The sequence below is a fragment of the Flavobacterium sp. U410 genome (assembly GCF_053570605.1).
This window is the reverse complement of record NZ_JBSEFI010000009.1, coordinates 1-57,671: the sequence shown is the minus strand read 5'-3', so window position 1 is coordinate 57,671 and position 57,671 is coordinate 1. Positions and strand designations below refer to the sequence as shown.

50 protein-coding genes (1 of these 50 running past the window's edge) are annotated in these 57,671 nt (G+C 33.0%); 28 read left to right on the top strand and 22 right to left on the bottom strand.

Features of this window, described 5'->3' with window-relative positions; all coding sequences use genetic code 11:
- From ACUSJC_RS07775 to ACUSJC_RS07765, 3 genes are all read right to left on the bottom strand, one after another.
- Positions 1-465 carry the 5' portion of a DUF5932 domain-containing protein gene (locus tag ACUSJC_RS07775; RefSeq protein WP_449268997.1) on the bottom strand. The gene continues 201 nt to the left of window position 1, outside the view, so the window shows 465 of its 666 coding nt (coding positions 1-465); the start codon lies at positions 463-465; the stop codon falls past the left edge of the window.
- 5 nt (positions 466-470) lie between these two features.
- A complete protein-coding gene (locus tag ACUSJC_RS07770; RefSeq protein ID WP_449268996.1) occupies positions 471-2,024 on the bottom strand; it encodes a tetratricopeptide repeat-containing sensor histidine kinase in 1,554 nt (517 codons plus the stop codon).
- Between the two features lie 149 nt (positions 2,025-2,173).
- On the bottom strand, positions 2,174-2,350 hold the full coding sequence (locus ACUSJC_RS07765; RefSeq protein ID WP_449268995.1) for a hypothetical protein: 177 nt from the start codon (positions 2,348-2,350) through the stop codon (positions 2,174-2,176).
- 339 nt (positions 2,351-2,689) lie between these two features.
- Here ACUSJC_RS07765 and ACUSJC_RS07760 point away from each other — a divergent pair, with 339 nt between their 5' ends.
- The gene (locus ACUSJC_RS07760) at positions 2,690-3,586 is read left to right on the top strand and encodes a hypothetical protein (RefSeq protein ID WP_449268994.1); all 897 of its coding nucleotides are present in this window, start codon (positions 2,690-2,692) and stop codon (positions 3,584-3,586) included.
- A 92-nt stretch (positions 3,587-3,678) separates the two neighbouring features.
- Here the strand turns inward: ACUSJC_RS07760 and ACUSJC_RS07755 are convergent, their stop codons facing one another.
- From ACUSJC_RS07755 to ACUSJC_RS07745, 3 genes are read right to left on the bottom strand one after another with little or no spacing between them, the layout of a single operon-like run.
- Positions 3,679-3,849, bottom strand: a complete 171-nt coding sequence (locus tag ACUSJC_RS07755; protein WP_449268993.1) for a hypothetical protein — start codon at positions 3,847-3,849, stop codon at positions 3,679-3,681.
- Positions 3,850-3,868: 19 nt separating this feature from the next.
- Positions 3,869-7,612 carry a transglutaminase domain-containing protein gene (locus ACUSJC_RS07750; RefSeq protein ID WP_449268992.1) on the bottom strand — a complete coding sequence of 1,248 codons (3,744 nt, stop codon included), beginning with the start codon at positions 7,610-7,612 and terminating at the stop codon, positions 3,869-3,871.
- 58 nt (positions 7,613-7,670) lie between these two features.
- Positions 7,671-8,312, bottom strand: coding sequence for a protein-L-isoaspartate(D-aspartate) O-methyltransferase (locus ACUSJC_RS07745; protein ID WP_449269066.1), 642 nt, complete (start codon positions 8,310-8,312; stop codon positions 7,671-7,673).
- A gap of 135 nt (positions 8,313-8,447) precedes the next feature.
- Between ACUSJC_RS07745 and ACUSJC_RS07740 the strand changes: the two genes are divergently transcribed.
- The 11 genes from ACUSJC_RS07740 (at position 8,448) to ACUSJC_RS07690 (ending at position 18,314) form a co-directional block, all read left to right on the top strand.
- A complete protein-coding gene (locus tag ACUSJC_RS07740) occupies positions 8,448-9,419 on the top strand; it encodes a Gfo/Idh/MocA family protein (RefSeq protein ID WP_449268991.1) in 972 nt (323 codons plus the stop codon).
- A 30-nt stretch (positions 9,420-9,449) separates the two neighbouring features.
- The gene (locus ACUSJC_RS07735; RefSeq protein ID WP_449268990.1) at positions 9,450-10,340 is read left to right on the top strand and encodes a 3-hydroxyacyl-CoA dehydrogenase family protein; all 891 of its coding nucleotides are present in this window, start codon (positions 9,450-9,452) and stop codon (positions 10,338-10,340) included.
- Between the two features lie 73 nt (positions 10,341-10,413).
- A complete protein-coding gene (locus ACUSJC_RS07730) occupies positions 10,414-11,634 on the top strand; it encodes a DUF1015 domain-containing protein (RefSeq protein ID WP_449268989.1) in 1,221 nt (406 codons plus the stop codon).
- A gap of 198 nt (positions 11,635-11,832) precedes the next feature.
- Positions 11,833-12,519 carry a YggS family pyridoxal phosphate-dependent enzyme gene (locus ACUSJC_RS07725; RefSeq protein ID WP_449268988.1) on the top strand — a complete coding sequence of 229 codons (687 nt, stop codon included), beginning with the start codon at positions 11,833-11,835 and terminating at the stop codon, positions 12,517-12,519.
- A gap of 44 nt (positions 12,520-12,563) precedes the next feature.
- Positions 12,564-12,932 (top strand): four helix bundle protein, encoded by a 369-nt coding sequence (locus ACUSJC_RS07720; RefSeq protein WP_449268987.1) that lies wholly within the window; start codon positions 12,564-12,566, stop codon positions 12,930-12,932.
- Positions 12,933-13,032: 100 nt separating this feature from the next.
- Positions 13,033-14,391: an exonuclease domain-containing protein gene (locus tag ACUSJC_RS07715; protein WP_449268986.1), complete on the top strand. Its 1,359-nt coding sequence runs from the start codon at positions 13,033-13,035 to the stop codon at positions 14,389-14,391.
- Between the two features lie 4 nt (positions 14,392-14,395).
- Complete coding sequence (locus ACUSJC_RS07710; protein ID WP_449269065.1) at positions 14,396-15,220, top strand: ion transporter; 825 nt, start codon at positions 14,396-14,398, stop codon at positions 15,218-15,220.
- A 109-nt stretch (positions 15,221-15,329) separates the two neighbouring features.
- The gene (gene miaA, locus ACUSJC_RS07705) at positions 15,330-16,250 is read left to right on the top strand and encodes a tRNA (adenosine(37)-N6)-dimethylallyltransferase MiaA (RefSeq protein WP_449268985.1); all 921 of its coding nucleotides are present in this window, start codon (positions 15,330-15,332) and stop codon (positions 16,248-16,250) included.
- 44 nt (positions 16,251-16,294) lie between these two features.
- Positions 16,295-16,972: an Ig-like domain-containing protein gene (locus ACUSJC_RS07700; RefSeq protein WP_449268984.1), complete on the top strand. Its 678-nt coding sequence runs from the start codon at positions 16,295-16,297 to the stop codon at positions 16,970-16,972.
- Positions 16,973-16,974: 2 nt separating this feature from the next.
- On the top strand, positions 16,975-17,571 hold the full coding sequence (locus tag ACUSJC_RS07695) for a hypothetical protein (protein ID WP_449268983.1): 597 nt from the start codon (positions 16,975-16,977) through the stop codon (positions 17,569-17,571).
- 2 nt (positions 17,572-17,573) lie between these two features.
- Positions 17,574-18,314 carry an acyl-[acyl-carrier-protein] thioesterase gene (locus tag ACUSJC_RS07690; RefSeq protein ID WP_449268982.1) on the top strand — a complete coding sequence of 247 codons (741 nt, stop codon included), beginning with the start codon at positions 17,574-17,576 and terminating at the stop codon, positions 18,312-18,314.
- Positions 18,315-18,415: 101 nt separating this feature from the next.
- On the opposite strand, the gene glmM is transcribed toward ACUSJC_RS07690, so the two are convergent.
- Entirely contained in the window at positions 18,416-19,807 is a 1,392-nt protein-coding gene (gene glmM / locus ACUSJC_RS07685) for a phosphoglucosamine mutase (protein WP_449268981.1), read from the bottom strand.
- 99 nt (positions 19,808-19,906) lie between these two features.
- Between glmM and ACUSJC_RS07680 the strand changes: the two genes are divergently transcribed.
- Both ACUSJC_RS07680 and ACUSJC_RS07675 read left to right on the top strand, forming a co-directional pair.
- Positions 19,907-20,488 carry an acyl carrier protein phosphodiesterase gene (locus tag ACUSJC_RS07680; protein WP_449268980.1) on the top strand — a complete coding sequence of 194 codons (582 nt, stop codon included), beginning with the start codon at positions 19,907-19,909 and terminating at the stop codon, positions 20,486-20,488.
- Positions 20,489-20,542: 54 nt separating this feature from the next.
- Entirely contained in the window at positions 20,543-22,363 is a 1,821-nt protein-coding gene (locus ACUSJC_RS07675) for a chloride channel protein (protein ID WP_449268979.1), read from the top strand.
- A 63-nt stretch (positions 22,364-22,426) separates the two neighbouring features.
- Here ACUSJC_RS07675 and ACUSJC_RS07670 read toward each other — a convergent pair whose 3' ends face one another.
- Both ACUSJC_RS07670 and ACUSJC_RS07665 read right to left on the bottom strand, forming a co-directional pair.
- Positions 22,427-22,948, bottom strand: a complete 522-nt coding sequence (locus ACUSJC_RS07670; RefSeq protein WP_449268978.1) for a hypothetical protein — start codon at positions 22,946-22,948, stop codon at positions 22,427-22,429.
- A gap of 19 nt (positions 22,949-22,967) precedes the next feature.
- Positions 22,968-23,417, bottom strand: coding sequence for a DMT family transporter (locus ACUSJC_RS07665; protein WP_449268977.1), 450 nt, complete (start codon positions 23,415-23,417; stop codon positions 22,968-22,970).
- A 140-nt stretch (positions 23,418-23,557) separates the two neighbouring features.
- On the opposite strand from ACUSJC_RS07665, the gene ACUSJC_RS07660 reads away from it, so the two are divergent.
- From ACUSJC_RS07660 to ACUSJC_RS07645, 4 genes are all read left to right on the top strand, one after another.
- Entirely contained in the window at positions 23,558-24,433 is an 876-nt protein-coding gene (locus tag ACUSJC_RS07660) for a helix-turn-helix domain-containing protein (protein ID WP_449268976.1), read from the top strand.
- A gap of 78 nt (positions 24,434-24,511) precedes the next feature.
- Entirely contained in the window at positions 24,512-26,449 is a 1,938-nt protein-coding gene (locus tag ACUSJC_RS07655; protein WP_449268975.1) for an oleate hydratase, read from the top strand.
- Between the two features lie 94 nt (positions 26,450-26,543).
- Positions 26,544-26,987, top strand: coding sequence for an acyl-CoA thioesterase (locus tag ACUSJC_RS07650; RefSeq protein ID WP_449268974.1), 444 nt, complete (start codon positions 26,544-26,546; stop codon positions 26,985-26,987).
- Positions 26,988-27,007: 20 nt separating this feature from the next.
- Positions 27,008-27,904 carry a 3-hydroxyacyl-CoA dehydrogenase gene (locus tag ACUSJC_RS07645; RefSeq protein WP_449268973.1) on the top strand — a complete coding sequence of 299 codons (897 nt, stop codon included), beginning with the start codon at positions 27,008-27,010 and terminating at the stop codon, positions 27,902-27,904.
- Between the two features lie 42 nt (positions 27,905-27,946).
- Here ACUSJC_RS07645 and bcp read toward each other — a convergent pair whose 3' ends face one another.
- Positions 27,947-28,399 carry a thioredoxin-dependent thiol peroxidase gene (gene bcp / locus ACUSJC_RS07640; RefSeq protein ID WP_449268972.1) on the bottom strand — a complete coding sequence of 151 codons (453 nt, stop codon included), beginning with the start codon at positions 28,397-28,399 and terminating at the stop codon, positions 27,947-27,949.
- Between the two features lie 68 nt (positions 28,400-28,467).
- On the opposite strand from bcp, the gene ACUSJC_RS07635 reads away from it, so the two are divergent.
- A complete protein-coding gene (locus ACUSJC_RS07635; protein ID WP_449268971.1) occupies positions 28,468-29,127 on the top strand; it encodes an endonuclease III domain-containing protein in 660 nt (219 codons plus the stop codon).
- Between the two features lie 16 nt (positions 29,128-29,143).
- Here ACUSJC_RS07635 and ACUSJC_RS07630 read toward each other — a convergent pair whose 3' ends face one another.
- The 9 genes from ACUSJC_RS07630 to ACUSJC_RS07590 form a co-directional block, all read right to left on the bottom strand.
- Complete coding sequence (locus ACUSJC_RS07630; protein ID WP_449268970.1) at positions 29,144-29,290, bottom strand: hypothetical protein; 147 nt, start codon at positions 29,288-29,290, stop codon at positions 29,144-29,146.
- 53 nt (positions 29,291-29,343) lie between these two features.
- A complete protein-coding gene (locus tag ACUSJC_RS07625; protein ID WP_449268969.1) occupies positions 29,344-29,928 on the bottom strand; it encodes an RNA polymerase sigma factor in 585 nt (194 codons plus the stop codon).
- 221 nt (positions 29,929-30,149) lie between these two features.
- On the bottom strand, positions 30,150-32,099 hold the full coding sequence (locus ACUSJC_RS07620; RefSeq protein ID WP_449268968.1) for a sialate O-acetylesterase: 1,950 nt from the start codon (positions 32,097-32,099) through the stop codon (positions 30,150-30,152).
- Positions 32,100-34,325, bottom strand: a complete 2,226-nt coding sequence (locus ACUSJC_RS07615; RefSeq protein ID WP_449268967.1) for a glycoside hydrolase family 3 N-terminal domain-containing protein — start codon at positions 34,323-34,325, stop codon at positions 32,100-32,102. It lies immediately after the preceding gene.
- Between the two features lies 1 nt (position 34,326).
- Positions 34,327-35,772, bottom strand: a complete 1,446-nt coding sequence (locus ACUSJC_RS07610) for a glycoside hydrolase family 30 protein (RefSeq protein WP_449268966.1) — start codon at positions 35,770-35,772, stop codon at positions 34,327-34,329.
- A gap of 12 nt (positions 35,773-35,784) precedes the next feature.
- Positions 35,785-37,200, bottom strand: coding sequence for a glycoside hydrolase family 30 protein (locus ACUSJC_RS07605; protein ID WP_449268965.1), 1,416 nt, complete (start codon positions 37,198-37,200; stop codon positions 35,785-35,787).
- 263 nt (positions 37,201-37,463) lie between these two features.
- Positions 37,464-38,915: a RagB/SusD family nutrient uptake outer membrane protein gene (locus ACUSJC_RS07600; RefSeq protein ID WP_449268964.1), complete on the bottom strand. Its 1,452-nt coding sequence runs from the start codon at positions 38,913-38,915 to the stop codon at positions 37,464-37,466.
- Positions 38,916-38,935: 20 nt separating this feature from the next.
- Positions 38,936-41,941, bottom strand: a complete 3,006-nt coding sequence (locus ACUSJC_RS07595) for a SusC/RagA family TonB-linked outer membrane protein (RefSeq protein ID WP_449268963.1) — start codon at positions 41,939-41,941, stop codon at positions 38,936-38,938.
- 277 nt (positions 41,942-42,218) lie between these two features.
- Complete coding sequence (locus ACUSJC_RS07590) at positions 42,219-45,023, bottom strand: triple tyrosine motif-containing protein (RefSeq protein ID WP_449268962.1); 2,805 nt, start codon at positions 45,021-45,023, stop codon at positions 42,219-42,221.
- Positions 45,024-45,160: 137 nt separating this feature from the next.
- Here ACUSJC_RS07590 and uvrA point away from each other — a divergent pair, with 137 nt between their 5' ends.
- The 4 genes from uvrA (at position 45,161) to ACUSJC_RS07570 (ending at position 49,610) form a co-directional block, all read left to right on the top strand.
- Positions 45,161-47,962 (top strand): excinuclease ABC subunit UvrA, encoded by a 2,802-nt coding sequence (uvrA, locus tag ACUSJC_RS07585; protein WP_449268961.1) that lies wholly within the window; start codon positions 45,161-45,163, stop codon positions 47,960-47,962.
- 77 nt (positions 47,963-48,039) lie between these two features.
- On the top strand, positions 48,040-48,537 hold the full coding sequence (locus tag ACUSJC_RS07580; protein WP_449268960.1) for a DUF6508 domain-containing protein: 498 nt from the start codon (positions 48,040-48,042) through the stop codon (positions 48,535-48,537).
- Positions 48,534-49,007 (top strand): 23S rRNA (pseudouridine(1915)-N(3))-methyltransferase RlmH, encoded by a 474-nt coding sequence (gene rlmH / locus ACUSJC_RS07575; protein ID WP_449268959.1) that lies wholly within the window; start codon positions 48,534-48,536, stop codon positions 49,005-49,007. The genes ACUSJC_RS07580 and rlmH overlap by 4 nt, the downstream gene beginning before the upstream one ends.
- Before the next feature lie 153 nt (positions 49,008-49,160).
- Positions 49,161-49,610: a hypothetical protein gene (locus ACUSJC_RS07570; protein ID WP_449268958.1), complete on the top strand. Its 450-nt coding sequence runs from the start codon at positions 49,161-49,163 to the stop codon at positions 49,608-49,610.
- Positions 49,611-49,673: 63 nt separating this feature from the next.
- On the opposite strand, the gene ACUSJC_RS07565 is transcribed toward ACUSJC_RS07570, so the two are convergent.
- Positions 49,674-50,390, bottom strand: a complete 717-nt coding sequence (locus ACUSJC_RS07565; protein ID WP_449268957.1) for a hypothetical protein — start codon at positions 50,388-50,390, stop codon at positions 49,674-49,676.
- 61 nt (positions 50,391-50,451) lie between these two features.
- Complete coding sequence (gene folP, locus ACUSJC_RS07560) at positions 50,452-51,288, bottom strand: dihydropteroate synthase (protein ID WP_449268956.1); 837 nt, start codon at positions 51,286-51,288, stop codon at positions 50,452-50,454.
- Positions 51,289-51,425: 137 nt separating this feature from the next.
- On the opposite strand from folP, the gene ACUSJC_RS07555 reads away from it, so the two are divergent.
- The 4 genes from ACUSJC_RS07555 (at position 51,426) to tpiA (ending at position 54,501) form a co-directional block, all read left to right on the top strand.
- Positions 51,426-51,968 carry a DUF1599 domain-containing protein gene (locus tag ACUSJC_RS07555; RefSeq protein ID WP_449268955.1) on the top strand — a complete coding sequence of 181 codons (543 nt, stop codon included), beginning with the start codon at positions 51,426-51,428 and terminating at the stop codon, positions 51,966-51,968.
- A 79-nt stretch (positions 51,969-52,047) separates the two neighbouring features.
- Complete coding sequence (locus ACUSJC_RS07550) at positions 52,048-53,157, top strand: BT_3928 family protein (protein ID WP_449268954.1); 1,110 nt, start codon at positions 52,048-52,050, stop codon at positions 53,155-53,157.
- A 67-nt stretch (positions 53,158-53,224) separates the two neighbouring features.
- Positions 53,225-53,725, top strand: coding sequence for a TlpA family protein disulfide reductase (locus ACUSJC_RS07545; RefSeq protein WP_449268953.1), 501 nt, complete (start codon positions 53,225-53,227; stop codon positions 53,723-53,725).
- 26 nt (positions 53,726-53,751) lie between these two features.
- Positions 53,752-54,501 carry a triose-phosphate isomerase gene (gene tpiA / locus ACUSJC_RS07540; protein ID WP_449268952.1) on the top strand — a complete coding sequence of 250 codons (750 nt, stop codon included), beginning with the start codon at positions 53,752-53,754 and terminating at the stop codon, positions 54,499-54,501.
- A gap of 52 nt (positions 54,502-54,553) precedes the next feature.
- Here tpiA and rho read toward each other — a convergent pair whose 3' ends face one another.
- Positions 54,554-56,263, bottom strand: coding sequence for a transcription termination factor Rho (gene rho / locus ACUSJC_RS07535; protein ID WP_449268951.1), 1,710 nt, complete (start codon positions 56,261-56,263; stop codon positions 54,554-54,556).
- 181 nt (positions 56,264-56,444) lie between these two features.
- Between rho and ACUSJC_RS07530 the strand changes: the two genes are divergently transcribed.
- Positions 56,445-56,855, top strand: a complete 411-nt coding sequence (locus ACUSJC_RS07530; RefSeq protein ID WP_449268950.1) for a DUF4293 domain-containing protein — start codon at positions 56,445-56,447, stop codon at positions 56,853-56,855.
- Positions 56,856-57,671 lie beyond the last annotated feature (816 nt).

Here is a 57,671-nt window from a genome sequence, read left to right as displayed (position 1 = left end):
TATTTCACTCACGGTTTTATCTTGCAACGCATAAGCATGATCGGGAGATACATATAATTCTCCTGCTAATGTTTTCTTGAAAGCCTCTTTTAGTTCCGGAATGCTGTTCCTTCCTTTTACAACATAAGCATCAATATCAAAATATTGGAAAAGTGATTTTATAGTAAATGATTTTTCTTCCTGCGAATAGACAATCATTTTAATATTAGGTTGTACTTCCTTTACTTTTTCTATTAATTCCTCTCCTGATGTGAGCACCGATTCTCTAAAATCGGCCTTGAAATGTAAATCTGTCAATAACAAATCAAAAGGCTGTTCGTCTAACAATGCTTTTCGTATCTTTAAAAATGCTTCGTCACAATATTTGGCAAAATCAACATGAGTGATTCCCATTTCATTAAGCAGTTGTACAACCGCCACATTTGTACTGTCAATATCTTCTGCTAGTAATACTTTTGAAAACATAAAGGTTAATTTTTAGGGATTATAATTGAAACTTTTAAGCCTTTACCCGGCATAGTGTCAAAAGTAATTGTTCCGTTTAAAGCAAGAATACGGTTTTCCGCACTTTGAAGTCCTCCCGGTGATTTTTTCTTTTCAAAGCCTTTTCCGTTATCCGAATAGTTTATTTTCAGTTCTTTATCTAAAGTAAAATTCAGCACAACTAAAGAAGCCTGACTGTATTTTTTCATATTGACTAACAGCTCACGGATTACCCTATACAAAGCAATCTGTTTTTCGTCGGCAATCTGATTTAAGTTTGCTTCTTCTTTATTGATGATGATATTTACTTTGTCATCCTGAAAATCAGCAATCATTCCTAAAAAATCTTCTTCAAAGTCTTTTCCGGTTGCTATATCATTATTCTCTCTGGAAATATTGCGGGTTTTCTTGTAGATTTCATCCAAATTGTTGATTAAAGATTCTCTATTGGTTTCCAACTCCTGAGTTTGTACAAAAGATAAGGTTTGAAAAACATCATTGGCTAACTCATCGTGGAGTTTTTTAGAAATACGGGTTTCGGTTTCGTAAACTGTCTTTTGATTCTCTATTTGAAGCTTTATTTTATTTTTCCTTTTGATATGAAAAAAGATATACAGTGATGATAACAGTACAATAAAAACTAACAGTAAATAGATTATTTTTTGTGTTTTTTGAATTTCTGCATCTTTTGAGATTAAAGAATAATCGTATTTTATTTTGGCAAATTGGTTTTTATCCATTTGTCGAACCAGATCAATACTATCTTTTGTAGTCATAAATTTTTGAAAATATTCTTTAGATTGTGTTCCTGTAGTATTGGGAATTAAAATACCTAAAGCTTCTATTTGGTCATCCGGGCTTTTCACATTCGAAGCTGTCTTATATGCTTTCTCTGCGTAATCAACTGTAAGCTCCGGTAAAGAATCCTGATAAAATTGAGCTAAATGTATTAATGAAGCTATTTTTTCATGACTTTCTCCCAAACTATCTCTTATTTGTAATGACTCGATCAAATAATGATACCCCTTATTTTTATCTCCACTTTTAAAGTAAGCAAAGCCTAAATTATCGATCACTCTCGCATATTCTTCTGGTTCAGCAATCAATGAGCTATTAATTCTAATAGAATCTAATATTTGTCTTGCTGCATCATATTTTGCCTGCTTTAAATAATTATAAGCTATATTATTCTTAATAATACATCTGAACAACTCATTTGTAGTCATTTCGAAAGATTTATCATAATATTTTAAGGCCTCCTTAAAATTTTTCTGTTCAGAGTAATTCAATCCTAAAATATTATATATAAAAATCTGATAACTTTCTTGAGTCTTTTCTGTAACTAAGTTTAACGCTTCTGTTACAGTTTCCTCACTTCCTGAAAAATCACCAAATTTTCTTTGAATGTCTGAAATCATTAATAAAGGATAAATAGCTTTATCAGGTAAAGTTTCTTTATAATGAAATTGGACTTTATTGTAATAAAAAAAAGCAGAATCATACTTTGAATTATCAAAATATACTCCTGCTTTATCTAGCATTTTTTGGTACTCATCAGATGGTGTTGAACTTTTATTACAAGAATTAAATAACAATATTGTTATAATAAACAAAAACGAGGAATATACTTTTGATATCATTCCTCGAATTTATAAAATCTTTATTAATTTAAAAATTTCTTATAAAAAAATTATGGTTTTATAGGAATAACTCCTCCTTGTCCCCCAGTCGTATCTCCATCTTTCTGATTCAAATACACTTCATTTTGAGTTTCTGTTGCTACTGTTTCAGGGATAGTAAATGTTTCATCATTAGTACAAGACACTAATCCAATCCCAGCTATTATTAAAAGAATTACTTTTTTCATGATTTTAAAAATTTAAAAATTTGACATAGGCAGGGCTGTTCGGAATTATCCAAATGTTTTTCATACAGCCCGATTGCCGTTAATACTTTGTGGGAAGTGAAGTGATCTGAAACAGAAAAGTCATTGTATACTTCCCTGATAAAAATCCTGATCTGTTCAGTATCACTTTTTTAGAAGTAGTTTTGTACATTTGTTCTTATCGCGAGTAGAACAAGAACTAAATCTGAAGACAAAGTAACGTCTGATTTCCAACAGTTTTGATACGGAATTCCGATAGTTCTGATAGTTCTTTAAAAGTCTGATAGAATCCGATGAAATCTGAAAAATCCGATAGAATTCATGGAAAAAAATTACTTAGAAGAGTATAAAAATGAGATTTTAAAAAAGTATGAAACCGAAAAAAATGGTGTTCACAGCAACTTTCTTTTAAATCCTTCTCCGGCAAAACTTAGAGATTTATGTGTCATAATCCTTAGTGATTCCAAAAACCAAAATGACTCTATTAGTTTTCGGAATTTTTTAGGTTTTAATTTTAGCGAAGAGACCATTCATGAACTCAATGATCAAAAGATTGTCAACAAATTCAAACCTATCGGAAAGTTCTTTAAAAGAGAATCTGAACTCTCAAGTCATTTTGCTTTAGATATGGCTGCTCTATTGGTAAGTTATGAAAGCAGACCTTATCCTAAATTTACCCGTTTGGTTGGTGAAAATAAATTACCTAATCCTATTGCTGAGGATAGTAAAAAAGAAAAAGTTGATGAGACTACTGAAAATGTTTCTCAAGAAGATATAATAGATACAACTCCTTTAACCATTATTTCTCCACTACCCCCGAAAAGAGAAAAGCATACTTTACTTTGGATAACGGCTGGTCTTTTGATTATGGTTTTGTCCTCCATTATCTATTATTATAGCAATACACAAGATTGTATGATATGGAAAAATGATCATTACGAAGCCTTTGACTGTGATGATGTCGATAATAGCAATTATTGGTTAGTTAAACCCAAAGACGAAAAACTCATTCATGACTTTCAAAAGATTACAACTTGTGATACGACTCAATTTTTTGATGAAAATGGAAAGGAAAAAGTATGGTATGGAAAATCTTTAGACGGAAACAATATGGATTGTTTTAATGCTCCGGGACTTCATCCGGAAACGGGAGGAACATTAAAGAAAATAACGCCTTATATTATTGAGCGATATGGGTTGAATAAAAAACTACATTGATCTATATTTTTTATTCATAAACAAAAAACGGGAAATATTTTGTGTAAAATATTTCCCGTTTTTATTATGTTTTATTCATAAAATTGAGGATTTTATGGTTTTATTGGATTGTTTCCTGTTTGTCCACCTGTTGTATCTAATTCTGTTTTATTTAAATAAACCTCATTTTGTACTTCTGCTCCTGAAGGAGTTGTTACTGCATCATCATTCGCGCAAGACACTAATCCAATGCCTGCTATTACTAAAAGAATTACTTTTTTCATCATTTCATGTTTTACATTATTATTTATACCCCACAATTTGTTCTTCTATTGCGATTACTTCTTCCACATATTTTTTAAATTCCGGATAATCTGCTACCGGAATATCGTTCCAATCTAAAGTTACTTTTCGTTTTACAACTAACTGATTGGGTTTTACTAAATCGTATTGAATACTATAAGCATGTCCTTTAAAAGTCAATTCTTTGTTTTCAGGCAGTTCTATAAATTTACTTCCTTCCGGAATGTTCAACACAATTTCGGTATCGTATTCTTTTGCATTCTCATAACGAATGTAAGAAATCGGGTAATTACGTGTTTCTTTAGCAATAACATCTTTGGTATATACTTTATCAATAAATGGTATGCTTACAATTTTAAGGCTGCCCAATTGCTGTAACTTCTCATTTACAGTAAAAGCAGTTTCAAAATTAACTGACGGTGTATATTTATCGGTGGTCAACATTTTTGAATCTTTCATTACTACGATCTTGTTCAAACGGGAATTGTACATTTCTTCAAATTCCTTTTTGCGAATATCTTCAGACGTTGCATTTGAAAACAATTCATTATAATATGCTTTTCCGGCTCCAAATAATGTATGTTGATTAGAAAACTCTTTTTGATTTTCGCTTATCGTAATCACTGTTTTGGTTTCTGTTTTATTTACAATAGCATGATCAAAAGGAATATGGATCAATTGTGCCGCTTGGTTTTTTGTTTTATCAAAATTAATAACCAAAGCATTGGCATGATATAACGACATTGGCAACGCTTTAAAAGGTAAATAACGATCGGTCATTTCTAAAAAGGTTTCTTTTCCGTCAATCAAAACTCTGACAATACAATGGTTAAAATCTTTAGACGGCAGCGAAAGGGCTTTAAATCCGTTATCATTGGTTAAAACCAATACTAAATTAGCCTGTAATCCTGCTTCTTCTGCCAAAGTCACAAACAAGGTTGACAAATCTTTACAATCTCCCAGTTTGGTAGTTATGGTTTTAGAAGGTTTTTGCGGTACATAACCACTTTGTCTGAAATCTAAGAAACTATAGGTAATATTATCACAGATGTAACGGTAAATTTTCTCTGCTTTTTCCGTTTCAGAAAGTCCATTGCTTCCGTTAGGAAAAATTTCTTTAAACGTATTTTGAGTTATACGGTCATATTTGATATTTTTCTTTACCAAGTCAGCATACCAATCGGCAATAACGCTCCATGATTTGATCGTTCCTACATTTACAGCTTCGGTTAAATCTTCATATTCCGGTGCATAACTTTCATAAATAGGAATGCTGGATACATTTTCCTGCTTCCATTGTTTCAACACCTTTTTATTGAGCTTTTTCTCTGTAAGTTTTACATTTCCATTCTTTGAAGTAATCTTTAGATCTAAACTAGGATCGTGTATGATAGTGAACAACGATTCTACTACAGGATAACTTCCGTTAAACGTAAATCCTGATGTAAAGTCTTTGTAAAATCTTCCGTAAGAATTAGAATAATAATCGTATTCGATATATACTACATCTCCTACTTCTAAATTAGGAAATACTAACATAGAACCACTGTCTTCTGCCGGAACTAATGAACCATTTTTCTTTACGATTTCCGATTTGGTCAAATTGATTCCATACGTATTCAAAGAATATTCTTTTAACGTTTCTATTCCGTTTTCGGCTGTTACTTCATAAATAAAACGAACTTTTGATTTACGCCCGCCTTCAGGAAGTACATTTACAATATACTCATCTAAAAGTAAGGAAACTCCATAATCTCCTTTTAAAGTTGTATTCCGACGTTTTTTAATCAGATCGTAAATATTTTTGGTTTCAACTTCTTCAATTTCGTCAGGCGTATTGGTTAAATCGTATAATTTTTTTCGCAATTGGCTATTAGACGAATCGTGAGAAAGTGCTTTTAGATAAAAAGCTTCTGCTTGTTTATTATTTTTCATTAAACGATACACATCTGCTTTTTGTTCCATATTTTCAAAGGAATACGGAAATTGAGCTAGATTTTCATCAATATATTGTAGAGCCTCCTCATATTTATTTTCATTAATTAAAATACCGATATAACTGTCTCTCAAGTTATTCATATAAGGATAGGTTTCCAATCGATTCAAAATGATCTTCTTAACTTCTTCTTTTTGATTGGAATCGTTATAAAAATCAACTAATTTTCCTAAAGCATCATAATCGTCATATTTCTTAATAATCTCTTCTATAATAGCCAAATAAGCTGTTTTGTCGTCTTTTACACTGTTGTAAAGATTAGCTTTAGAGATTACATAAAACTCTTTATTGTGTGTTTCTTCAATCAATTGGTCAATAATGGTAAACAGATTGTCTACATTAGATTGTCTGGAAGCAATCATAAACTGGAACAATAGCGAATATGTTTTACTAAGATATTTTTTTGTTTTATCCGCATAATTCTCTAATTCTTTTAGTTGCGCTTCTTTTAGCCAAGTTCTGTCTTGCATTTTCAATAAAACCGCATAGAAATAATCCGGATCATTATTCTCTATATTCTTGTTTATTTCCTGAATTTTATCATTGTTATTATCCATGCTATAATAACTGGTCATATAACGACCTATTAAAGAACTTTTAGGATATTGACTATCTAATCCTTCAATAGCTTTATGCGCCAGCTCTTTTTTACGGTTGGCTTCGTATGCTTTAAACAGGAATAACTTATGTAAGACGTTCTTAGGATTTTTAGCTACTAAATCTTCAAAATACTGTTCAAAATCTAAAGGAACTTTTGTAGCTGTTACTCCACTTCCGCTTTTATATTCTTTATATCCGGAACTTATTTTTAACTCCGTTGGGAACGATAGATCTTTGTTCATTAGGCGTACAGCAAAATAATCACTGTTAGAGCTTTCTACCTTAGCTGTCAAACGGTGCGTACCTTGTGGCAAAGTAACCGAATAACTGTAAGCGTTTAAATTAGTGGTATTTGCTTCATATTCGGAGGCCACTTCTACATCATCAATAAAGATTTTAATCCCCGAAGAAGTTCCGAACTGCAATAAATATTCTTTTTCAGCCGGAACCTCTATAAATGTTTGAGCATAAATAATCCCTCTTCCATATTCGCCTTCGTTAAAGAAAAAATTATAACCATCATATTCGGCACTTTTTGGAACATACCATCCTACTTTTCCATTGCTGTTTGCTTCAAACAATTTATCATTTTTAGCATAGGTTTCAGGTTCATATTCCGTATCTAATCCGCTACTGTTTAAATTTTCAAAAACACCACAATATTGCCAATCTTTAATAGTATGCAATTTTTCTGCCCATTTTGCGCCTTCTGCATATTGTTTTCGCTTCACGTCAGAAACAGATTTTCGATATTTTACGACATCTCTGTCTTTAAAAACACTGGATTGAGCCAAAAAGTCAATTTTAACAAAAGACAAATCATCAAATTTATCTTCATTGACGTTCGTCATTACATAATTACTATTGATAAAAGGATCAATGTAATAAACGGCATTAGGTAATTTTTCTATCTTTTGTAGTAACGTTGCATCATAATTCAAACGTCCGTTTTGTTCGTCTATCATTGCATCTAAAAAAAGTAGATCAATAGACTGGTCTTTATTTTTTCCAAATCGCTTGTCAAATAGCTTTCTGGCTTCTTCTCTTTTGTTGTTCAAAAGTAAATTCATTACTTCCGAATAATCTTGTTGGGCATAAGAAGATAAGATACCCAAAAGCATAGAGCAGACAAATAGAATTTTTTTCATACGAAAAATTAAATTAGATGTAATTTTTTATCAAACCTTAAATGTAAACGTTTTTATCTTAATTTTTATTTTCTAAAAGCGGTACAAAACGAAATTCTCCGAATTCGTGTTTTTCAAACTGTGTCTCGTTTTTTCGGATAAGCATTGTCATGATTTGGTGTTCTTCTCCTAACGGAATAACCAACCTGCCTCCTACTTTTAGCTGTGCCATTAAAGGCTGCGGAATAAAAGGAGCTCCGGCCGTTACGATAATACTATCAAATGGTGCTTCGTTTTCTAAACCTTTATAACCGTCTCCAAAAATCAGGCGTTTAGGACGGATGCCTATCTTTGGTAACAATAACGATGTTTTTTTAAACAATTCATTTTGACGCTCAATAGAATACACGTGTGCTCCCATCAAACATAAAACAGCACATTGGTAACCACTTCCTGTGCCAATTTCTAAAATTTTATCCCCTTTCTTTACTTGCAACAGCTGACTTTGAAAAGCAACAGTATAAGGCTGTGAAATGGTTTGCCCGGCAGCAATAGGAAATGCCTTATCCTGATACGCAAAATCTTCAAAACTGGAATCTAAAAACAAATGACGAGGTATACATCTAATGGCTTCCAGTGCATTTTTATCGGTAATTCCTTTTTCTTCTAATAGCGTAACAAGCTTATTTCTAAGCCCCTTGTGTTTATTGGTATCGTTCAACATAAAGCTAATTTCTTTAGGGTAAAAATAATGTTAAAAAACACAAAAACCAAGAAAAACAAAAAGCAAAAAACCTAATAATATTGCCTTGAAACTTGAAACAAAAACCTTATTTTTGTTCAAAATACTTTCATTATGTTAAAAGTTGGTGTGCTAGGTGCCGGACACTTAGGCAAGATACATTTACGTTTATTAAATCAATCTGAAAAATACGATTTAGTTGGATTCTACGATCCTTTTGAAGAAAATGCTAATAAAGTAGCCAAAGAGTTTGGTTACACCAAATTCAATTCCATAGAAGAACTCATTGCTGCTGTTGATGTTATTGACATTGTTACCCCAACATTATCACACTATGATTGTGCGGTTCAAGTCATAAAAGCAGGTAAACATGTTTTCTTGGAAAAACCAATTTCTAATACAGTTGAAGAAGCTGAAAATATTATTAAACTAGCCAAAGAATACAACGTTAAAGGACAAGTGGGGCATGTAGAACGTTTTAATCCGGCTTTTAAAGCGGTAAAAGACCAAATCCATAATCCGATGTTCATTGAAACGCATCGTTTGGCTGAATTTAATCCGCGTGGAACTGATGTTCCTGTGGTTTTAGATTTAATGATTCACGATATTGATGCTATTTTAAGCGTGGTGAAATCAAAAGTAAAAGCCGTTCATGCCAGTGGTGTGGCTGTAATTTCTGATTCTCCGGATATTGCCAATGCTCGTGTAGAATTTGAAAATGGCTGTGTGGCCAATATTACTTCGAGTCGTATTTCGATGAAAAACATGCGTAAATCGCGTTTCTTCCAAAAAGACGCTTACATTTCGGTTGATTATTTAGAGAAAATATGCGAAGTCGTAAAAATGAAAGACGCTCCTGAAATTCCGGGCGATTTTGATATGATTTTGCAAAATGCAGAAGGCATAAAAAAACAGATTTATTTCGACAATCCGGAAGTTCACGCCAATAATGCGATTTTGGACGAATTGGAAACTTTTGCCGATGCAATTAACAACAACTCTACTCCTATTGTGACTTTGGAGGACGGAACGGAAGCATTGCGCGTCGCATATATGATTATTGAATCAATGGAAAAGAATAAATAATTAAAAAACTAAAACAAACTAATATAAAACATGAACACTATAGCTGTAATTGGTGCAGGAACAATGGGCAACGGAATTGCTCATACTTTTGCGCAAACGGGGTTTACCGTTAAATTAATTGACATTTCTGAAAAATCTATCGAAAAAGGAATGAATACTATTGCTGCAAACTTAGACCGTATGGTAGCAAAAGGAACCATTACCGAAGATGACAAACACAAAACTTTAGCGAATATCATCACCTATACTGACATTAAAGATGGTGTGGTAGGTTGCGATTTAGTAGTGGAAGCAGCTACCGAAAATGTAACGTTAAAACTAAATATTTTCAAACAATTAAGTGAAGTTTGTGATCACAATGTTATTTTAGCAACTAATACTTCTTCTATTTCTATTACTCAAATTGCGGCTTCTGTGGTTCACCCGGAACGCGTAATCGGAATGCACTTTATGAATCCGGTACCCATTATGAAATTGGTCGAAATCATTCGCGGATACAACACTTCTGACGAAGTAACCAAAATTATCATGGATTTATCGGTTAAATTAGGTAAAACTCCAACAGAAGTAAACGATTATCCGGGATTTGTGGCCAATAGAATTTTGATGCCAATGATCAACGAATCGATTGAAACGTTATACAATGGTGTGGCTGGTGTGCAGGAAATTGATACGGTAATGAAACTAGGAATGGCACACCCAATGGGACCGCTTCAATTAGCAGATTTCATCGGATTAGACGTTTGTTTATCAATCTTAAACGTAATGTACGACGGATTCAAAAACCCAAAATACGCTCCAAACCCATTATTGGTTAACATGGTTATGGCCGGAAAATTAGGCGTAAAATCAGGAGAAGGTTTCTACGATTACAGCGAAAGCAAAAAAGCGGAAAAAGTAGCAAAACAATTTTCTAAATAATTAACAATGAATAATTGATAATTGATAATTCATTGTGATTGTCAATTATCAATTGTCAACTATCAATTGAAGAATGGCTAAAATCATTCCTTTCAAAGCGGTTCGTCCGGCGCCGGAAAAAGCAGCTTGGGTAACTTGTCGTTCCTATGACGAATATTCGCCTGCAGAACTAGCAGCTTGGCTCGAATTTAATCCGTATTCGTTTTTACATATTATCAGTCCGGCGTATCAAAACACACAAACTATTGCTTTAGAAAAACGCTTTCAATCCGTTAAAAAGCAATACGAGAATTTTAAAGCCGAAGAAATTTTGGTCACCGATGAAAGTCCGGCTTTTTATGTGTACCAAATCAAAAATAAAACCCAACTTTTCACCGGAATTATCGCAGGAACTTCCATTGAAGATTATCAGGAAAACAAAATCAAAAAGCACGAAGATACTTTGGCTTTTCGCGTAGATTTGTTCAAAGATTATTTGCATCAAACGCATTTTAACACTGAGCCGGTTTTAATCACCTATCCCGATAATCCTGCCATTCACACGTGGATTAATCTCAAAAAGAAAAGTCAGCCTTTTTACGAATTTGCAACGCCTAATCACGAAGTGCATTCGCTTTGGAAAATTGACACGCAAAACGAAATCGATTGGCTTCAAGACTATTTTGACGAAATCCCAAATCTGTATATCGCCGACGGACACCATCGTTCGGCTTCGGCAAGTGCGTTGTACGATCAAGACAAACATTTGAACAATCCCAACTTGAACTACTTTATGAGTTTTTTAATTGCCGAAAGTAATGTCAAAATTTACGAGTTCAACAGACTGATTAAAGATTTAAACGGACTTTCAAAAGACACTTTTTTAGCCGAATTGCAAAAGCACTTCACGGTTATTCCGAAAGAACAAGAATTGTGGAAACCTACTCAAAAAGGGGAATTTGGAATGTATTTGAATGGCGAATTTTACGCTTTGGTTTACCGATCGAATACCAAAGAAAAAGAATCTATTCTTGCTAATTTAGATGCTCAAATTCTATACAACTTCGTTTTACAACCTATTTTGGGTATTGAGGATTTACGCAATGACGAACGAATTTCGTATCTTTCCGGAAAACAATCTATAGCTTCCATCATGGAAAAAGTAGATTCGGGTAATTTTAAAGTCGGTTTTATGCTTTACCCTTCAGATATTAACGAAATCAAAGCTATTGCTGACGCCAATTTAATTATGCCGCCCAAAAGCACCTATATTGAACCTAAGTTTAGGAGCGGTTTAGTGGTGTATGAACTTTAGATTTGTTTAACTTTGTCCTATAGACGAAGGAGAGAACACATAACAAATAAAGGTTTAGTTTACCGTGTTTAAGAAATTTTTCAGTTTTAATAAAAACATTGAAACTATTTGATTAATCTCTGCACCTAAAATGATTTAGATATATCTAATGAGATTTCTCCTTCGTCGAAATGACAATAAAAAAACAGTAAAAAAATCATGTCAATAGCAATAAATCTAGCAGAAATAAAATCCTCATTACCTCAACACGTAACCTTAGTTGCGGTTTCAAAAACCAAACCAGTTTCTGATCTATTAGAAGCGTATGAGGTGGGGCAACGTATTTTTGGTGAAAACTATGTGCAAGAATTAGTAGAAAAACAAGACTTGCTTCCCAAAGATATTCAGTGGCATTTCATTGGGCATTTGCAATCTAGAAAAGTGAAACTTATTGCGCCATTTGTGAGTTTGATTCACGGGGTTGACAGCTTAAAACTTCTACAAGAAATCAATAAACAAGCCGAAAAGAACAATAGAGTTATCGACTGTTTGCTTCAAATTCATATTGCCGAAGAAGAAAGTAAATTTGGTTTAGATGAAAAGGAATTAGAAGATATTCAGAAACAACTTCTCGACTCCGCTCGAAGTAGCGATAATGCATTTAAAAATATTCGAGTTGTAGGTTTAATGGGAATGGCTACTTTTACGGAAGACCAAAACCAAATCAAAAAAGAATTCACCTATTTAAAATCACTTTTCGATAAATATTCCAAAGAAAAAACGGAAAACTATCAACTAAAAACTCTTTCTATGGGCATGAGCGGCGATTACACATTAGCTATTTCGTGCGGCAGTACAATGGTTAGAATTGGAAGTAGTATATTTGGAACGAGACAATATCAATAACAATTGCAAAAATCAATTGGAATTAAAAACAATTCAGAATTAAAATGGAAGAAAACAATCCTTTTTACGAAAAAATATTCAATTTTGAAGATCGATTGGTTCGTTTTGCAGGAGAATGTATTTTCTTTACAAGAAATTTGGATAAAAGTTATGAAAACGAATATTACAAAAATCAATTAATTCGTTCATCAGGAAGCGCTTCTTTAAATTTTGGCGAGGCACAAGGAACAAATTCAGATAAAGATTTTATTTTTAAAGTAAGTTTATCAGTCAAAGAATTAAAAGAATCCAGAAATTCATTGAAAATTTTAAATTACATCAAAGAAGGAGAGGAAACTTCAAGAAATTTACTTTTAAAAGAAGTTGAAGAATTGATTGCAATTGCTTCAAAAATGATCATTAACAAAAAATAATTTTTCAATAGCAATTACAGTATCAATTGCAAAATCCAATTCTTAACTATTGTTTTTTGACATTGACATTGTTTTTTGACATTGACATTGACATTGAAAAATGTACACAATACTAGACATAGAAACCACTGGTGGTCAATATAACGAGGAAGGAATTACCGAAATCGCGATTTACAAATTCGACGGACATGAAATTGTAGATCAGTTTATTAGTTTAGTAAACCCGGAAATTCCCATTCAGCCATTTGTGGTAAAACTTACCGGAATCAATAACGCTATGCTTCGAAGTGCTCCAAAATTCTTCGAAGTCGCTAAACGCATTATTGAAATTACCGAAGGCACCATCATTGTTGCGCACAACGCTTCTTTTGATTATCGCGTCATCCGAATGGAATTCAACCGTTTGGGCTACGATTTTAAAAGACCAACATTGGATACCGTGGAATTATCTAAAAAACTAATTCCCGAACAAAAATCATACAGCTTAGGAAAACTGGTTCGCGGCTTGGGAATTCCTATTGCCGACCGACACCGAGCAAGTGGCGATGCCATGGCTACCGTTAAGCTTTTTAAATTGCTTTTGTCCAAAGACAAGGAAAAAGAAATCGTCAAGAGTTTCGTGAAAACGGAAGTCAAAACCGGCATGTCGCCCAAATTATTGGATATTGTAGAAAGTTTGCCTTCTAAAACCGGAATTTACTACATTCACAATGAAAAAGGCGATGTAATTTACATTGGTAAAAGCAAAAACATCAAAAAAAGAGTCAATCAGCATTTTACCGGAACGTCAAACAAAAGCAAAAAAATACAACGCGATGTGTATGCCGTAACTTTTGAAGAAACCGGAAGCGAACTCATTGCTTTGCTCAAAGAAAGCGAAGAAATCAAAATCAATAAACCGATTTACAACCGAGCGCAACGCCGCACCATCTTTCAATGGGCTTTATATCCCGAAAAAAACGAGAAAGGCTACATAGCGTTAAAAGTTCAAAAAGCCGATGGTCGTAAAAAGGAAATTACGTCTTTTGGCACCCAACAAGAAGGAAAAGCTTTTTTGTTCAAAATCACAGAAAAATATCATTTGTGCCAAAAAATAAACGGTTTGTACGATACCAAAAAAAGTTGTTTTCAATACGACATCAAACAATGCTACGGTGCTTGTATTGATAAGGAAAAAACGGAAGAATACAACCAAAGAGTACAAACTTTTATCACGGAAAATTCGTTCCAAAACAACAACATGGTTATTGTTGACAAAGGAAGAAGTATTGAAGAAAAAAGTGCGGTTTTAATTGAAAATGGCGTATACAAAGGCTATTGCTTTTTCGATTTAAACTACCAAATCAACAATGTCGAGATTTTGAAAAATTTGGTTATTCCAATGCAACACAATAGAGATATCAAAACCATTATTCAAAATTTCATTCGAAAACACAAAGTCAAAATCATTCGCTTTTAGTATGATGCCACAACCTAACGCCAAATGGGCAACCATTCAAAAGAAACTCTACACGGTTATCTACGGAACAGATACTCGTGCCGGACGTTTGTTCGATTTGGTTTTACTAGGTTTTATTCTTCTAAGTGTGGTTATCGTCATGTTAGAATCCGTTAAGGAAATCAACACCAAATACCACACCATTTTATACGCTATCGAATGGATTATTACCGTTTTGTTTTCTATCGAATACCTTTTGCGCATTTTGTCCAATAAAAAACCGTACAGCTATATTTTTAGTTTTTACGGATTGATTGATTTGGTATCCATCTTACCTATTTACCTATCATTCTTTATTCCGCAAACCCGTGTTTTATCGGTTATCCGAGCTTTGCGTTTGTTGCGTTTGTTCCGAATTTTAAACCTGGCTCATTTTACCGGTCAAGCCTCCAATCTTCGTTTAGCGCTAAAAGCCAGCCAATCTAAAATTATTGTTTTTATTTATTTCATCATGATTATTTCCATTCTTTTGGGAACGTTAATGTACATGATTGAAGGCCCAACCAGCGGATTCACCAGCATCCCCCGAAGTATTTATTGGTGTATCGTAACCTTAACCACCGTGGGCTACGGCGACATTGCTCCGGCAACCACAACTGGCCAATTTATAGCAACAATGGTTATGATATTGGGATACGGAATCATTGCGGTTCCTACCGGGATTGTTTCTGCAGAATTTAGCAATCAATCTAAAAAAATGACAACTGCTAAAAAATGTGCACATTGCGAAACTTCAAATCATACAGAAAACGCAAAATTTTGTCATCATTGCGGGAATACTTTATCTTAGCAGTTTTAAATTAAGGAGCTATTTCCTGCTGTACGCTGTATTCCCCGTCAAGTTGTACCACTTGCCGTGGCGATGCCGCTCCCATCAGGGCTAGGCTACAAGCTATACTATGAACTATTTAATTGCCATTATAGGACCAACAGCCATAGGCAAAACCGCTTTAAGTATAAAGTTGGCCCAACATTTCAATTGCGACATCATTTCTTGCGATAGCCGACAGTTTTTCAAAGAAATGACTATTGGAACTGCTGTTCCTACCGCCGAAGAATTAGCTGCCGCACCGCACCATTTTATCCAAAACAAATCGGTTTTTGACACCTATAATGTAGGTGATTTTGAACAAGAAGCCTTGGTAACTTTAGACCAATTGTTTCAGCAAAACAACGTTCAAATTATGGTGGGCGGTTCGGGTTTGTATGTTGATGCTGTTTTAAAAGGTTTTGACGAATTTCCCGATATTGAACCCACAATTCGCGAACAAATCAGCACGAAATACGATCAGTTGGGTATCGAATTTTTACAAGAAAGACTTCAAACCTTAGATCCCGAATATTATCAAAAATTGGCTACCGAAAATCCACAAACTTTAGTCAATCCGCAACGCATGAAACGCTTTGTAGAAGTGTGTTTGGGTTCCGGAAAACCGTATTCTAGTTTTTTAGGCAAACGTTCGGTTCAGCGAAATTTCACACCTATTATTATTGGTTTACAAGCTGACCGAGAAAAAATGTACGAACGCATTAATTTACGTGTCGATAATATGATGCAAGGAGGTTTATTGGATGAAGTACAAAAATTATATCCGAATAAACAATTGAACGCCTTACAAACCGTTGGTTACCGAGAATTGTTTGATTATTTGGATCATAAAATAACTTTGGCAGAAGCCATTGAACAAATCAAAATGAACACCAGACGTTTTGCAAAACGCCAGATTACTTGGTTTAAACGTACTGAAAACGTACATTGGTTTGACTATTTAACACCTAGTAAAAATATTATAGAAAACATAGAACTAATTATAAAATAACGCAACCTTTTTTTACAAATCACATCTTTACAAAAAAATTAAAAATGGAAAAAATTGTATTATTCCTCATCCTTTTAATATCGCTTTCATGCGATATTCAATACGATGGAGAGACTAAATTGGTAATAAAAGGTCAAGTTAAAGATGAAAATAACAATCCCTTGAACAACCAATCAATTAAATTATTTGTTTCTAGAAATTCTAGTTATTTACCTTTTGTGTTCTATGTTTCTTCTGAAACCAATTTCATAGGAAAATCTTTTACTGATAGCCAAGGAAATTTTACAATGGTAATTCCCAAACCTGAAAAAAACTTTGATGAGATTAGTGTTGAGATAAACGGTGATTCTAATTCACTATCTCCTAAACAAATTGTTAATATAAAAACAGAAGATTTTTACAATTACGAATTAAATTTAGGCGAATTAAAATTATACGAAAAAGCTAATCTTTGTCTTTTACAAATAATACCCAATCAAATTAATTCAGAAAATGAACTTTTAGAAATCAGTTATATTGGAGATGTTTCCGAGGAAATAATCTTTTACAATTTACCAGATGAATATTATTATTACTACGAAACAATAAAAAACGTAAGAAAAAATCAAACCATCCAGTTGAATTACAAAATCAAAAACTACATTTCAAATACAACTTCAATTGAACAGGTTTTGATACCTATTGACAATTCAGCCGACATTTCTTATACCCTAAATTATTAGTAATGAAGAAATTATTCATAATCTTTGTATTCTTTACGTTTAAATTAGTTCTTGCTCAAGAAACAGAACAAAAATCATTTCGATTTAACCCCAAAATTTCCTTAGGCATTCAGACTCAGTTTTTTTTGGGGAATAATTACCTTTCAAAAGGTCACAGCAATCCTGCAATTGGAGGTGAATTTGATTTTCAATTCATGAGCTATTCAAAATTTAATTTAGGTTTTGGACTCAAAAAAGTAACTATTCAAGTAGAAGATCCTGCAATTGGTGGGAATATTGACAAATCAAATTTAAATTCCGTTAATGGATTTATTTCTTATCATGTAGTTTCGGCTAAAAAAGTTCAAATCTCACCTACTTTTAGCTATGGTGGAATTGAAATCAGACAAAAAAGTGATTCAAAATTATACGGAGTTCAAAATGGAAGATACATTGAAGGTTCAGTAAAAATTAATTATGCCTTTAGTCCAAACACAAAAATTTATACAAAACTTGGAATTTCAAGATATTATTTAAATGTAAAATCTACTGATGAATATAAAAATTACTTTAACCAAACTAATTCTTTAAATTTGTCAATCGGAATTCAATTTTTATAAAAATGCCCATATCACCCGACTTTACTTCTATTTTAGAAGAAACTTTTGAAATCAGCTTTTTACATTGTTATCCCAATGCCTACTTGAAATATACTGATTTATGTAATTTATTGCAATTAACGGCTGGTTCCCATGCCGATAAAGGCGGAATTAGCTATTCGGATTTACAATTGAAACAACAAGCTTGGGTTTTGAGCCGAATGCGTGTAGAAATTTCAAAATTACCCAAATGGCGCGATGTGGTAACGGTAAAAACTTGGATTAAAAGTTTAGAAAACTCACGTTCAGTGCGTTGTTTGGAAATGCATTTGAACGGTGAAAAAATTGTGGGGTGCGAAACTTTTTGGGCTGTAATTAATACCGAAACACGTCGCCCTGATGCTTTGGCTACGCCACACGATCACTTTGAAAAATATGATATTTCGGCTACGGAAAAACCAACCGAAAAAATCAGCATTCCAAAAGAATCTACCGTTTGTATGTCGTATGAAGTCACCTTATCAGATATTGATATTGTGAATCATGTCAACAATGTCAAATATTTAGAATGGTGTTTGGATGCCGAAGACCCGGAAAAGCTGTTACAGCGTAAAATTGCTACTTTGGATATCAATTTTATGCGCGAACTTAATTTAAAAGACCAAGCTAATATTTGCTGTGCGGCAACCGAAACAGAAAGTGTATATTCCATAACCAAAGAAGGTAAAAACGTTTACGCTTTACAAATTGGTTGGAAACCATGAAAATAAAAGACTGTCTCAAAAAGAATATCAGAGAACCTGAAACGAGTTCAGATGGACAATATTACTTTTGAGACAGTCTCTTGTTTATTGCTACTAGCCTATTAAATTCCGGCTATTTTTTTCAATTCTTCTACAAAGCGCTCTGCCAAAGCATCAGCTTCTACTTGAGAAGGCGCTTCCGTATAAATACGGATGATAGGTTCGGTATTCGATTTGCGTAAATGCACCCATTCCGTTGGGAAATCAATCTTAACACCATCAATTGTAGTGATATTTTCATTGGCATACACGTGTTGCATTTCTTGTAACACAGCATCAACATCAATTTGAGGCGTTAACTCAATTTTATTTTTACTCATAAAATATTGTGGATACCCCGCACGAATTTCGGCAACGGTTTGCGTTTGATTTGCCAAATACGTTAAAAACAAGGCTACTCCAACCAAAGCATCACGTCCGTAGTGCAATTCAGGATAAATGATTCCTCCGTTTCCTTCACCACCGATAATTGCATTCGTTTTTTTCATCAATTCCACAACGTTCACCTCACCTACTGCACTGGCTTCGTAAGTTCCGTTGTGTTTTTCGGTAATATCGCGCAACGCTCGTGAAGACGACATATTAGAAACCGTGTTACCCGGTGTTTTACTTAATACATAATCGGCAACTGCAACCAAGGTATATTCTTCGCCAAACATTTCTCCGTCATTTGAAATAAAAGCCAAACGATCAACATCAGGATCTACAACGATACCAAAATCAGCTTTTTCTTCAACTACTAATTTACAAATATCACCCAAATGTTCTTTCAAAGGTTCAGGGTTGTGCGGAAAATATCCGTTAGGTTCGCAATATAATTTTACAACTTCAACGCCCATTTCTTCCAATAGCTTCGGAATAACCACTCCACCCGAAGAATTGACACCATCAACTACTACTTTAAACTTTCTTTTGGCTACAGCCTCCACATCTACTAACGGTAATTCTAGCACCTCATCAATGTGAATATCCATGTAGGCTTCGTTTTCGGTAATTTCGCCTAAATCATCAACAGTCGCAAAATCAAAAGCTTCTTGTTCGGCAATTTCTAATATTTTAGCACCATCTGCTCCGCTTAAAAATTCGCCTTTGGCATTCAATAATTTTAAAGCATTCCATTGTTTGGGATTGTGTGAGGCTGTTAGGATAATTCCGCCATCTGCTTGTTCCATAGGAACAGCTACTTCCACTGTTGGCGTTGTTGACAATCCTAAATCAATCACATCGATTCCTAAACCGATTAATGTATTGACTACCAATTGGTGAATCATGGGACCCGAAATACGAGCATCACGACCAATAACTACTTTTAATTTAGAAGTTGAATTGCTATTTTGTTTTAAAAATGTTCCGTAGGCTGAAGCAAATTTCACGGCATCAACAGGGGTTAAGTTATCTCCAACATGTCCTCCTATTGTTCCTCGAATTCCCGAAATAGATTTGATTAATGTCATTCTCTAAAGAATTATGAAAGTTATATTATGATTTGTTCTTCTAAAAGATTAAATTGCATAGCAAATATACTAATTAGTCCTTTACTTAATTCCAAAACGATGAACTATCTTGCGCATATTTATCTTTCCGGAGACGACGATTTGGTAAAAATTGGCAACTTTATGGCCGATGGAATTAAGGGACATGAATATGAAAAATTTCCGACGGCCATTCAGAAGGGAATTTTACTGCACAGACAAATAGATTATTTTACTGATTTTCATCCGGTTTATAGGCATAGCAAGCATCTTCTGCACAAAACTTATGGTCATTATTCGGGTGTTATCATGGATATGTATTATGATCATTTATTGGCTGTCAATTGGTCTACTTATTCCGATATCCCACTTAACGAATATATTAAAGCTTTTTATGCTATTTTAGAAGAATATTTTGATTGGCTTACGCCCAAAATGCAACGCATGGTCCCTAAAATGATTGAACACAATTGGCTGGGGAGTTATGCAACCATTGAAGGAATGGAAAAAATCTTGTATCAAATGGATTCCAGGACGCAATTTAGATCTAAAATGCAATTTGCTACCAAAGAACTTAAACTTCACTTTTCTGTTTTTGAAAACGATTTCAATACCTTTTTTCAGGAAATCATTAAAATGTCTGAAGAAAAATTGAGCATTTAATTAGTATGTTTTTTTTAGAAACGGTAACTTTGCGAAAAGTTTTTTAACAGAAAAATGCATACTAAAAAAATAAATCCAATCCTCCTATTTATCAGAAAGAATATTAAAAGGCTGGAACGCTTGGTTTTTATTTTCAAATCACTCTTATCACCAAGGCAGTTTATTTACTTTTCTTGTGTCTTAGTAGGAATTTCATCGGCTTTAGCTGTAATTGTCTTAAAAACTTTTGCACACTCGGTTTATAAATTTGCCAATTATCTGGATAATTTTCTTCATTTACCGTACAGTAATTCTGCTTTTCCTATCATTGGAATTTTATTGACTGCGTTCATTATCAAAAAAGTTTTGAATGGTTCGTTGCAAAAAGGAACAGCTCAAATCATGTATGCAGTGGCAAAAAAAAGTGGTATTATGCCTAGAAAGCAAATGTATGCTCAAATCATTACGAGTTCTTTTACTGTAGGTATGGGAGGAAGTGCCGGACTTGAGTCGCCTATTACCATTACGGGAGCGGCTTTTGGTAGTAACTTTGCGCAAAGCTACCGATTGAGCTATAAAGACAGAACTTTGCTTTTAGCTTGTGGTGTTGCTGCGGGTATTGCTGCGGCATTTAATGCTCCTATAGCAGGTGTTTTGTTTGCTATTGAAGTTGTCTTAGTAGAAATTAGTATCACGGCTTTTATTCCTATTATGATTAGTGCCGCTACAGGAGCTTTGGTTTCAACTGTAGTTTTAAATGAAGATATTTTATTGAGTTTTAAAGAAGGGGAACCTTTTGATTACTATAACATACCGTATTATATCATTTTAGGTATTTTGTCAGGATTTGTGTGTGTGAATTACACTCGTACCTTCAGTAAAATAGAACATTGGTTTGCCAAATATAAAACCAGTGTTTACAGAAAGGCACTTATCGGAGCTTCTCTTTTAGCTGTTCTTATTTTCTTTTTCCCAACTCTTTTCGGTGAAGGATATGAAAGTATTAAAGTCTTAGCTAACCAACATCCGGAAAATATTTTAGACAATACTATTTTAAGTAAATACAAAGGTAACGAATGGATTTTACTGATTTTTGTTAGTTTAACCATGATGGTTAAAGTTTATGCTACAGGTTTTACGCTAGGTTCCGGTGGAAATGGAGGTAACTTTGCACCTTCGTTATTTGTGGGTTCTTATTTGGGATTTGCGGTTTCTAAACTCATCAACTTAATTGGGATCAATGAAAATTTGTCGGTGAGTAATTTTACTTTGGTAGGAATGGCCGGAATTTTGAGTGGATTATTTCATGCGCCACTAACCGCTATTTTCCTTATTGCCGAAATTACCGGAGGTTATAATTTGATGGTTCCGCTTATGATGGTTTCCTCTGTAAGTTTTGCTATTTCCAAACGATTTGAGAATTATTCTTTCGATATTAAAGATTTAGCCGGAAAAGGAGATGTTTTCACTAATGATAAAGACAAAAACATTTTACATTCATTAGAGCCGTCACAATTTGTACAAGATAATTACAAACCTGTTGCCGATTCTAATTCGTTAGAGGAATTGGTAGAGCTTATTAAAACAACGGATGATTTAATATTTCCTGTACTCAATGAGAAAGGACAATTGCAAGGATTGATAGATGTTGCTGAGATTCGTCCGGTTATTTTTTCTCCCTTTAAGATTAAATACACTTCCATTCAAGAAGTAATGCAGCCGCCTAAGGAAATCATTTTTTACGATGAAACAATGGAAACCATCATAGAAAAATTTGAAAATTCCCAAACGCAAATTCTTCCTGTTTTAAAAGATGGAAAATTTATTGGATTTATGGCTAAAATTTCCATTTTGGAAAAATATCGTGAAAAACTAAAAGCAATGATTATTGAATAACAAAAAAGGAGAAATTAATTAATTTCTCCTTTTTTGTTATTCGTTCTGTTATTGTTGTACTTATTACTCTTTTTTCTCGCCAACAAAATAATCGTCTTTCAACTTAAACAGAACATTGAATGTGGTTAAGCTGCCATAAATTCTAGTGATATATTGTTGTAGTTCAATTTTTTCGGTTTGTTCTAAACTACTCGAATTGATTTTTTGTTCCATGACACGTACTCTATCGCGAACCATGATGATTTTATTGAAAAAAGTATCAATTGGAATTTCCTTGTTTTGCGTTGCTGTTCCGGGTTCTAGAATCAATTTACCACCTTTCCATTTATCAGCAATGGAAGTTGCCGGCGTAACATCGGTATATTTTTGTAAAAGGTTTTTCAACACTTTTTCTACTTCATAAAAACTAACGGTGTCTACTTCATCTTCAACAGCTTCGATTACTTCTAAATCATCTGTCAGATCAATGGTTTCAACTCCTTTTTCAATAAACGTAACCCAATAATATCTGGCAGATACATTAGTAATTACTCCTAAACCATATTCTGAATGTTTAATTCGCGAACCTATCCCTAGTAATTTCATTTTTATTTTTATTTAATTTTTAAAATTTCTTCATTATAATAACTCCGGCGACTACTAAAAGCATGCCTATAATTCTACCGACACTTATAGGTTGTTGTTGCGCTACGAGTACATTGAAATGTTCTAATAAAACAGAAAAAATCATTTGTCCTGCAACTACTAATCCAAAAGTTAAGCCGGGTCCTAATTTAGGAAAAGCTAAAATAATAACTGTAACATAAAAAGCACCTAAAATTCCTCCTATCCATAAATAAGTCGGTGCTGCTTTTATTCCGGACCAAGAAACAGTTTGTTTTGTTACAACAAGATATAAAATTAACGCTACTGCTCCTACTACAAAAGAAATCGTTGAAGCATGTACAGGACTTTCACCTGCTTTCCCCAATCGGGAGTTCAATCCGGCTTGAATAGGTAAAAAAGCTCCTGCTATAAGTACCATTACAATCCATAATAATTTATCGGTATTCATCTTTCTTTTTAATGATTAAATTTTATACTATTTATAGATTTTGTTTTAAAATGGCTAATATAAGAAGTTGAATAAAAAATTGTCTTATTCAGAATAGAATTTGTTTTCCTTATATTTGTAGGAATCAATAAGGCTATCTAATGAACGTTAACTACAATAAAATAGAGGACACGCTTTCCTTTTTTAATGTTGACTGCTCTACTCCTTATTACATTTCATCCGGAAAGCCACTACTCCATTTACCCATAGAACCTTTTAGAATTGACTATTATATGGTTAGCATTTGTTCTTATGGCAATGTAACTTTAGAAATTGACAACCAAAAAATTTTCATTCCCGAAAACGGAGTTTTAATGGCTACACCTTCTACAATTATCCGATTTGTAGAAACCAGTACTGATTTTAGAATGAAGTTGTTGTTTTTTGAAAAAAATTTCCTGCTTAAAAACATTTCAGATTCATTCATTATCGAACGCTTGGCTTTTTTTAAACAACGTTCATTCAATAGTTTTCAGACTGATGAAGAAAATGGTGCTAGACTTTTACGCCTATTAGAATATCTTGAAGAGAAATCGAAAAGAGACAGTTTTTTTAAAGACGAAATTATACGAACTATTATTTTCAACTTATTATTAGAAACTGCCGAACTTTTATATCAAAATACCAATACTACAAAATTACCTCATCAGGAAACCAAAGACGTTTATTTTAAGTTCCTTCAACTCTTAAACGAAAAAATCAGAGAGCAACGCGAAGTAAAATTTTATACTGACTCTTTGTGTATTTCAAATCAATATCTGATACAAATTGTAAAGAAAGCGACAGATAAAACACCTCATCAAATCATTGACGAAATGTTGGTGAAAGAAGCATATATTATGCTCAACAATCCTTCGCTTACTATTTCAGAGATTGCTTTTGCTTTAAATTTTAGTTCAATTGCTTCTTTTTCACGCTTTTTTAAACGAAAAACGGGATTAGCTCCCAACGAATTTAAAGATAAGAATTTGAGGTAAACTTTACAGAATTTAAGGTAACATACTTACTGTTTTTATAGACTAAATTTGAAAGAGAATTTAAAAATAAAAATACGTATGAAAACAAATCCCTCCGAAATAGATCAAGTTTTTGACACTGCTTATTTGTCTAACAATATTGAGCATGAACCCGATTCGAGTAACGAAATACAAAGAAATACTCCTGAAAAAACGATGCCTTTTTCTGATCAAATTGGTAATTACCAACGAAATAAAGGCATTCCTTTCAGATCATTCGAAGACAGTAAAGTATATATCGTAGGAAGTGGAATTGCCGGACTTTCTACAGCGTATTATTTCATCCGTGACGGACATATTCCCGGTAAAAATATCATCTTTTTAGAACAATTGTCTATAGAAGGCGGTTCTTTAGACGGTGCCGGAAATGCTACAGAAGGTTATATCATAAGAGGCGGTCGCGAAATGGATATGACTTACGAAAACCTCTGGGACATTTTTCAGGACATTCCTGCTATGGAGTTGCCAAAACCTTATAGTGTTTTAGACGAATACAGGCTTGTAAATGATAACGATCCGAACTATTCTAAAGCAAGATTGATTCACAATCAAGGTCAAATACAAGATTTTAGCAAATTTGGCTTAGAGAAAAAAGATCAGCTGGCTATCGTAAAATTGTTATTAAAGAAAAAAGAAGAACTGGACGACTTAACTATCGAAGATTATTTTAGCGAATCTTTTTTAAACAGTAACTTTTGGTTCTTTTGGCGTACTATGTTTGCCTTTGAAAATTGGCACAGTTTATTAGAATGTAAACTCTATATGCACCGTTTTCTACATGCTATTGACGGTATGAAAGATTTTTCTTGTTTGGTCTTCCCAAAATACAATCAATATGATACTTTTGTAACACCTTTAAAACATTTTCTACAAGAAAAAGGAGTTCAAATACAGCTAAATACTTTAGTAAAAGATTTAGACATCAGTATTACGGAAAACGAAAAAATAGTTGAAAACATTATTACCGAACAAAACGGAATTGAAGTAAAAATTCCTGTCAAAAAAGACGATTTTGTAATTGTAACTACAGGTTCAATGACGGAAGATACGTTTTATGGGAATAACACCGAAGTTCCTATTGTAAAAGTAGATAACGCAACCAGCGGACAAAGTGCCGGATGGAAACTTTGGAAAAATCTGGCAGCGAAATCTCCTGTTTTCGGTAAACCTGAAAAATTTTGCAGCAATATAGAAAAATCATCTTGGGAATCGGCTACGTTGACCTGCAAGCCATCAGCATTTGTTGACAAATTAAAAGAACTATCCGTTAACGACCCTTATTCCGGAAAAACAGTTACCGGCGGGATCATAACCATTACAGATTCTAACTGGCTAATGAGTTTCACTTGCAACAGACAACCTCATTTCCCTACCCAACCCGATGATGTATTGGTTATATGGGTTTATGCTTTATTTATGAATAAAGAAGGAGACTATGTCAAAAAAGCGATGCCTGCGTGTACCGGAAATGAAATTTTAGCCGAATTGTGTCATCATCTTGGTATTTCAGACCAACTGGATAATGTAATTGAAAATACGATTGTACGTACTTCATTTATGCCTTATATCACTTCTATGTTTATGCCTAGAGCTAAAGGAGATCGCCCGAGAGTTGTTCCTGAAGGCTGCGTTAATTTAGGTTTGGTCGGGCAATTTGTTGAAACCAATAACGATGTGGTCTTCACCATGGAAAGTTCCGTAAGAACAGGACGTTTAGCCGTTTATAAATTACTGAATTTAAACAAACAGGTTCCGGATATTAACCCGTTGCAATATGACATCAGACATCTTTTAAAAGCTACAAAAGCTCTTAACGACTATAAACCGTTTGTTGGTGAAGGCATTCTCAGACGCGTTTTAAAAGGAACATATTTTGAACACATTTTACCTGTAGGCGAAAAAGAAGAAACACACGAATCCTTTTTTCACGAACAAATCACAAAATTATCCGATTGGATTTCAGGAAAAACGCAATAATTCTTCCATTAATTGGTTAACTTTACGTGTGATCTTTCTCTAAAGAAACACGTAAAGTTACTTTGTAAATAAACTAATCTTTAATCAAACCATAATGCAAAACATCAATATTCAAGATTTCAAATTCTCTTTACCTATAGAAATTCGTTGGAACGATTTAGACCCGTTAAGCCATGTAAACAATGTTTATTATTTCGAATATTTTCAAATCGGACGCGGTCATTATATGCCAACAGTTAGTAAACAATGGGATTGGACTAAAAATATGTTTGTCATTGCACATATAGAATGTGACTATTATAAAGAATTAAAACTCACTGCCATTCAACCTACTATCAAATTGAGAACCTCATCTTTAGGTTCTAAAAGTTTTGAAATCGAATACTTAATTACGAGTTTAGGTAAAGATGGAAATGAAATTGTTCACGCGAAAGGAAAAAGTACGCAAGTATTAATTGATACAACAATAGGTAAATCTATTGAAATTCCGGATTGGCTACGAACTGATTTAACGACTTACGAACCCGCTTTACAATAATATTTTAAACCTATCAAATTATGAATTTTAAAAATGTAACTGTAGCAGGAAGCGGTGTTTTGGGATACCAAATTGCATTCCAAACTGCTTTTCACGGATTTAAAGTAACTGTATATGATATTAACGACGAAGTTCTGGACAAAGCCAAAGCTAAATTTGACATACTAAGTAAAGCTTATATCCATGATCTACAAGCTACTGACGAACAGTTGAAAGCAACTTTTGAAAATTTAAGTTATTGCTCTGACTTGGCAGAAGCTGTAAAAGATGCCGATTTATTGATTGAAGCTGTACCGGAAAATCCGAAGATTAAAATTGGTTTCTATGAAAAATTAGCACAAGTTGCTCCGGCAAAGACTGTTTTTGCAACCAATTCCTCAACTTTGTTGCCCAGCCAATTTGCAGCAGTAACTAAACGTCCCGAAAAATTCGTTGCTTTACACTTTGCTAACGAAATCTGGAAACATAATACTGCTGAGATCATGGGACATCCCGGAACAGCCACTTCAGTTTTTGATGATGTAGTTGATTTTGCCAAAGCTATCGGAATGATAACTCTTCCGCTTTATAAAGAGCAACCGGGTTATATTCTTAATTCGCTTTTGGTTCCTTTATTAGGTGCAGCTACTAATCTTTTGGTTAATGGCGTTTCCGATGTTGAAACCATCGATAAAACTTGGATGGTCGCTACCGGAGCCCCTGTTGGTCCATTCGGTATATTAGACGTTGTGGGAATTACAACTGCCTATAACATCAATAAAATGGCTGCAGATAAAACTCACGACCCGATCAAAATCAAAACTGTTGAATTTTTGAAAGAGAATTTTATTGACAAAGGCAAACTAGGTGTTGCCACCGGAGAAGGTTTTTATAACTATCCGGATCCGGCTTATAAAAACAAAGATTTTCTAAAATAGTTTTTTAAGTGTCTCAAAAATAAACTTTTGAGACACTTTTTATTATTTTAATATCTGAGCAGCATGCTCTTTAGTTTTCACTTTTTCAATGACCTCTTCAATGATTCCGTTTTCATCTATAACAAATGTAGTTCGGTGGATGCCATCATATTCTTTTCCCATGAACTTTTTGGGTCCCCAAACTCCAAAGGCATTAATTACTTCATGATTTTCATCTGCTAATAGCGGAAAAGGTAAATTATTTTTTTCAATAAATTTGGTTTGCGCTTTTGCACTATCTGCACTTACTCCTAATAATTCGTAATTTTGAGCTTTAAAACGTTCAAAGTTATCTCTTAAATCACAAGCTTCTGCAGTACATCCGGGTGTACTTGCTTTGGGATAAAAGAAAACCACTAATTTTTTTCCTCTGTAATCTTCTAATTTATGTTCTTTTCCTTCTTGATCTAGTCCTTTAAAGTTGGGGGCTTTATCTCCCGCTTTTAATGTCACCATATTTTTGATTTTTTAGATTATTTTAATTATTTCGATTATGTTATCTTTGAATTTATAAAGTTACAAAAATGACAAAGAACGAAAAAGTAACATTTGTTATAAATACCTTAAATGAATTATTTCCGGAAGTTCCCATTCCACTCGACCATAAAGATCCTTATACTTTATTGATAGCCGTGCTGTTATCGGCTCAATGTACAGATGAACGCGTGAATAAAATTACTCCGTCACTCTTTGCTAAAGCTGATAATCCATATGATATGGTAAAAATGAGTGTAGAAGAAATTGCGGATATCATTCGTCCTTGCGGTTTAACACCCATGAAGTCAAAAGGGATTTATGGACTTTCAAAAATTTTAATTGACGAGCACCATGGAGAAGTTCCACAAAGTTTTGAAGCTTTAGAAAGACTACCTGCTGTGGGACATAAAACAGCAAGTGTTGTCATGAGTCAAGCTTTCAATGTTCCTGCTTTTCCGGTAGATACACACATTCATCGATTGTTGTATCGTTGGGGATTTTCAAACGGTAAAAGTGTAGAGCAAAGCGAGAAAGATGCTAAACGCATTTTCCCTGAAGAACTCTGGAACAAATTGCATTTACAGATTATTTACTACGCCCGCCAATATTCTCCGGCTCGCGGTTGGGATTTGGAAAAAGATATCATTACTAAAACCATTGGGAGAAAATCAGTTATCAATGATTATTATAAAAAGAAAACCTCGTGATATCACGAGGTTTTCTTTAATTAGCTATCGTTTCAAATTTTAGTTTCCCAACTTTTGTAATACTCAAAGCTTTTGAGTAATTCAATAAAAACGATATAGTTTCTTTTTTAGGTACCATTTTTTTTGATGCTAATTTTTCTTCTTTAATGTAAAGTTTTGCCATAAATAACAAGTTAGTATTTATGACTAGAACGTCAAAAAAAATATTTTAGTATTTTAGTTTGTTAAAACAATTTGATTTTTTTCAATTACTTTTCTCAAATTCATCAAAGCATAACGCATTCTTCCTAAAGCCGTATTAATACTAACCCCTGTTAAATCAGCGATTTCTTTAAAACTCATGTCTTGATAAATTCGCATAACCAATACTTCTTTTTGATCTTCCGGAAGTTCATCAATTAAGCGGCTCAAATCCATTTCTACTTGATCCAAAATAATTCTATGTTCAATATTTGGACTTTCGTCACTCATGAATGAAAAAATAGAGTATTCTTCAGTGTCTCGTTGCATTGGCATTTTCTTTGACTTACGAAAATGATCAATCACTAAATTATGAGCAATACGCATTACCCAAGGTAAAAATTTCCCTTCTTCGTTATACGTTTTTGTTTTCAACGTTCTTATAACCTTGATAAACGTATCCTGAAAAATATCATCACAAACATCTCGGTCCTGAATCTTAGAATAGATAAAACCATAAATTTTGGATTGGTGTCTTTCAATTAGTGTAGCCAGAGCTTGTTCGTCGCCGCCTACATAATTCTTCACTAAAATTGCATCAGAAAGTTCATGTGTAGCCATAAAAATACCTTTTAGTTTTACTTGTGGGTTAAAGATCTCTAAAAAAGTATTTTTTAACGTATAGGCTTATTTCTTTGAGTTTGATAGCCAAATGTACTAGTTTTTATTTCAAATAGCCAAATTATTTTCAAACTTTTTATCAAAAAATTTCATTTTTTTCAATTTTCAAGGAAATACCTCTAAAAAATCTAGTATAAACCTTTCAAAAGATGTATTCTTTCCTATTTTAATTTGATTGTATATTTCTCATTTTCAGTACTTAATTTCCAATCATCAGTTCTAAATGGAACAGCAGTAAATCCTTCTTGATTGAATAGATTGCATTCTGAAGCATCTCCCATCCAACCAAAACGTACTGCAACAACTTTATTTACTTCATCACAAGTTAAAACAACGGTATTGTCTATTATCTCAGCTTTTGCAAAATGAAAAACTTTATCTGATCCGGAAACTTCAAAACCCTTTATATAACCATATTTATCGGTTGTCATTAATCCCGAAGCTACATTGTCAAAAGTCAAAATTGCTTTTCCGTCTTTATTTTCAAATGATTTGAAGGTTGGTCCCGAAAAACTAACCGATTTCTGATTGTATGTATTATGTAAAGCTACAGTTGCTAAACGTTTTCCAACATCTTGTTTGTTGGTTGGGTGAATATCATACGGATTGGTAACCAAATCAGTCGTAACAATCATTCCAGTATTTTGAAGTTTTAAAGTATTGGTTTGCGCTTCTCTAATTTCAGCCCAAGCACAACCTTCATTACTATTTCCTTTGGTAACATAACTCGCCAATTGAACAAAATAAAACGGAAATTCGGAATTGAATTTTGAACGCCAATCTTCAATCAACAATGGAAATGCTTTTTTGTATTGATACGCTCTTGGTTCATTACTTTCTCCTTGATACCAAATGACACCTTTAAAAGCAAAAGGAATAAGCGGATTGATCATTGCATTGTAACACAACGACGGAAATTCGTTTTGGTTAACATTATCTAAAATAGATTCCACTTGAAATTTCCAAGAACCGCTCAAAGGAATTTCTTCTTTATCTGTTATAATTTTCAAAGCTTTACTATCACCATGCATTCCTCCGCCAGCACCAGTATCGGTAACTCTAACTGCAATTATATTGTCGCCAACGTTCAGAATTTCTGTTGGAATCATATAACTTCTTTTAGCGTCCCAACCGTTAGTTTTTCCGACTTTTACGCCATTTACATAGGTTTCGTCATTGTCATCAATTGCTGGAATCTCTAAAACTGCTGATTTTACTTTTTCCGTCAAGGTAAAATGTTTTCTAAGCCAAACCACGCCGTCAAAATTACCTAAAATTTGCTCTTCCCAAGGTTGCGGTTGGTTCAACGTTAACCATTGGCTATCCTCAAAATTCAAATCTTTGTAAAAAAGAACTTTATCTGTAGTAAATTTTGTTTTTTGAATGGCTTCTATTCTTTTTTTAGCCGCAACCATTTTACTTTCTAACAACGAATCGATATTTACTTTTGGCATTTGAGCAATCATTTCTTTGAATTCATCACTGCTTTCAAAACCTTCTCTACTAATCCAGGTTTCGATGTTGGTTCCGCCCCAAGTGGCATTAATTAACCCGATGGGGATATTTAATTTTTGCGTTAACTCTTTGGCATAAAAATAACCTACGGCAGTAAATTCGGCAACAGTATTAGGTGAACAAACTTGCCAAGTGGCATTTTTAAAACTCGAACTCGGAACCGAATTGATTTCGTTAGGAATATCAATATGACGAATCATCGGGAAATTTGCCTGCGCTATTTCATTTTTAGCATTATTCGATTGCTCGACTTTCCATTCCATATTGGATTGTCCTGAACAAAGCCAAACATCACCAACTAAAACATTGCTAATAGTGATTAAACTACTTCCTTGAACAGTCAAAACAAAAGGTCCGCCAGCCGTTTCATTATCTAAATAGAGTGTCCATTTACCATCTTTCCCAGTTTTTACTTTTTTAGTTTGATGATGAAACTTTACCGTAACTGTTTTGTTCGGTTTATCCAATCCCCAAACCGGAATTTTTGCATTGCGTTGTAACACCATATTATCCGAAAAAATGGAAGCTACAGAAGTTTGTGCTTGTGCTATTACTATTGAAAGCAATAAAACGATAAGGCTATATTTTAATTTCATTTATTCTACTAATTCAAAATTACTTTTTAATTGAATGTCTTCAGAAGATGAACCGATCATCAAATCAAATTCACCGGCTTCTGTGATATAATCGAGTTTATCATTATAAAAAGAAAGTTTACTTTTATCAATCGTAAATGTAATAGTTTTGGTTTCACCAACGACTAACTTCACTTTTTCGAAATCTTTTAATTCTTTTATTGGTCGCACTACGCAACCTACTTTATCACGAAGATATAATTGAACTACTTCTTCCCCTTCAAATTTTCCTGTATTGGTTAGTTTGAAAGTCACTTCAATAACTTCTGAACTTTTAATTTTTTGAGTGGACAATTTTAAATCTGAATATTGAAAAGTAGTATAACTCAATCCAAAACCAAATGGAAATTGAGGTGAATTTGGCAAATCAATATAAGCTGATTTATACATTTTATCTTCACCTATAGCCGGTCTTCCGGTATTGAAATGATTATAATAAATAGGAATTTGACCTTCAGTTCTAGGGAATGTCATCGGTAATTTTCCGGAAGGATTATAATCACCAAAAAGAACATCGGCAATAGCATTTCCGGCTTCTGAACCCAACCACCACGTATACACAATGGTAGGCATATTTTCTGCTGTCCAATTAAAAACTAACGGACGTCCGGCGTTGATAAGCACAACAATAGGTTTTCCCGTTTTTTGCAATTCTTTGATTAAATCTTCCTGAACTCCAGGTAATTGAATAGTACTTCTACTTTTGGCTTCGCCACTCATATTGAAAGCTTCACCAATACTTAAAATTACCACATCTGCTTTTTTTGCAACAGCAATAGCTTCTTTAAAACCCGATTTATCAGTACCTTCTACAGAACATCCTTTAGCATAAAGTAGCTTTGTATTTTTCCCTACTTTTCGTTCCAAACCTTCCCATTGCGAAACAATATACGTAGAATCAACATCTTTTAAATCGATAGACCAAAATCCATGATTGATTCGCTTAGGTTTCACCATTGGTCCAATAAACGCAATAGTTTTTGTTTCTTTAGAAAGCGGTAAAATATTTTTTTCATTCTTCAATAAAACAATACTTTTTGAAGCAACTGATCTGGCTGCTTTAGTATGTTCAAGATTAGTAAGAGCTGCTTTTTGACGCTCGGGATTTGAAAATTTATAGGGATCATCAAATAGGCCCAATTCAAATTTTTTATAAAGAATACGCCTAACTGCATCATCAATAACGTCTAATGAAACCTTATTTACCTTAACTAACTCGACTAAATTGTTACGATATGCATTACTTTCCATATCCATATCCGAACCTGCTGTTATAGCTTGTAAAGCAGCTTCCTTACTATCTTTAGAATATCCGTGAGCAATCATCTCACCTATAGAACCCCAATCGGAAACTACAAAACCTTTAAAGTTCCATTTTCCTTTTAAAATGTCTCTTTGCAAGTATGCATTTCCTGTAGCGGGAATTCCGTTTAAATCGTTGAATGAATTCATAAAAGTAGCTGCTCCGGAATCCAAAGCAGCTTTAAAAGGGGGCAAAAAGGTTTCCCAAAGCATTCTATAACTCATATCTACTGAATTATAATCTCTACCACCAACCGCTGCACCATAAGCAGCAAAATGTTTTACACATGCCATAACGGCATCAGTATCTCCTAATTTATTTCCTTGAAAACCTTTAACACGCGCATACGCTATTTTTGAACCTAAATAAGTATCTTCTCCTGCACCTTCCATTACCCTACCCCATCTCGGATCTCTACTGATATCGACCATCGGCGCAAATGTCCAGTGAATTCCTGAAGCAGAGGCTTCAACAGCAGCAACGCGCGCACTTAATTCAATAGCCTCTAAATCCCAACTCGCCGCTTCTGCTAAAGGAATAGGAAAAGTTGTTTTGTATCCATGAACTACATCTAAACCAAAAAGCAACGGAATTTTTAAGCGAGACTGCATCGCAAGTTCTTGAAATTGTCGGGTGTGAATAACACCCTTGACATTAAGCATAGAACCCAACTGTCCGTTTTTAATTTCGCTTTGCTTATTAGGGTTTATTGTAATCGGACCTGTTGCATCACTATCTCCGGAATATTGATTAAGCTGACCTATTTTTTCTTCAAGAGTCATCTTTTGCAATAATTCTTCTACTCTTCTATCAGTCTCATTTTGTTGAGAGAAAGTTGTAGAGAAACAGAACAGTAAAACAAAACTTAGGGCTATTTTTTTCATTTTAATGAATAATGGTTTGAATTGCTTTTGGTAAAATTATAATTTCTGTGGTCTTTGTTCCAACGCATAAAAGGTAATTTACTTGTTTGTCACTTTCGTTCATGACAACTGTTACCATTTTTCCGTCAGGATTTAAAAATGAAGTTGTTAACAAACCACTTCTACTTGCCGAACTACTAATACGTTTCGCTCCTTTCTTGATAAATTTAGAAAAATGACCAATAAAATAATATGAAGGCGTATAAATTAATTCTCCTGTCTGTAAATCGGCATGAACCGGCGCAAAACAGAAATTCTTTACGTGATTTGGACCACCATTTTCGTCTAATAAAATATTCCAATCGGTCCAACCCACAGTTCCGTTATTAAAATCGTTAATCATTGATTTTCCGTAACGTTCTCCGTTCGCCCATAATTGGTATTTAGAAGCATCAAATTTTTCTACACAACCTTCTGTAAAGAATATGCTTTTATCAGGATACATTTCGTTTACGATACCCACATTCTCATACATTTGCTTTCCTCCACTCCAATCTTCGTACCAATGAAATCCAATTCCCCAAACATATTTACTCGCTTCTTTGTCTTCTAAAACAGTACCCGCTCTTTGTGTAATTAAATCTCTATTGTGATCCCAAACAGTAATTTTTTTATCTCCAAAACCAGCTTTTTTAAGCGTTGGTCCCAAATAATTTTTCAAGAAATCTCGTTCTTCTTCGGCTGTATAAATACACGATTCCCAGATTTGAGTTGCCATAGGTTCGTTTTGAACGGTTAATCCCCAAACCGACAAACCTTCTTTTTGAAGTGCATCAATATATTTCACATAATAATTAGCCCAAGATTGATAGTATTGAGGCAATAACTTTCCGCCTCGTAACATATTATTACTGTCTTTCATAAATGCCGGTGGCGACCATGGACTAATAAAAAACGAAGCTTTGGAACCGATTAAATTCATTGCTTTTTTAAGCATTGGGATTTTGAATCTCTTATCAACAGAAATATCAAAAGAATTCAAGTCTTTGTCGCCCTCTTGAATGTACGTATAACTTGCCGAACTAAAATCGCAGCTATTCATATTCGTTCTAAGAACAGAATATCCAATACCATCTTTTTCACTGAAATATGCATTTAAAAACTCTTGTTGCTTTTCCGGTGAAAGTTTAGCAAATACTTCTGCTGAAGCGTCAGTTATAGCTCCTCCAATTCCTAAAAATGTTTGAAACTCTTTATTTGGATTAACAAAAATACACGTTTGCGTTTCCAAAGGTTGTTTTACTTCTTTAACTGTAAATTGATTATTCGATTTCGATAATCTTAGATTAGTTCCGTTTGCAGAAGTATACACTTCTATTGTATTTTGGTTACTTGTATTAGTCTCTTTTGATGAAGAACAACCTAACATCACTAAAGCACTAAAAAGTAAAATCATTATTTTATTCATGATCTTATTTTGTTAAAAAGCATAAGTTGCAACAGTGGCTCCATCAAGAGATGTTGTAACCCATTTTCCGTTTATTTTTATATTAAATTTTTCCGTTGTAGCACTTTCATTTACAACAATTATAACTGTTTTTCCAGCCGGTGTTTTAAATGCTACATTAGGTAAATTTGGTAACTGATTTGAAGCTATTCGTACTGAATTCATCGGAACAAATTTTGAAGCTTGCGCAATAATATAATAGCCTACATTTCTTTTATAAGTCTCACTATTTTCAATAGTTAATGCGCCTTTACATTGTGTACAACCACCAGGTGTGTGTGGCTCAAAATTGCTATCATTCGCTACATTCCATTCCAAAGCCGTTTTACTCCAATTAAGCATAGATCCGATGATAACATTTTTAGTATGCCAAATTAAATCACCTGAAAAGGTACCTTCAGAACCTGTCCATTGCTCGGTGAAGTACAAATTTTTATTAGGATGAGCATTGTGAACGACGCTTAAAGCCGAAATATCGCCTTCGTAAAGATGAAAAGCAGAACCGTCTACAAAAGGATTCGCTATTGGATCATTTAAAACTTCCAATGGATATTCCGGTTTGTTACAATTGTGATCGTAAGCAATAATCTTTGTTTTGATTTTAGCATTTCTGAAGGCTGGCCCCAAATGATTCTTGATAAAATCGGTTTGTTCGGTAGCCGACATGCTTAAACTTGGATTATTACCGGGATGCAAAGGTTCGTTTTGAGGCGTAATAGCATCAATAGTAATTCCTTTCAATTGCATTTGTTGAATGTACTTTACAAAATACTGCGCATAAACACCGTAATATTTAGGTTGCAATTTTCCTCCAATACTGCTATTGTTGTCTTTCATCCAAATGGGTGGCGACCAAGGTGTAGCTATAATTTTTATGTTCGGATTTATTGCTAAAACCTCTTGTAGCATTTTGATTAAAGCTGAATTGGCTTCCAAACTAAATTTTGACAATGTTACATCCGTTTCACCAACAGGAACATCATCATACGAGAAAACAGTTCCATCTAAATCAGATGCACCAATACTCAATCTCAAATAACTTATCGCAATGGAATTAACTGAATTCCCAAAAAGTTCTTGTAGCAATTGTTTTCTCTTTTCAGGCACTAATTGATTGATCACCTCAACACTACCGCCTGTTAAAGTATATCCAAAACCATCAATAGTTTGATAGGTTTCGGAAGGATCTATTTCAATACTTGGATAAGCATTATCGTTTGTATTAAATATTAAGTTTGATTCTTGTTTTTGTAGTTTTACCGATTCGTCTGCTTTTGTAATCCAAACTTCGACATTATTTTTCTTTTTAGAAACTGCCGATTGTCCGGAACACGATACAATTAAACTTGTTAGTAAACCACAAGAAAACAATATTATATTTTTAATCATTTTTTCGTAATTAAATCAATGTAAATAGGTTATTTACCTGAAATTTTTCTTTCTTTTTCCTTTAGACTGAAACTCTCTTAGAGCTTCATAATACATATAAAATCTCAACTAAATTAATTAGTTAGATTTTTACACGTCATAGTTTTCAAAATTTGTTCTAAAAATGCTTCTTTATCAGATGAGAAGCCTATTATAAAATCCATTGATAAGAACTATAATTTATTTAAAAATAGTCCTTATCAAATGGATTAGAATTAAAAATCTTAATATCCAGGATTTTGTGTCAATAACGAATTAGCATCTAACTTGTCTTGAGGAATTGGCCACAAAAGTCTATTTTGATTAATATTTGATGCTGTAGATAAAACAACACCATTACCATCTTTTTGTTGCGAAAGTATTTCAACTGCTTTACCCATTCTTTTCAAATCGAACCAGCGATCACCTTCAAAAGCTAACTCCATTAACCTTTCATCAAGAATTTTGTAAATAGCATCTGACTGATCTGTAGCGCTAATTGTAGCAATACCAGCTCTTGTTCTTACTTGGTTTACTAAAGCCATTGCTTCGGGAACATCTCCTAAAGTCGCTAAAGCTTCTGCTTTTAATAACAAAATATCAGATAAACGAGCAAGATAAAAATTTTGATTGCCATCAGTATCTCTCATTTTATAAGCAAAAGGATAATTTGTTGATGACCAATATGTATCTGCCCAACCTACATTTGCAGTAGTTATAGTTGAGGCTTTTCTTTGAGTATCTCCATTATCTGTAAAAGCTTTAACTAAAGTATGTGAAGGCGCATTGAATTTTTTCCAGTCAGTTCCTAAAAACATAAATGTATTCCAAGCACCTATTGGGCTACTCCATCCGTCTCCATTAACTTCCCATATAGATTCCTCATTTCCTTCGTGATCACTATCAAAAAGATGATCATAAGTTGGTAAAAGTGAATAACCTCCTGCGATAACTTCATCACAATATTGAACAGTTTTTGTCCAATCAGGATTTGGCATTGTAGCATATACTTTCGCTAAAAGTGCTTTAGCTCCCATTTTGTTTGCTTTAAATTTAAAAGAACCATCAGGAGCATTATCGATAGCCACTAAACAGTCAGCAATAATTTGATCATAAACTTCTGCAACAGGCTTTCTTGCCGGGAATAAAGCATCAAATACTTCATCAAAATTCTCACTTGAAACTGAAAAAACAGCTTCAGTTGCTATTGGACAATCTCCCCATAACTGTACCGCATGAAAATGATTTAAAGCTCTAATCAACGAAGCTTCTCCAATCATTTCATTTCTACGCGTTTCACTTAAATCGGAGGCTTGGTCTACATAATTAATGATAATATTACAAGTATTTATATTATTATAAATATCATTCCAATCTCCTTTCATTTGAGAATTAGTCGATAACATTTGATAAGCTTCATATTGAAAAATAGCTGGATTATCCGCTCCAATATAAGCATTATCAGATTGTCCGTCTCCTGCTAATAAAAAGTCTAATTGCCAATAGCCAGAACCAAAAGTCCCATAAACTGCATTCATTCTCGCTTCAGCAGCAGCAGCATCTTCTATTATAATTCCACCATTATTAGTATATGTTTCTTCTGTTGTTGGTTCTGTATCTAAATAATCTGAACATGAGGATAAAAACAACACCATAAGTATAGCTGATGTTTTTAAATAATTTCTAACTGATTTCATAATTATATAGTATTTTATTATTAAAAGTTTGCTTTAAGTCCAAAGATGAATGTTTTAACTTGTGGATAAGTACCTAAATCGATTCCTTGACCAAGTCCTGATGAATTATTAAACGCACCTACTTCCGGATCAAAGCCTTTGTAGTTTGTAATAGTATATAAATTTTGTGCTGTTACATACAATTTTACAGAATTCAGTTTTAAACTCTCTAATTTGAATTGGTACCCTAACGTCACTGATTTCAATCTAACATAAGATCCGTCTTCAACATACCTATCCGAAACGTGTAAAGCATTAGGATCGTTAGCTCTTGGTACATCTGTAATCTGTCCCGGAGTTGTCCATCTGTTTAATACTTCTGTAGATTGATTGTTATAATTTGTCATTAATGTTAAATCCATTCTTGAAGCATTATAAATATCGTTCCCTTGAGAACCTGTAATTAAAGCATCTAATGAAAATCCTTTATAGCTGAAATTATTACTGAATCCAAAAGTAAAATCAGGGTTTGGGTTTCCAATAATGGTTCTATCTTCAGGAGAGATTTGCCCATCTCCGTTAACATCTTGATACATTAATGAACCAGTAGCCGGATCTACACCATCTACTTTATAACCATAAAAACTTCCTACCGGGTTTCCTTCTGTTAATAAAATTACACTCTCTCCAACAGAATTTAAAGTATTAAAAGGTATTTTTTTTAATAATCCAAGTTCTACTACTTCATTTTTATTAAATGAAATATTAAAGTTAGTATTCCATGTAAAGTCACCTGTTAAATTTCTTGTGTTTAAGCTCAACTCCAAACCTTTATTTTCAATTTCCCCTGCATTATAGTAATAATCATTCAATTGAGTTGAAAATTGAATTACTTGTAACAAATCTTTGGTATTTTTCTTATATATATCTGCTGATAATTTAACTCTGTTGCTGAATAATCCTAAATCTACTCCAAAATTTATATCGGTAACCGTTTCCCATTTCAAATCTGGGTTTGCAGTTTGAGAAGTTTCTGTTTCTCCTGTATTAAGATCTGTATATGTTAAATCTAAATGGGAATACGCTGGTATTCCAGATAAATTACCTGTTTTACCCCAACCTGCTCTCAATTTCAACTCGCTAATAGAGTTGATATTTTTGAAGAATTCTTCATTTGAAACTACCCAAGCGGCAGAAATACCCGGGAAGAATCCCCATTTATTACCTGGCGCTAATTGAGAAGCTCCACTTTCTCTAAACACTCCATTAAAAATATATTTATCTTTATACGAATACGTTACTCTACCAAAATATGACAAACTTCTTATTTGTGTTTCTCTGTATTCATAAAATTGATTTTCTGCTACATTAATATCGTAACTTCTTAGGCTAATATCAAAACCAGTTCCTGAATTATTATCATAAGAATATTTATTATTTTGCATTGACATACCCGCTAAAAATTTTAAATCTGAATTTTCAAATTTTAATGAATAGTTTAACGTATTCTCAAAGTTTAAATTAGCATAATTTGTAATTGTATTACTTCCTCTACCTTTTACTGTATCTGGATTATCCTCTCCATTTCTTCCCCAAACGTTAGTATAAGAATCTACAAATTGAACATTGTCTGATCTTGTTAAATCAAAAGATAACATAGGTTTCCACATTAAATTAGGTAAGATGTTTACATCAAAACTAATGCTACTCAAATATCTGTTAACTGCTGTTTCATTTTGTCTGGCTAATAAAGAAACTGGATTTTCCCATCCTGATTGATACGGATTTATGGCATATTGCCCGTCTTTATAACCATCTCTATATGATCCGTCAGGATTTGTATCTCTGATATTTAATTGAGAACCCCAAATAGGTAAAAATGAAGGTGTAACCAAAGCACTCATTACAGCACCTCCTTGTCCTACACTGTTATTATCACTAATATAAGATCCATCTGATTGAATTACATTCATACTCACATCTGATTTTAACCATGATGTTAAATTAGCATTCAAATTTACTTTTCCTGAAAATCTTTTGTAGTAAGAAGGACTGATGATACCATCTGTAGTTTGATATCCTAAAGCACTGTAATACTTCAATTTATCAGTACCACCGGCATACGAAAAATTATAATTTTGGTCTACACCTGTTCTCAAAATTTCGTCTTGCCAATTGGTATTAATTCCAGCATATTTAGGATCATTTGCAGTAGTTAAATAACTTGGATTAATTTCTCCTAATAATGTTTTGTAATCTGATTGATTTAAAACATCTACATTACTTACAGCTTTAGAAAAACCGATGTATGAACTGAATTGGAAATCTTTTGTATTAGCTTTTCCTTTTTTAGTAGTGATGATTACAACACCTGTAGAACCGTTTACACCATAAATTGCTGTAGCAGTAGCATCTTTTAAAATTGCCATATCTACGATATCTTCAGTATTTAAACCTGAAATATCTTTGGTTTGGATTCCGTCTACAACATACAAAGGTTCGTTTCCAGAGAAAATAGAACTAATACCCCTAATTCTAATATCGAAACTAGCTCCCGGTTTACCTGAAGTTTGAACCACATTAACCCCTGTCGCATTTCCTTGTAAAGCTTGCGCCACATTTACAATTGGACGGTTTTCAAATGCATCTGATTTAATTGTAGAAATGGCATTTGTTAAGTTTTTACTTTTTTGAGTTCCGTATCCTACATTAACAATAACTTCTTGTAATTGTCCTACATCTTCAAGTAATGTAATCAATAGCGGTCCATTGGTGATTTGAACTTCACTTGTTTGGTATCCAACATACGAAACAACTAATTGTTTAGCATCATTTGGAACTGATAATGTAAAGTCTCCATCAAAATTTGTAATTGTAGCTGACTTAGTATCCTTTACTAGTACATTAGCTCCTGCTAATGGTATTCCATCTGCTAAAACTTTTCCAGAAACAATTTTCTGTGCTTGTACAGATGAAATGAAAACTAAGAAAATAGAAATAAAGAAAATATTATCCTTAAATCTTTCTAAAAGCGGTTTAAAAATCATAATTAATACGTTTTATTTATTCATTTTTTACAAGAACATTTTGTGCCTTGTTAACGAGATGTTAAATTATTTACTAATCTCTTTACTCAATCTTAATTGACCTCAACAAAAAATATACATCTGTAAAAAAATATGCTTTTTTTTCATGAATTATAAAAATAAGCCTTGAATTATAAGAAAAATGGAAAAGTAAAAAATAGTAAAAAGGGAAACGTTTTTAATTACGAAAAGGTTGTTGTTGTGGTAATGTTGAGGTAAATTATTTAAAAATGTATAGTTAAACGCTCAAAATATAATCTACAAGTCCGTTATCATGTACCAAATTCAGCTTTTTACGCAAACGATATCGTTTTATTTCAACACTTCGTATCGAAATGTTAAGCATAGGTGCAATCTCTTTTGAACTTAAATTTAACCTTAAATAGGCACATAATTTCAAATCGCTCGGTGTTAAATTAGGATGTAATAATTTTATCCTCTTTAAAAAATCTTTATCTACATTGTCAAAAGATTCTTTAAAGGTATTCCAAGAATCGTCTTTATTAATATTCTTTGAAATGGTAGAAATGACCGATTTTAGATTTTTGTTATCATTTTCTTCTGCCGACTTTTTCAAATCTTCTTTTATGATTGATAACAATTCGTCTTTCTTAATCAAGCTCATATTGGTTACTGCTAATTCTTTATTTTTAGCATCAACATCTTGAGCCAATTGTTCGTTCTTTAACTTTATCATTTGTTGCTCACTTTCTAATGCGGCTATTTCTAACAATAAATTATTTTCTTCTATCAGTTTCTGTTCTTTCTTTCTATAATAGTCATGATATGCTTTGTTAACATAATAAGCTAAAATAATTAAGATGATTATATAAATAGTCAAAGCTAAATACGTTGCATACCACGGTCTTTTGATTTCAAATTGATACTCAATGGTATTTACTGTTGGTGTATTGGCTACTTTAGCCTTTACTCTAAATGTATATGTTCCCGGTGATAAATTTTTAAAACTAGCCGTTGATTTATCACTCCAATTACTCCATTCTTCTTGAAATCCTTCCAATTGATATTGATACTTAACATCGATAAATCTGTCATATTGAGGCACAGAATAATTGAACACAATATTATTTTCGGAATTATGTAATGAAGCTTTCCTTTCTAAAGAAATGTATTTAGATTCTTTTTCCAGTTTATTTACAGCAATAGAGTTTAGTAATATTTCATGATTTTTAACTTTAAATTCGGAAAGGTTGATAACAAAATAGCCATCCGTTTTACCAATTAAATATTCACTGTTTCCTATTTGGGCTATATTTTCAAAACCCGCCATAGGATTAGTTATCGTAACAGGTATTGAAATTTTATGTTTTCTAAGTTGTGAATCAAAATTTCCGGAAGTAACATAATAAATGGCGTTTTTAGTAAAAACCCACATTTTGTTTGACTTATCTACGCTGACTTTTCCAGAAGTATAACCGCCTTCTGTTAGTATTTGACTTAAAAATTCATTTTTCTCAAATTGATTTGTTTTTGAATTTAATTGGTAAAAACCTTCTTTACCTACAAAATAGATTATTCCATTGTATTTTACCAATCCGATGTTTTTCCCTTTTTGGGGAGATGGCAGAATGGTAAACTGAGTAACTTTAGAAATATTTTTATCTAATTCAACTTTTAGTAACCCTTTATATTCGTGGCCAACGTAAACAATATTGTTATTGGCTATTTCAAAATAGCGAGATGAAATATCAAAACCTTTAATCTTGTTCTTAAAATGCCATCCGTCATTTATCTTTTCTAAAACCGATAAACCATTATAATTCCCTTGAACTAAAATATTTTTATGATTGGGATGAATATTAAACTCCCATGTACCTGATTCATTGTAAATTAATTGGGCTTTATCTTCCGCAACGGTAAAAGTTCCTAAATCGTGACCGCAGAACAATTGGCCATCATATTCAAATAAAGTCCAAACTTGTCCTTTTGTTCCACTGATAAAATGATAGCGGCTATTTTCATCCTCATTTCTATAAAACAAACCTTGATTGGTTCCCAAATAAATTTTGCCTTTGTATTTTACCGAAGCGTAAACCGTACCTAGTGAACCGTCTTCGTCTTTATATTTCCTAATGGGCGATTGTAAGTTTACACAATCAATTCCATTATCTAATCCTAACCATAAGTTATGATTCGAATCTTCTTTAATAGAAAGTATAGTATTATTGCTTATGCCGGTGGTTTGGGTAATGTGATTCTCTATTTTCCCTTTGGCATCTAAAATGTAAATTCCGTTAGAAATGGTTCCCAAGGCAAATCCGCCATGCGATAATTTTTGCGCACTAAAAACCGTATTTTTTTCAATTTCTTCCTCTGAAACAAAATGATATTTCGATAATACATTTTTTTCTAATTTGAATATTCCTGCGCGCTCCGTTTGAAGTAAAATTCCATCGTTATCTTTAAAAATTTCAACAATTCTATTATTAGTAATTCTTGAATCATCAGAAATTAAAACCGGTTTCCCGTTGACAATTTCATACAAACCCTCACCAACAGCTTGAAAAAAAATGGAATTTTCTACATTATAACATTTAAACAAATAGGAATGATGATCTATAAAATCAAAACTTCCATCCTTAGAATTGTATACATAAATCCTATTAAACGATTGAAATAAAACCCAATGATCTACAGCAACAATATTCCAAAAATGCTCATCTTCAATTAACTTTTTCTCAATATTTTTACTAATTGATGTATAGTGCAATAATCCGTTAGCTTGTCTTTTCCAAAATCCAAACTCCATGTAACAACCTGTATAAATCCTATCTTCAACCACCTTTACAGATCGAATATTAGTTTCATTGGGCGATGGATATAAATTCCAATTGGATCCGTTAAATTCTAATAACCCTTCATTATTAGCAAAGTAGATAAAATTATTTTTGTCTTCAGAAATCATCCAATTTTGATTTCCTGCATTATATAAACTGGAAGGATATTTTACAATGGGCGGAAGTTCTTGAGCATTAACAGAAATGCTTAAAAAAAGAAATACTATATGGAAGATATATTTCATAAAAATATTCATGTGGTTTCAAGTAATTAGCTTGTAAAAATATTGTTTCGAAATCAATTGTTCAAATTTAATTCATCTTTGAATTGTGCTGGTTGTCTTTTTATAAATGATTATATTTGCAAATCTTACGAAAAACTATGAACACAACCGACTTTTCTAAATTAGAACCTAAAAAAAATATCCTGATTAAAGGAGCTCAACTACATAACTTAAAGAACTTGGATGTTGCCATTCCAAGAAATAAATTAGTAGTAATCACTGGATTATCGGGTTCTGGTAAATCGAGTTTAGCTTTTGATACCTTATATGCCGAAGGACAACGCCGTTATGTGGAAAGTTTATCGAGTTATGCCCGACAATTCTTAGGTCGTTTAGACAAACCAAAAGTAGAATACATCAAAGGAATTGCCCCGGCTATTGCTATTGAACAAAAAGTAAATACCACAAATGCCCGTTCTACCGTAGGAACTTCAACCGAAATTTACGATTATCTTAAACTTCTATACGCCCGAATCGGTAAAACCTTCTCTCCTATTTCCGGACAAGAAGTTAAAAAAAATAGTGTAACCGATGTTATTGAAGCGGTAAAAACGTTTGAACCCAATTCTAAATGGTTGTTGTTAGCACCACTTTTGGTGGAAAACGGAAGAACACTTGAAGATAAATTAAACGTACTACTTCAGCAAGGTTTTGCACGTATTTTAGTAGATGGCGAAACCGTTCGTTTAGACGAAATAGTTCTGGATATTGCCCGAGCTGAAAAAGCAAAAAAAATTGAAATTATTGTTGATCGTATCGTAGTTAAAGACGACGAAGAATTTTTCAATCGTTTAGCCGATGCTGTTCAAACTGCTTTTTATGAAGGTAAAGGCGAATGTTTTTTACAAGAATTAAATGCAGACCAACGCTTTTCTTTCAGTAATAATTTTGAACTTGATGGCATAACATTCTTAGAACCTAACATTCATTTATTTAGCTTTAATAATCCGTATGGAGCTTGTCCAAAATGTGAAGGTTACGGAAATATTATTGGAATTGATGAAGAATTAGTTATTCCGAATACAGCACTTTCGGTATATGAGAATGCCATTTTTCCTTGGCGTGGCGAAAGCATGAGTTGGTATCGTGACCAATTGGTTAATAGTGCTTACAAATTTGATTTTCCCATTCACAAACCTTATTTTGAACTTACTGACGAACAAAAAGCGTTGATTTGGAACGGAAACCAATATTTTACAGGTTTAAATGATTTCTTTACCGAATTGGAAGAGAAAAATTATAAAATTCAAAACCGTGTCCTTTTATCGCGTTATCGTGGAAAAACAAAATGTACAACTTGTCAAGGAAAAAGACTTCGCCCGGAAGCTAATTATGTAAAAGTGGGCGGAAAAACTATTTCTGATTTGGTCGATTTACCAATTGTTAAGTTGATTCCATTTTTCCATTCGTTAGAATTATCAGAATATGATGCCAAAGTAGCCAAACGTCTGCTTATCGAAATCAACAATCGATTGGCTTTCCTTTCTGATGTTGGTTTGAGTTATTTAACCTTAAACCGAAACTCCGCTACACTTTCCGGGGGTGAATCGCAACGCATTAATTTGGCAACCTCATTAGGAAGTAGTTTAGTGGGTTCTATGTATATTTTGGACGAACCGAGTATTGGTCTACATCCGAAAGACACTGAACGATTGATTACCGTTTTGAAAAATCTTCGCAATTTAGGAAATACGGTAATTGTGGTAGAACACGACGAAGACATCATGAAAGCAGCCGATATGATTATTGATATTGGTCCGGAAGCAGGAACACACGGCGGAGAATTGGTAGCACAAGGAACCTATGACGAAATTTTAAAAGCCAATTCACTTACTGCTAAATATTTGAATGGTGAAGAAGAAATTGAAGTTCCCAAAAAACGCCGCAAATTCAAACATCATATTGATATTATTGGCGCACGCGAAAACAATTTAAAGAATCAAGATTTCATGTTTCCGTTAGATTGTTTAACTGTAATTACAGGAGTTTCGGGAAGTGGAAAAAGTACTTTGGTAAAAAAAATATTATTTCCGGCCATTCAAAAACAATTAGATGGTGTTGGTGAAAAAGCGGGACAATTTTCGGAATTAAAAGGAAGTTTTGCGAATATTAAACATATTGAATATGTAGACCAAAATCCTATCGGAAGAAGTTCACGTTCCAATCCGGTGACGTATATTAAAGCGTATGATGATATTCGCGATTTGTTTTCGAAACAAGCGGTTTCAAAATTGCGTGGTTACCAACCGAAACATTTCTCTTTTAATGTTGATGGCGGTCGTTGCGAAACTTGTAAAGGTGATGGTGAAGTGACTATCGAAATGCAATTTATGGCCGATGTTCATTTAGAATGTGAAACTTGTAACGGAAAACGCTTCAAAAAAGAGATTTTAGAAGTTACTTTCGAAGGAAAAAATATTGACGATATTTTAAAAATGACGATTGATGATGCGGTTGAATTCTTTTCTAAGCACAATCAGACTAAAATCACTCAAAAATTACAACCACTACAAGATGTTGGTTTAGGTTATGTGCAATTAGGACAATCGTCTTCTACATTATCTGGCGGTGAAGCACAACGTATTAAACTGGCTTCGTTTTTAGTAAAAGGAACGATAAAAGACAAGGCGTTGTTTGTTTTTGACGAACCTACAACGGGATTGCATTTTCACGATATTAAAAAACTATTAGCTTCATTTGATGCGCTAATTGAAAAAGGACATTCCATAATTGTGATCGAACATAATTTAGATTTAATCAAATGTGCCGATTATATTTTAGATATTGGTCCGGAAGGTGGTGAAAATGGCGGAAAACTTGTTGCTTTTGGTACACCGGAAGAAATTGTGAAAAACAAGGATTCAGTTACCGGAATTTATTTAGCTGAGAAATTGAGTTGATTTGTCATTCCGAATTTATTTCGGAATCTCACATACTAGATGGTATCATTCTTTCACAAATTATTTTACAGATAAAAATGATTGAAATAAAGAATTTCGAAAAGCATATAAATAACATCAAAAAGAAAGATTGGGATTCTTTATTTGATTTATTACCTGAATTAAAATCAATAGATAAATTTGGAGAATTAATTGAACCTAAAAAACAAAAAGACGGTTCTTATTCTTTTCCATATTGGAGTTCGATAAAAATAGTTGACCAAACAATTGACAAAATTGAAGAATTAGATTTAATGCCAATTTTTAATTGGATGAAATGGAAGGAAGGAATTGAAATTTTATCAAATAAAGATTTTGATTATTCGTCATTAGACAAAATAACTTTGTGTAAACTTCTTACTTGCATTGTCCGATTAGAAAGATTTAATGATGGAAATATTGTTCGCAACTTTAATAATAAGGTTGTACAGAAAATACTTGAAAGCTTACAGGAAAAAATTAAAAATTCAGATTCTGTAACAAATAATCAAAATCTCATATTTAGAGTTTTAAAGTTTTTTAAAAATAACAAATGAACATCAAACTACTTGCCATAGGAAAAACCGACAACAAGAACTTGCAATCGTTGATTGATGAGTATACCAAACGTTTAGGTTTCTATATTAAATTTGATTTGGAAATTATTCCCGATATTAAAAATGTGAAAAACTTAAGTGAAGCCCAACAAAAAGAAAAAGAAGGCGAATTGATTTTATCTAAACTCACACCAACCGATCATTTAATTCTATTAGATGAAAACGGAAAGGAATTTTCGAGCGTTGGCTTCTCAGAGTTTTTACAAAAGAAAATGAATGCCGGAACCAAAACTTTAGTTTTTGTCATTGGTGGTCCGTATGGTTTTAGCGAAACCGTTTATAAAACAGCACAAGGCAAAGTTTCTTTATCACAAATGACATTTTCGCACCAAATGGTTCGTCTTTTTATCATAGAACAAATGTATCGTGGCTTTACAATTTTACGAAACGAACCGTATCATCATCAGTAAAACGGTATTTTTTCTTTTAAAAATTTATTCATTTCGTAAAACTGCCTCATTGAAAAAATTTTCTTGAAACTTTATTTTTGTTATTGTTAAAATTTACAATATATTTAACCAAAATTATTACCAATCACTAATTTAATTTTTACCTCAAAATTTATGAAAAATTTAATTACTATTCTAGTTTTGTTTATCGGTTGTATGTCTTTCGGTCAGATAAAGGTAATTGAAACTACCCCTATCATTAGATTAGGTGCTATCGGTCAAAACGATATGTACATTCAAGCTGAAGGTGACAAATACACTTTCTTCTACAAGAACATTGAGAAAGAAGAAGAAATCACAACTCGTTCTTTCATGTTCCGTGATTTAAACAATGATATTCAAAAACTAGAAGACATTATCTTGTCAGGATTTTCAGCTGACCCTTTGTTAGACATTAAATTAGAATTACCTAACGATTACATTTGGTTACACTATTCTAAAAACTTAGATAGAACTTATGTTCAATTTATGTGTAGAGCAAAAGACGGAAGTACTTCTGGTGTTTCTAAGTCATTTAACTTAGAGCAAATCGTTAAAATGTTTGATAAAAAATTGAAAAAATAATTCCATATTCTTTCTATAAAACATAAAAAAATGTCCCGCTTAAAACGGGACATTTTTTTATACTTACAATTTACAACCACAATCGGGTAATTTTTTTTCATCATAAATGAATTCGTAAGAAGACAATTGAATAGTTTCTGACGTTAATTGCCATGCTAATATTTTATCCTGAATATATTGGTCAAATGTCAAATATTTACTGAAGTTCAAGTGAATAATGGTTGTTTTGCCATCGCTCATAAAATCAGCAAAATCTTTTACAAAAGCTACAAATTCATCGCGACTAATTTCACTTCCGTCAATCGTAATTTGATCTTCTTTATTGAAGTTAATCGTCAAATTATTGTACGATTGATACAAATTAGCGTGATCTTTAATGTAAAATTTCGAGAAATCTTTATCGTAAAAATACTGAACATCGGTAAACGGTAAAAAAGCTAAATTTTGCCCAATACTATCCGCATACGAATATACATTTATGGCATCTTCTTTTTTGTGTACACTATTTTTCTTTTTGGCTTGCAATTCCATTACTTCCGGAATTACCACATGTAAAGGCAAACGTTTATCAACATTGAAAACCCAATTTGTCGTGCTTATCGTATTTTTTCGGTTTACTTCGGCAATTGTATCGTTTGCCTCTGCTCTAAAAAATAAATAAACCGGAGAATGGTCGTAAATATCTTTTTGAACCGATACATTAGTTTTGGGCAATTGCACATCTTCCTGCTTACAAGAAAACAAACTTAACGTAGTTCCTAAAATTATATATTTTTTCATCCTTATATTTTTAATTTTTTATTAAAAAGTAACACAAAATATCTCGCTAAGATTTTTAAACCTAAAGTATTATTTTCCCTTTTAACTTTTCAACTAAAGCAACACATTCTACTGCTTCTTTTACATCGTGAACTCTTAAAATTTGAACTCCTTTTTGCAAAGCAATTGTATTCAAAACAGTGGTTCCGTTTAAAGCTTCCTGCGGATTGGTTTCCAGTAACTTATAAATCATTGATTTTCTGGAAATCCCAATAAGCATTGGCAAACCAAAAACAGACAAGAAATCAACCTTACTTAATAATTCATAATTTTGATCCAATGTTTTAGCAAAACCAAATCCGGGATCTAAAATAAGATCATTAATTCCTAAAGCTCTAGCTGCATTCACTCGTTCCGAAAAATAATAGGTAACTTCTTTAGTTATATCTTCGTATTGAGCCAATGATTGCATGGTATTTGGATCTCCTTTCATGTGCATCATAATATAAGGCACTTGAAGTTCTGCAACGGTTTCCAACATTTTTTCGTTCAAAAAACCAGCAGCAATATCATTAATCAAAGCAGCACCATGTTCCACAGAACGTTTAGCTACTTGAGCTCTAAAAGTATCAATGGAAAGTAAGGCTTCCGGAAATTGCTTCAAAATCATTTCGACAATCGGTAAAATTCTGTTGATTTCTTCTTCTTCCGAAACAAATTCCGCTCCTTGTTTAGATGAATAGGCACCTAAATCAATAAACGTTGCGCCTTCGGCAAGCATTTTTTCGGTCTGATTTAAAAAATCGATACCCGTTTTGTATTTTCCGCCATCGTAAAAAGAATTGGGCGTAATATTCAAAATTCCCATCACTTTGGGTTGGGTCAAATCAATTAAATTGCCTTTACAGTTGATTGTCATAAAGCTAGTCAACAATTATAATTAAGACTCGAAAAATATTGAGAACCTATTAAAATGCAATTTCAATTTACAATTCTTTCTCTTTTCTTCTTAATTAATTACTTTTGGAAATTAAACGAAACAAATATACATCAATAATGGCCAACACGTCACAACAATACGATAAAATAGTAACTATTTGCCGAGATTTATTCAGTAAAAAAGCTAAAGATTATGGAACGGCTTGGCGCATTCTTCGCTTGCCATCGTTAACCGATCAAATCTTTATCAAAGCGCAACGCATCAGAAGTTTACAAGAAAATGAAGTGCGTAAGATTGACGAAGACGAAACGGCAGAATTCATTGGCATCATCAATTATTGTATTATGGCTTTGATTCAAATCGACAAAGGTATTGCCACGCAACCCGATTTGAATGCGGAAGAAGCTATTGAATTGTACGACGAAAAAATTAGTCTGACTAAAAAATTAATGGAAGATAAAAATCATGATTATGGCGAAGCTTGGCGCGATATGCGAGTGAGCAGCTTAACCGATTTGATACTTCAAAAATTACTTCGTGTCAAACAAATTGAAGATAACAAAGGAAAAACTCTTGTTTCTGAAGGTATTGACGCTAATTATCAAGACATGATCAATTATTCTGTTTTTGCTTTAATTCACTTAGGAAAAGCGGAATAATTCCCGATTAACAAGTGCTTAACATTTCATTGACAGCTTTTTTAAAGCGAATGAGCTAATTTTAGAAAAAAAATTAAAAATGCGAAACATTATTACACAAATCGTCCGAATTTTAGTCGGTGTTCTCTTTATCATTTCCGGATTAATCAAACTAAATGACCCTATAGGTTTTTCATTTAAATTAGAAGAATATTTCAATGCAAATGTATTGAATATGGAGTTTTTAATTCCGTATGCTTTATTAATCGCTTGTTTTGTGGTTATTTTTGAAGTCGTTCTTGGCGTAATGCTTTTAGTAGGGTTTAAAACCAAATTCACCGTGTGGAGTTTACTTGCTATGATTGTATTTTTCACATTCCTTACCTTCTACTCTGCTTATTTTAATAAAGTAACCGATTGTGGTTGTTTTGGAGACGCTTTAAAGTTAACACCTTGGCAATCTTTTACTAAAGACGTCGTTTTATTGGTTTTCATTTTAATTTTATTTTTTAACCAACAATACATTAAGCCTGTTTTGGGGAAAGTAGCACTAAACTATTCTGTTTTTGTTGCTTATTCCATTTGTTTATTTATCGCTTATTATGTTTTACAACATTTACCAATTATAGATTTTAGAGCCTATAAAGTAGGAACCAATATCCAAAAAGCAATGGAAATTCCGGAAGGCGCTCCAAGAAGTGAATACGAAATGGTGTTCGTCTATAACGTAAACGGTGTGGAAACTGAAATTAGTTATAACGATGTCATGGCCAATAAAATTCCGGAAGGTGCTGAATTTGTTGACCGAAAAGACAAATTAATTAAAGAAGGTTACATTCCGCCAGTACACGATTTCACTATTGAAAAAGACGGAAACGATTATACTGAAAGCGTTTTAGAAGAACCGAAAGTAATTATGTTAATTTCTTATGATTTGAAAAAATCGAAGGAAAAAGGCATGAAAAAGTTGGAAGAATTTTATCAAAAAGCAACTGAAAAAGGTTATTTAGTTATCGGCATGACTTCTTCAGGAACTGAAATTATAGACGAATACAAAAAGAAATACGGCTTAACTTTTGACTATTATTTCTGTGATGCTACTACTTTAAAAACAATCGAGCGCGCTAATCCAAGTATCGTAGTTTTAGAAAAAGGAACAATTGTTGAAAAGAAACATTTCAACGATATCGATAAAGTAGTGTTAAAATAAATGAACAAAATACGGTTCGCTTAAAGAATTGACTAATTTTGGGTTAACCCAATAAAACTAAAAAAACATGAAAAAGATACTTGTCTTATTTATAGCTGTTTTTGCCTTACTTTCTTGTGAAGCACAAAACAAAACCGAGTTTGAAAAAGAAGCACTTGAAAACAAAATGATTTCTAAAGAAAATGAGAGTATCACCTTCAAAGAAATTATAGATCAATACAAAGGAAAAACAGTTTTTATTGATGTTTGGGCTTCTTGGTGTCCTGATTGTGTAAAAGGAATGCCAAAAGTGAAAGCATTACAAGAAAAACATCCGGAACTAGTGTATTTATTCATTTCTATGGATAAAACCCATGAAGCTTGGCTAAAAGGCATTGAAAAATACGAGGTAAAAGGCGAGCATTATATGGTAACTGACGGTATGAAAGGAGTTTTTGGAAAATCAATTGCCTTAGATTGGATTCCGCGTTACTTAATTGTTGATGCAACAGGAAAAATTGCTTTGTTTAAAGTGATTGAAGCCGATGATGCTAAAATCGAAGAAACATTAAAAAAGTTACAAAAATAAACTGATACTAAACCAAAATCAAGAATATGAGAAAAAACATCGTAGCAGGAAACTGGAAAATGCACAAAAACCACACAGAAACTCTTGCTTTATTAGAAGATATCATTGCTCAAAAACAAGAAACCGCTACAGAAATTGTTGTGGCACCAACGTTTGTTAATTTAAAAGCTGCGGTTGATCAAGTAACCGGAAAAAATATTACGGTTGCCGCTCAAAACATGCACCAAGCGGAAGGTGGCGCTTTTACCGGAGAAATTGCTGCAAGTATGTTGACTGATATTGGCGTTCAAACTGTAATTTTAGGACATAGTGAGCGTCGCGCTTATTTCCACGAAACAGATGCTTTATTAGCTAGCAAAGTAGATACCGCTTTAAAACACGAAATGCGCGTTATTTTTTGTTTTGGAGAAGAACTAAAAGATCGTCAAAAAAACAATCACTTTAATATTGTAGAATACCAATTGCGTGATGCCCTTTTTCACTTAAAGAAAGAAGATTGGAAATCTATTATTTTAGCTTACGAACCGGTTTGGGCTATTGGAACAGGAGAAACAGCTTCTCCGGAACAAGCTCAAGAAATGCACCAATTCATTCGCGAGTTAATTGCTAAAGTATACGGAACTGAAGTTGCTGATAATGTTTCTATCTTATATGGAGGAAGTGTTAAACCTGATAATGCTAAAGAAATTTTCTCAAAACCAGATGTTGATGGTGGTTTAATTGGAGGTGCATCATTAAAAGCCGCTGATTTTTTGGCTATTGTTAATGCGTTCTAATTTTTGAAAACATATATATAACAAAAAAGTCCCGAAATTCGGGACTTTTTTGTTATTCATTCATAGAGATTAAAAACTCTTCGTTATTTTGTGTCTTCTTGAATCGGTCAAAGATAAAGTCCATTGCCTCTACCGGATTCATGTCGGCTAAATACTTACGCATAATCCACATTCTTTGAATCGTATTTTCGTCCAATAACAAATCATCACGACGCGTACTTGACGAAACCAAATCAATAGCAGGGAAAATTCGCTTATTCGAAATTCTTCTATCCAACTGTAATTCCATGTTACCTGTTCCTTTGAACTCTTCAAAAATTACTTCGTCCATTTTTGAACCTGTTTCAGTAAGAGCGGTTGCAATAATACTTAATGAACCACCATTTTCAACATTACGAGCAGCTCCAAAGAAACGTTTTGGCTTTTGTAACGCATTGGCATCCACACCACCACTCAATACTTTTCCTGAAGCCGGTTGAACCGTATTATAAGCTCTTGCTAAACGTGTAATCGAATCTAATAAAATCACCACATCATGTCCGCATTCTACCAAACGTTTTGCTTTTTCTAAAACAATATTGGCAATTTTTACGTGCTCTTGCGGTTCTCTATCAAAAGTCGAAGCTACCACTTCAGCCTTAACACTACGTTGCATATCCGTTACCTCTTCCGGTCTTTCGTCAATCAAAAGTACAATCATGTAAACCTCCGGATGATTCGCTGCAATAGCATTCGCCACATCTTTCAACAACATGGTTTTACCAGTTTTAGGCTGCGCAACAATCATTCCACGTTGTCCTTTACCAATTGGTGAAAACAAATCGATAATACGTGTTGAAATTGTGCTACCACGCTCTGCTAATTTAAATTTTTCTTTAGGGAAAACTGGCGTTAAATGCTCAAATGAAATTCTATCGCGAACCACTTGCGGATCGTGGCCATTGATTTTTAATACTTTTACCAAAGGGAAATATTTTTCGCCTTCTTTTGGTGGTCTTACCACTCCTTTTACAGTATCACCCGTTTTTAGACCAAATAATCTAATTTGAGATTGAGATAAATAAATATCATCCGGAGAAGAAAGATAATTATAGTCAGATGAACGAAGGAAACCATATCCATCAGGCATCATTTCTAAAACACCTTCACTTTCTATAATTCCATCAAACTCATAATCAGGTTCTCTATAATTAGGTTGCTTGTTATTTCCTGTGCTCTTCTCGTGAGTTTGCGGAACATTAGCAGCATTACTCTTTTTATAACTCGGATGATTCGGGTTATTTTCATTCGCCTTTTGATTAGGCAATTTCAAAGGTGCGTTTGAAACAGCTTCTTCAGTTTTCACCTCTTCCTTTACAGGATCGGATTCTTTAGCGACTTCTGTTGCTCTAACAATTCTTGTTTTATTAGGATTATTCTTAGCCCGCTCCTTCTTAATATCATTAACAGTTTTAGCCATTGGAACCGTAACTTTTTCAACTATCGGTGCGCTTTCAGCTTCTACGGTTTCTTTTACACTTTTTTCAACAGGAGTAGTTTCCTTTGCAATTCTAGTCCTTTTAGGCTTAGCTACAGGTTGCTCCCTTGTTGCCTTATTGTCTGTATCTGCTTTAACCGTTTCAGGATTAGCAGCTTGAAAATCTAATATTTGATAAATTAACTCGTCTTTTTTTAATGTACGGTACTTTTTAATATTAGTAACTTTAGCAATTTCTTGCAAATCAGAGAGTTTCATCTCTTTTAACACTTCAATATCAAACATGAATATCTAAATGATTATTTTTTATACGATTAGTTTCGAATAACGATGAGAAAAAATAGTTGGTGTACAAATCGTAGAATGAAGTACTTACGATTTTATACTGCAATAATACAAATAAAAATGCAGAAAACAATAGCTTTTTATAAAAAGAAACTATATTTTTGCAGGTATAATAAAGGAAATGATACAAAGAGTTCAAACACTATATATGGGAATTTGCCTTATTTTATCAGGCGTGTTACCGTTTTTTGTTTCTTTATGGACTGATGCGAATGGTATAACAACCTTTGCAAAGGATTCTAATCTTTATTTAGGCTTTTTTGCTATTATCTCTATATTAGTAATTATTAGCATATTTAATTATAAAAAAAGACAACTACAATTTGTTTTAAACAGATTGAATATAATATTAAACTTTATATTACTAGGATTTTTTGTATACCGAACGCTAAGTTTATCCGGAGAAACCGAAATTTCTGAGAAGGGTATTGGGATTTTTCTTCCTACCATTTCTATCGTTTTACTTGTTTTGGCAAACAGAGCAATTAAAAAGGACGAAGATCTTGTAAAATCAGTGGATCGTTTACGATAAACCTAACATCTTAGTTTATTAGTGCGTTAAAAAGTCTAACCTTCAGTTAGGCTTTTTTGTTTTAACCAAATCCAACTTCTTCAAATAAACCAATTATTTTAATTTAAATAAGAAGCACACATTCAGTCTTTCAGAACACTTATAGTCCCGCTGTCCGCTAAATTTCTGCAAAAGCATTTGCGAAGATACCGCTTCCATCGGGGCTATTATTCAAGTATATATTTCTAAAACATTATATATTTACTAATATAAATATAATGTCTAAAAAGTTAGACGAGGAAAGTCGTTTAAATTATTGCAGAGCTAGGCTAGATATAATTAACCGAATATATAATTATTTATAATATTTTTTTCCTTTTCACAATTGAGATCAGCAATAATAATATATACAAACTGAACATGTAATAACTTATAAATTCGCTTAATAATTTCTAAAACAAAATAATAATATCCCTATTATATTTTCCTTTATTCACATTTTTAAGTTTAATTTTCTTTCATTTATCTAAAAATAATTCACCTTATGTACTTAAAAATCTTTTAAAAGTAAGAATAAACCATATATATTCTTCAAGAAATGAAAAGACAATTAAAAGAGTCTAATAACGAAAGATATAAATACTCCACTCCAATGCATAGAATGATGCACAACACTTCTATGGGAAGAATAAGCAGCCCACGTTTAGTATTCCAAAAGATTTGTAGTCCCGCTGTGTGCACTACAGGGTAGTTCACTTCCATCGGGGCTATATTTTGAGGTAGTTGTCTTTCAAAACATGTTTTCAAAACCGGTATAAAACAAAAAACCCTATCCGT

Excerpts from the sequence above, each read along its gene's own strand:
- ACUSJC_RS07620 (WP_449268968.1), bottom strand. The coding sequence starts at position 32,099 with ATGAAATTAAAATATAGCCTTATCGTTTTATTGCTTTCAATAGTAATA.
- ACUSJC_RS07635 (WP_449268971.1), top strand. The coding sequence starts at position 28,468 with ATGACAAAGAACGAAAAAGTAACATTTGTTATAAATACCTTAAATGAA.
- ACUSJC_RS07615 (WP_449268967.1), bottom strand. The coding sequence starts at position 34,325 with ATGAAAAAAATAGCCCTAAGTTTTGTTTTACTGTTCTGTTTCTCTACA.
- ACUSJC_RS07760 (WP_449268994.1), top strand. The coding sequence starts at position 2,690 with ATGGAAAAAAATTACTTAGAAGAGTATAAAAATGAGATTTTAAAAAAG.
- ACUSJC_RS07670 (WP_449268978.1), bottom strand. The coding sequence starts at position 22,948 with ATGAAATTACTAGGGATAGGTTCGCGAATTAAACATTCAGAATATGGT.
- ACUSJC_RS07735 (WP_449268990.1), top strand. The coding sequence starts at position 9,450 with ATGAACACTATAGCTGTAATTGGTGCAGGAACAATGGGCAACGGAATT.
- ACUSJC_RS07730 (WP_449268989.1), top strand. The coding sequence starts at position 10,414 with ATGGCTAAAATCATTCCTTTCAAAGCGGTTCGTCCGGCGCCGGAAAAA.
- ACUSJC_RS07680 (WP_449268980.1), top strand. The coding sequence starts at position 19,907 with ATGAACTATCTTGCGCATATTTATCTTTCCGGAGACGACGATTTGGTA.
- bcp (WP_449268972.1), bottom strand. The coding sequence starts at position 28,399 with ATGGTGACATTAAAAGCGGGAGATAAAGCCCCCAACTTTAAAGGACTA.
- ACUSJC_RS07610 (WP_449268966.1), bottom strand. The coding sequence starts at position 35,772 with ATGAATAAAATAATGATTTTACTTTTTAGTGCTTTAGTGATGTTAGGT.
- ACUSJC_RS07770 (WP_449268996.1), bottom strand. The coding sequence starts at position 2,024 with ATGCTAGATAAAGCAGGAGTATATTTTGATAATTCAAAGTATGATTCT.
- tpiA (WP_449268952.1), top strand. The coding sequence starts at position 53,752 with ATGAGAAAAAACATCGTAGCAGGAAACTGGAAAATGCACAAAAACCAC.
- glmM (WP_449268981.1), bottom strand. The coding sequence starts at position 19,807 with ATGACATTAATCAAATCTATTTCGGGAATTCGAGGAACAATAGGAGGA.
- uvrA (WP_449268961.1), top strand. The coding sequence starts at position 45,161 with ATGAACACAACCGACTTTTCTAAATTAGAACCTAAAAAAAATATCCTG.
- ACUSJC_RS07590 (WP_449268962.1), bottom strand. The coding sequence starts at position 45,023 with ATGAAATATATCTTCCATATAGTATTTCTTTTTTTAAGCATTTCTGTT.
- ACUSJC_RS07665 (WP_449268977.1), bottom strand. The coding sequence starts at position 23,417 with ATGAATACCGATAAATTATTATGGATTGTAATGGTACTTATAGCAGGA.
- ACUSJC_RS07720 (WP_449268987.1), top strand. The coding sequence starts at position 12,564 with ATGGAAGAAAACAATCCTTTTTACGAAAAAATATTCAATTTTGAAGAT.
- ACUSJC_RS07715 (WP_449268986.1), top strand. The coding sequence starts at position 13,033 with ATGTACACAATACTAGACATAGAAACCACTGGTGGTCAATATAACGAG.
- ACUSJC_RS07660 (WP_449268976.1), top strand. The coding sequence starts at position 23,558 with ATGAACGTTAACTACAATAAAATAGAGGACACGCTTTCCTTTTTTAAT.
- ACUSJC_RS07675 (WP_449268979.1), top strand. The coding sequence starts at position 20,543 with ATGCATACTAAAAAAATAAATCCAATCCTCCTATTTATCAGAAAGAAT.
- ACUSJC_RS07740 (WP_449268991.1), top strand. The coding sequence starts at position 8,448 with ATGTTAAAAGTTGGTGTGCTAGGTGCCGGACACTTAGGCAAGATACAT.
- rlmH (WP_449268959.1), top strand. The coding sequence starts at position 48,534 with ATGAACATCAAACTACTTGCCATAGGAAAAACCGACAACAAGAACTTG.
- ACUSJC_RS07625 (WP_449268969.1), bottom strand. The coding sequence starts at position 29,928 with ATGGCTACACATGAACTTTCTGATGCAATTTTAGTGAAGAATTATGTA.
- ACUSJC_RS07555 (WP_449268955.1), top strand. The coding sequence starts at position 51,426 with ATGGCCAACACGTCACAACAATACGATAAAATAGTAACTATTTGCCGA.
- ACUSJC_RS07650 (WP_449268974.1), top strand. The coding sequence starts at position 26,544 with ATGCAAAACATCAATATTCAAGATTTCAAATTCTCTTTACCTATAGAA.
- ACUSJC_RS07645 (WP_449268973.1), top strand. The coding sequence starts at position 27,008 with ATGAATTTTAAAAATGTAACTGTAGCAGGAAGCGGTGTTTTGGGATAC.
- ACUSJC_RS07765 (WP_449268995.1), bottom strand. The coding sequence starts at position 2,350 with ATGAAAAAAGTAATTCTTTTAATAATAGCTGGGATTGGATTAGTGTCT.
- ACUSJC_RS07595 (WP_449268963.1), bottom strand. The coding sequence starts at position 41,941 with ATGATTTTTAAACCGCTTTTAGAAAGATTTAAGGATAATATTTTCTTT.
- folP (WP_449268956.1), bottom strand. The coding sequence starts at position 51,288 with ATGACAATCAACTGTAAAGGCAATTTAATTGATTTGACCCAACCCAAA.
- ACUSJC_RS07655 (WP_449268975.1), top strand. The coding sequence starts at position 24,512 with ATGAAAACAAATCCCTCCGAAATAGATCAAGTTTTTGACACTGCTTAT.
- ACUSJC_RS07580 (WP_449268960.1), top strand. The coding sequence starts at position 48,040 with ATGATTGAAATAAAGAATTTCGAAAAGCATATAAATAACATCAAAAAG.
- ACUSJC_RS07605 (WP_449268965.1), bottom strand. The coding sequence starts at position 37,200 with ATGATTAAAAATATAATATTGTTTTCTTGTGGTTTACTAACAAGTTTA.
- ACUSJC_RS07630 (WP_449268970.1), bottom strand. The coding sequence starts at position 29,290 with ATGGCAAAACTTTACATTAAAGAAGAAAAATTAGCATCAAAAAAAATG.
- ACUSJC_RS07710 (WP_449269065.1), top strand. The coding sequence starts at position 14,396 with ATGCCACAACCTAACGCCAAATGGGCAACCATTCAAAAGAAACTCTAC.
- ACUSJC_RS07570 (WP_449268958.1), top strand. The coding sequence starts at position 49,161 with ATGAAAAATTTAATTACTATTCTAGTTTTGTTTATCGGTTGTATGTCT.
- rho (WP_449268951.1), bottom strand. The coding sequence starts at position 56,263 with ATGTTTGATATTGAAGTGTTAAAAGAGATGAAACTCTCTGATTTGCAA.
- ACUSJC_RS07750 (WP_449268992.1), bottom strand. The coding sequence starts at position 7,612 with ATGAAAAAAATTCTATTTGTCTGCTCTATGCTTTTGGGTATCTTATCT.
- ACUSJC_RS07545 (WP_449268953.1), top strand. The coding sequence starts at position 53,225 with ATGAAAAAGATACTTGTCTTATTTATAGCTGTTTTTGCCTTACTTTCT.
- ACUSJC_RS07690 (WP_449268982.1), top strand. The coding sequence starts at position 17,574 with ATGCCCATATCACCCGACTTTACTTCTATTTTAGAAGAAACTTTTGAA.
- miaA (WP_449268985.1), top strand. The coding sequence starts at position 15,330 with ATGAACTATTTAATTGCCATTATAGGACCAACAGCCATAGGCAAAACC.
- ACUSJC_RS07695 (WP_449268983.1), top strand. The coding sequence starts at position 16,975 with ATGAAGAAATTATTCATAATCTTTGTATTCTTTACGTTTAAATTAGTT.
- ACUSJC_RS07600 (WP_449268964.1), bottom strand. The coding sequence starts at position 38,915 with ATGAAATCAGTTAGAAATTATTTAAAAACATCAGCTATACTTATGGTG.
- ACUSJC_RS07550 (WP_449268954.1), top strand. The coding sequence starts at position 52,048 with ATGCGAAACATTATTACACAAATCGTCCGAATTTTAGTCGGTGTTCTC.
- ACUSJC_RS07700 (WP_449268984.1), top strand. The coding sequence starts at position 16,295 with ATGGAAAAAATTGTATTATTCCTCATCCTTTTAATATCGCTTTCATGC.
- ACUSJC_RS07530 (WP_449268950.1), top strand. The coding sequence starts at position 56,445 with ATGATACAAAGAGTTCAAACACTATATATGGGAATTTGCCTTATTTTA.
- ACUSJC_RS07725 (WP_449268988.1), top strand. The coding sequence starts at position 11,833 with ATGTCAATAGCAATAAATCTAGCAGAAATAAAATCCTCATTACCTCAA.
- ACUSJC_RS07565 (WP_449268957.1), bottom strand. The coding sequence starts at position 50,390 with ATGAAAAAATATATAATTTTAGGAACTACGTTAAGTTTGTTTTCTTGT.
- ACUSJC_RS07755 (WP_449268993.1), bottom strand. The coding sequence starts at position 3,849 with ATGAAAAAAGTAATTCTTTTAGTAATAGCAGGCATTGGATTAGTGTCT.